Origin of the sequence: Amorphoplanes friuliensis DSM 7358 (assembly GCF_000494755.1) — a bacterium.
GTDB lineage: Bacteria > Actinomycetota > Actinomycetes > Mycobacteriales > Micromonosporaceae > Actinoplanes > Actinoplanes friuliensis.
The window spans coordinates 2,051,509-2,106,294 of sequence record NC_022657.1 but is presented as its reverse complement, the minus strand read 5'-3'; the positions used below and the strand labels follow the sequence as shown (position 1 = coordinate 2,106,294).

At 71.0% G+C, this 54,786-nt stretch carries 57 protein-coding genes (2 of these 57 cut by a window edge); 15 read left to right on the top strand and 42 right to left on the bottom strand.

All coding sequences use genetic code 11. The features are described from left to right. The 4 genes from AFR_RS09870 to AFR_RS09855 all read right to left on the bottom strand — a co-directional run. A protein-coding gene (locus tag AFR_RS09870) for an MFS transporter (RefSeq protein ID WP_023359927.1) crosses the window boundary here: on the bottom strand, positions 1 to 865 show its 5' portion. It extends 293 nt beyond the left edge of the window; only the first 865 of its 1,158 coding nucleotides appear in the window; its start codon is at positions 863 to 865; its stop codon lies beyond the left edge, outside the window. 77 nt (positions 866 to 942) lie between these two features. After that, positions 943 to 1,419 carry a hypothetical protein gene (locus tag AFR_RS09865; protein WP_238547349.1) on the bottom strand — a complete coding sequence of 159 codons (477 nt, stop codon included), beginning with the start codon at positions 1,417 to 1,419 and terminating at the stop codon, positions 943 to 945. 144 nt (positions 1,420 to 1,563) lie between these two features. Beyond that, complete coding sequence (locus AFR_RS09860; RefSeq protein ID WP_238547257.1) at positions 1,564 to 3,081, bottom strand: MFS transporter; 1,518 nt, start codon at positions 3,079 to 3,081, stop codon at positions 1,564 to 1,566. Positions 3,082 to 3,128: 47 nt separating this feature from the next. Beyond that, entirely contained in the window at positions 3,129 to 3,626 is a 498-nt protein-coding gene (locus AFR_RS09855; RefSeq protein ID WP_023359921.1) for a MarR family winged helix-turn-helix transcriptional regulator, read from the bottom strand. 217 nt (positions 3,627 to 3,843) lie between these two features. Here AFR_RS09855 and AFR_RS09850 point away from each other — a divergent pair, with 217 nt between their 5' ends. Further along, positions 3,844 to 5,046: an exonuclease domain-containing protein gene (locus tag AFR_RS09850; RefSeq protein WP_023359919.1), complete on the top strand. Its 1,203-nt coding sequence runs from the start codon at positions 3,844 to 3,846 to the stop codon at positions 5,044 to 5,046. A 57-nt stretch (positions 5,047 to 5,103) separates the two neighbouring features. Here AFR_RS09850 and AFR_RS09845 read toward each other — a convergent pair whose 3' ends face one another. The 3 genes from AFR_RS09845 to metF all read right to left on the bottom strand — a co-directional run bounded on the left by AFR_RS09845 (position 5,104) and on the right by metF (position 7,349). Beyond that, positions 5,104 to 5,547: an HNH endonuclease gene (locus AFR_RS09845; protein ID WP_023359917.1), complete on the bottom strand. Its 444-nt coding sequence runs from the start codon at positions 5,545 to 5,547 to the stop codon at positions 5,104 to 5,106. A gap of 222 nt (positions 5,548 to 5,769) precedes the next feature. After that, complete coding sequence (locus AFR_RS09840) at positions 5,770 to 6,438, bottom strand: CDP-alcohol phosphatidyltransferase family protein (protein ID WP_023359915.1); 669 nt, start codon at positions 6,436 to 6,438, stop codon at positions 5,770 to 5,772. Further along, positions 6,435 to 7,349, bottom strand: a complete 915-nt coding sequence (gene metF, locus AFR_RS09835) for a methylenetetrahydrofolate reductase [NAD(P)H] (protein ID WP_023359912.1) — start codon at positions 7,347 to 7,349, stop codon at positions 6,435 to 6,437. Before metF ends, AFR_RS09840 begins: the two co-directional genes overlap by 4 nt. A 51-nt stretch (positions 7,350 to 7,400) precedes the next feature. Between metF and AFR_RS09830 the strand changes: the two genes are divergently transcribed. After that, positions 7,401 to 8,456 carry a polyprenyl synthetase family protein gene (locus AFR_RS09830; RefSeq protein WP_041841973.1) on the top strand — a complete coding sequence of 352 codons (1,056 nt, stop codon included), beginning with the start codon at positions 7,401 to 7,403 and terminating at the stop codon, positions 8,454 to 8,456. A 134-nt stretch (positions 8,457 to 8,590) separates the two neighbouring features. Here AFR_RS09830 and AFR_RS09825 read toward each other — a convergent pair whose 3' ends face one another. From AFR_RS09825 to AFR_RS09810, 4 genes are read right to left on the bottom strand one after another with little or no spacing between them, the layout of a single operon-like run. After that, positions 8,591 to 9,559 carry a hypothetical protein gene (locus tag AFR_RS09825; protein ID WP_023359908.1) on the bottom strand — a complete coding sequence of 323 codons (969 nt, stop codon included), beginning with the start codon at positions 9,557 to 9,559 and terminating at the stop codon, positions 8,591 to 8,593. A 12-nt stretch (positions 9,560 to 9,571) separates the two neighbouring features. Then, on the bottom strand, positions 9,572 to 9,940 hold the full coding sequence (locus AFR_RS09820) for a lycopene cyclase domain-containing protein (RefSeq protein WP_023359906.1): 369 nt from the start codon (positions 9,938 to 9,940) through the stop codon (positions 9,572 to 9,574). After that, positions 9,937 to 10,263 (bottom strand): lycopene cyclase domain-containing protein, encoded by a 327-nt coding sequence (locus AFR_RS09815; protein ID WP_023359904.1) that lies wholly within the window; start codon positions 10,261 to 10,263, stop codon positions 9,937 to 9,939. The genes AFR_RS09820 and AFR_RS09815 overlap by 4 nt, the downstream gene beginning before the upstream one ends. Positions 10,264 to 10,270: 7 nt before the next feature. After that, complete coding sequence (locus tag AFR_RS09810) at positions 10,271 to 10,648, bottom strand: Rv2175c family DNA-binding protein (protein ID WP_023359902.1); 378 nt, start codon at positions 10,646 to 10,648, stop codon at positions 10,271 to 10,273. 93 nt (positions 10,649 to 10,741) lie between these two features. On the opposite strand from AFR_RS09810, the gene AFR_RS09805 reads away from it, so the two are divergent. From AFR_RS09805 to AFR_RS09795, 3 genes are all read left to right on the top strand, one after another. After that, positions 10,742 to 11,527, top strand: coding sequence for a hypothetical protein (locus AFR_RS09805; protein WP_023359900.1), 786 nt, complete (start codon positions 10,742 to 10,744; stop codon positions 11,525 to 11,527). A 152-nt stretch (positions 11,528 to 11,679) separates the two neighbouring features. Further along, a complete protein-coding gene (gene pknB, locus AFR_RS09800) occupies positions 11,680 to 13,659 on the top strand; it encodes a Stk1 family PASTA domain-containing Ser/Thr kinase (protein WP_023359898.1) in 1,980 nt (659 codons plus the stop codon). Further along, the gene (locus AFR_RS09795; RefSeq protein WP_023359896.1) at positions 13,650 to 14,513 is read left to right on the top strand and encodes a deoxyribonuclease IV; all 864 of its coding nucleotides are present in this window, start codon (positions 13,650 to 13,652) and stop codon (positions 14,511 to 14,513) included. Before pknB ends, AFR_RS09795 begins: the two co-directional genes overlap by 10 nt. On the opposite strand, the gene AFR_RS09790 is transcribed toward AFR_RS09795, so the two are convergent. Further along, positions 14,491 to 15,381, bottom strand: coding sequence for an LLM class flavin-dependent oxidoreductase (locus AFR_RS09790; RefSeq protein WP_023359894.1), 891 nt, complete (start codon positions 15,379 to 15,381; stop codon positions 14,491 to 14,493). The two genes, AFR_RS09795 and AFR_RS09790, sit on opposite strands and share 23 nt — an antisense overlap. 100 nt (positions 15,382 to 15,481) lie before the next feature. Here AFR_RS09790 and AFR_RS09785 point away from each other — a divergent pair, with 100 nt between their 5' ends. After that, positions 15,482 to 16,399 carry a helix-turn-helix transcriptional regulator gene (locus AFR_RS09785; protein ID WP_023359892.1) on the top strand — a complete coding sequence of 306 codons (918 nt, stop codon included), beginning with the start codon at positions 15,482 to 15,484 and terminating at the stop codon, positions 16,397 to 16,399. Here AFR_RS09785 and AFR_RS09780 read toward each other — a convergent pair. Together AFR_RS09780 and AFR_RS09775 are read right to left on the bottom strand one after the other, a co-directional pair. Next, complete coding sequence (locus AFR_RS09780) at positions 16,396 to 16,779, bottom strand: DUF3224 domain-containing protein (protein ID WP_023359890.1); 384 nt, start codon at positions 16,777 to 16,779, stop codon at positions 16,396 to 16,398. The genes AFR_RS09785 and AFR_RS09780 overlap by 4 nt on opposite strands. Continuing rightward, complete coding sequence (locus AFR_RS09775) at positions 16,772 to 17,710, bottom strand: NADP-dependent oxidoreductase (RefSeq protein WP_041840738.1); 939 nt, start codon at positions 17,708 to 17,710, stop codon at positions 16,772 to 16,774. The genes AFR_RS09780 and AFR_RS09775 overlap by 8 nt, the downstream gene beginning before the upstream one ends. A gap of 109 nt (positions 17,711 to 17,819) precedes the next feature. Here AFR_RS09775 and AFR_RS09770 point away from each other — a divergent pair, with 109 nt between their 5' ends. Next, positions 17,820 to 18,341 carry a TetR/AcrR family transcriptional regulator gene (locus AFR_RS09770; protein ID WP_238547256.1) on the top strand — a complete coding sequence of 174 codons (522 nt, stop codon included), beginning with the start codon at positions 17,820 to 17,822 and terminating at the stop codon, positions 18,339 to 18,341. A gap of 975 nt (positions 18,342 to 19,316) precedes the next feature. Here the strand turns inward: AFR_RS09770 and AFR_RS09765 are convergent. The 3 genes from AFR_RS09765 to AFR_RS09755 form a co-directional block, all read right to left on the bottom strand. Beyond that, a complete protein-coding gene (locus AFR_RS09765) occupies positions 19,317 to 20,336 on the bottom strand; it encodes a threonine aldolase family protein (RefSeq protein WP_023359884.1) in 1,020 nt (339 codons plus the stop codon). After that, complete coding sequence (locus AFR_RS09760; RefSeq protein ID WP_023359883.1) at positions 20,329 to 21,735, bottom strand: class II 3-deoxy-7-phosphoheptulonate synthase; 1,407 nt, start codon at positions 21,733 to 21,735, stop codon at positions 20,329 to 20,331. Before AFR_RS09760 ends, AFR_RS09765 begins: the two co-directional genes overlap by 8 nt. Positions 21,736 to 21,805: 70 nt before the next feature. Beyond that, positions 21,806 to 23,278 carry a glycosyl hydrolase family 18 protein gene (locus AFR_RS09755; RefSeq protein ID WP_023359881.1) on the bottom strand — a complete coding sequence of 491 codons (1,473 nt, stop codon included), beginning with the start codon at positions 23,276 to 23,278 and terminating at the stop codon, positions 21,806 to 21,808. A 172-nt stretch (positions 23,279 to 23,450) separates the two neighbouring features. Here AFR_RS09755 and AFR_RS09750 point away from each other — a divergent pair, with 172 nt between their 5' ends. Together AFR_RS09750 and AFR_RS09745 are read left to right on the top strand one after the other, a co-directional pair. Beyond that, on the top strand, positions 23,451 to 23,921 hold the full coding sequence (locus AFR_RS09750; RefSeq protein ID WP_041840737.1) for a glutathione peroxidase: 471 nt from the start codon (positions 23,451 to 23,453) through the stop codon (positions 23,919 to 23,921). Between the two features lie 7 nt (positions 23,922 to 23,928). Next, complete coding sequence (locus tag AFR_RS09745) at positions 23,929 to 24,606, top strand: DUF429 domain-containing protein (RefSeq protein ID WP_041840736.1); 678 nt, start codon at positions 23,929 to 23,931, stop codon at positions 24,604 to 24,606. Here AFR_RS09745 and proC read toward each other — a convergent pair. From proC to AFR_RS09725, 4 genes are all read right to left on the bottom strand, one after another. Then, positions 24,603 to 25,406, bottom strand: coding sequence for a pyrroline-5-carboxylate reductase (gene proC, locus AFR_RS09740; protein WP_023359875.1), 804 nt, complete (start codon positions 25,404 to 25,406; stop codon positions 24,603 to 24,605). The two genes, AFR_RS09745 and proC, sit on opposite strands and share 4 nt — an antisense overlap. Before the next feature lie 48 nt (positions 25,407 to 25,454). Further along, positions 25,455 to 26,483 (bottom strand): 6-phosphofructokinase, encoded by a 1,029-nt coding sequence (locus AFR_RS09735; protein WP_023359873.1) that lies wholly within the window; start codon positions 26,481 to 26,483, stop codon positions 25,455 to 25,457. A gap of 138 nt (positions 26,484 to 26,621) precedes the next feature. Continuing rightward, complete coding sequence (locus tag AFR_RS09730; protein ID WP_041840735.1) at positions 26,622 to 27,122, bottom strand: pyridoxamine 5'-phosphate oxidase family protein; 501 nt, start codon at positions 27,120 to 27,122, stop codon at positions 26,622 to 26,624. A gap of 422 nt (positions 27,123 to 27,544) precedes the next feature. After that, a complete protein-coding gene (locus AFR_RS09725) occupies positions 27,545 to 28,123 on the bottom strand; it encodes a TetR/AcrR family transcriptional regulator (RefSeq protein ID WP_023359869.1) in 579 nt (192 codons plus the stop codon). Positions 28,124 to 28,209: 86 nt separating this feature from the next. On the opposite strand from AFR_RS09725, the gene AFR_RS09720 reads away from it, so the two are divergent. Next, positions 28,210 to 29,091, top strand: coding sequence for an SDR family oxidoreductase (locus AFR_RS09720; RefSeq protein WP_023359867.1), 882 nt, complete (start codon positions 28,210 to 28,212; stop codon positions 29,089 to 29,091). 1 nt (position 29,092) lies between these two features. On the opposite strand, the gene AFR_RS09715 is transcribed toward AFR_RS09720, so the two are convergent. From AFR_RS09715 to AFR_RS09705, 3 genes are all read right to left on the bottom strand, one after another. Continuing rightward, a complete protein-coding gene (locus tag AFR_RS09715; RefSeq protein ID WP_023359865.1) occupies positions 29,093 to 29,329 on the bottom strand; it encodes a PLDc N-terminal domain-containing protein in 237 nt (78 codons plus the stop codon). 299 nt (positions 29,330 to 29,628) lie between these two features. Beyond that, on the bottom strand, positions 29,629 to 30,123 hold the full coding sequence (locus tag AFR_RS09710; protein ID WP_023359863.1) for a polyadenylate-specific 3'-exoribonuclease AS: 495 nt from the start codon (positions 30,121 to 30,123) through the stop codon (positions 29,629 to 29,631). A 16-nt stretch (positions 30,124 to 30,139) separates the two neighbouring features. After that, positions 30,140 to 31,021 (bottom strand): phosphotransferase enzyme family protein, encoded by an 882-nt coding sequence (locus tag AFR_RS09705; protein WP_023359861.1) that lies wholly within the window; start codon positions 31,019 to 31,021, stop codon positions 30,140 to 30,142. Between the two features lie 232 nt (positions 31,022 to 31,253). Between AFR_RS09705 and AFR_RS09700 the strand changes: the two genes are divergently transcribed. Beyond that, complete coding sequence (locus AFR_RS09700; RefSeq protein ID WP_023359859.1) at positions 31,254 to 31,946, top strand: Crp/Fnr family transcriptional regulator; 693 nt, start codon at positions 31,254 to 31,256, stop codon at positions 31,944 to 31,946. A gap of 151 nt (positions 31,947 to 32,097) precedes the next feature. Here AFR_RS09700 and AFR_RS09695 read toward each other — a convergent pair whose 3' ends face one another. Continuing rightward, positions 32,098 to 32,850, bottom strand: coding sequence for a lysophospholipid acyltransferase family protein (locus AFR_RS09695; protein ID WP_023359857.1), 753 nt, complete (start codon positions 32,848 to 32,850; stop codon positions 32,098 to 32,100). A 168-nt stretch (positions 32,851 to 33,018) separates the two neighbouring features. Here AFR_RS09695 and AFR_RS09690 point away from each other — a divergent pair, with 168 nt between their 5' ends. Together AFR_RS09690 and AFR_RS09685 are read left to right on the top strand one after the other, a co-directional pair. After that, positions 33,019 to 33,873, top strand: a complete 855-nt coding sequence (locus AFR_RS09690) for a DUF308 domain-containing protein (RefSeq protein WP_041840734.1) — start codon at positions 33,019 to 33,021, stop codon at positions 33,871 to 33,873. A 59-nt stretch (positions 33,874 to 33,932) separates the two neighbouring features. Next, complete coding sequence (locus AFR_RS09685) at positions 33,933 to 35,345, top strand: alpha,alpha-trehalose-phosphate synthase (UDP-forming) (protein ID WP_023359853.1); 1,413 nt, start codon at positions 33,933 to 33,935, stop codon at positions 35,343 to 35,345. Here the strand turns inward: AFR_RS09685 and AFR_RS09680 are convergent. The 5 genes from AFR_RS09680 to AFR_RS09660 form a co-directional block, all read right to left on the bottom strand. Beyond that, positions 35,334 to 36,113 (bottom strand): alpha/beta hydrolase, encoded by a 780-nt coding sequence (locus tag AFR_RS09680; RefSeq protein ID WP_023359851.1) that lies wholly within the window; start codon positions 36,111 to 36,113, stop codon positions 35,334 to 35,336. The genes AFR_RS09685 and AFR_RS09680 overlap by 12 nt on opposite strands. Beyond that, entirely contained in the window at positions 36,110 to 37,456 is a 1,347-nt protein-coding gene (locus AFR_RS09675) for a flavin-containing monooxygenase (protein ID WP_023359849.1), read from the bottom strand. The genes AFR_RS09680 and AFR_RS09675 overlap by 4 nt, the downstream gene beginning before the upstream one ends. 25 nt (positions 37,457 to 37,481) lie before the next feature. After that, positions 37,482 to 38,168 carry an endonuclease/exonuclease/phosphatase family protein gene (locus AFR_RS09670; protein ID WP_023359847.1) on the bottom strand — a complete coding sequence of 229 codons (687 nt, stop codon included), beginning with the start codon at positions 38,166 to 38,168 and terminating at the stop codon, positions 37,482 to 37,484. A gap of 30 nt (positions 38,169 to 38,198) precedes the next feature. After that, positions 38,199 to 39,149: an ROK family glucokinase gene (locus AFR_RS09665; protein ID WP_023359845.1), complete on the bottom strand. Its 951-nt coding sequence runs from the start codon at positions 39,147 to 39,149 to the stop codon at positions 38,199 to 38,201. A gap of 2,227 nt (positions 39,150 to 41,376) precedes the next feature. After that, entirely contained in the window at positions 41,377 to 41,829 is a 453-nt protein-coding gene (locus AFR_RS09660; protein WP_023359841.1) for an SRPBCC family protein, read from the bottom strand. A gap of 207 nt (positions 41,830 to 42,036) precedes the next feature. Between AFR_RS09660 and AFR_RS09655 the strand changes: the two genes are divergently transcribed. Further along, a complete protein-coding gene (locus AFR_RS09655; RefSeq protein ID WP_041841966.1) occupies positions 42,037 to 43,728 on the top strand; it encodes a GAF domain-containing sensor histidine kinase in 1,692 nt (563 codons plus the stop codon). 7 nt (positions 43,729 to 43,735) lie between these two features. After that, positions 43,736 to 44,404: a response regulator transcription factor gene (locus AFR_RS09650; RefSeq protein WP_023359837.1), complete on the top strand. Its 669-nt coding sequence runs from the start codon at positions 43,736 to 43,738 to the stop codon at positions 44,402 to 44,404. A 148-nt stretch (positions 44,405 to 44,552) separates the two neighbouring features. Here the strand turns inward: AFR_RS09650 and AFR_RS09645 are convergent, their stop codons facing one another. From AFR_RS09645 to AFR_RS09590, 12 genes are all read right to left on the bottom strand, one after another. After that, positions 44,553 to 44,966: a DUF4395 domain-containing protein gene (locus tag AFR_RS09645; protein WP_023359835.1), complete on the bottom strand. Its 414-nt coding sequence runs from the start codon at positions 44,964 to 44,966 to the stop codon at positions 44,553 to 44,555. Positions 44,967 to 45,041: 75 nt separating this feature from the next. Next, complete coding sequence (locus tag AFR_RS09640) at positions 45,042 to 45,644, bottom strand: hypothetical protein (RefSeq protein WP_023359833.1); 603 nt, start codon at positions 45,642 to 45,644, stop codon at positions 45,042 to 45,044. Further along, positions 45,641 to 46,963: a hypothetical protein gene (locus AFR_RS09635; RefSeq protein WP_023359831.1), complete on the bottom strand. Its 1,323-nt coding sequence runs from the start codon at positions 46,961 to 46,963 to the stop codon at positions 45,641 to 45,643. The genes AFR_RS09640 and AFR_RS09635 overlap by 4 nt, the downstream gene beginning before the upstream one ends. Next, a complete protein-coding gene (locus AFR_RS09630) occupies positions 46,960 to 47,760 on the bottom strand; it encodes an ABC transporter ATP-binding protein (protein ID WP_023359829.1) in 801 nt (266 codons plus the stop codon). Before AFR_RS09630 ends, AFR_RS09635 begins: the two co-directional genes overlap by 4 nt. A 31-nt stretch (positions 47,761 to 47,791) precedes the next feature. After that, entirely contained in the window at positions 47,792 to 48,595 is an 804-nt protein-coding gene (locus AFR_RS09625; RefSeq protein WP_023359827.1) for a cupin domain-containing protein, read from the bottom strand. Continuing rightward, positions 48,592 to 49,104 (bottom strand): RNA polymerase sigma factor, encoded by a 513-nt coding sequence (locus tag AFR_RS09620; protein WP_023359825.1) that lies wholly within the window; start codon positions 49,102 to 49,104, stop codon positions 48,592 to 48,594. Before AFR_RS09620 ends, AFR_RS09625 begins: the two co-directional genes overlap by 4 nt. Positions 49,105 to 49,246: 142 nt before the next feature. Beyond that, on the bottom strand, positions 49,247 to 49,807 hold the full coding sequence (locus tag AFR_RS09615; protein WP_023359823.1) for a thioredoxin family protein: 561 nt from the start codon (positions 49,805 to 49,807) through the stop codon (positions 49,247 to 49,249). Between the two features lie 41 nt (positions 49,808 to 49,848). Continuing rightward, positions 49,849 to 51,738: an ABC transporter ATP-binding protein gene (locus AFR_RS09610; RefSeq protein WP_023359821.1), complete on the bottom strand. Its 1,890-nt coding sequence runs from the start codon at positions 51,736 to 51,738 to the stop codon at positions 49,849 to 49,851. Between the two features lie 126 nt (positions 51,739 to 51,864). Then, positions 51,865 to 52,992, bottom strand: a complete 1,128-nt coding sequence (locus AFR_RS09605) for a glycosyltransferase family 4 protein (RefSeq protein ID WP_023359819.1) — start codon at positions 52,990 to 52,992, stop codon at positions 51,865 to 51,867. Beyond that, positions 52,992 to 54,248 carry a M48 family metallopeptidase gene (locus AFR_RS09600; RefSeq protein WP_023359817.1) on the bottom strand — a complete coding sequence of 419 codons (1,257 nt, stop codon included), beginning with the start codon at positions 54,246 to 54,248 and terminating at the stop codon, positions 52,992 to 52,994. Before AFR_RS09600 ends, AFR_RS09605 begins: the two co-directional genes overlap by 1 nt. Positions 54,249 to 54,291: 43 nt before the next feature. Next, positions 54,292 to 54,513, bottom strand: coding sequence for a hypothetical protein (locus AFR_RS09595; protein ID WP_023359815.1), 222 nt, complete (start codon positions 54,511 to 54,513; stop codon positions 54,292 to 54,294). Positions 54,514 to 54,620: 107 nt separating this feature from the next. After that, on the bottom strand, positions 54,621 to 54,786 hold the final stretch of the coding sequence (locus AFR_RS09590; RefSeq protein ID WP_023359813.1) for an NYN domain-containing protein. 1,313 nt of this gene lie beyond the right edge of the window; the window shows 166 of its 1,479 coding nt (coding positions 1,314-1,479); its start codon lies beyond the right edge, outside the window; it ends in the stop codon at positions 54,621 to 54,623.

Below are 54,786 nucleotides of genomic sequence, written 5' to 3'. Positions count from 1 at the left end.
GGGCGAGGAGGCCGGCCGCGAAGAGCACCGCACCCACCGTTCCGGCCACCAGCGGACCACGCCACGCGATGAGACGTCCGGCGATCAGACCGGCCACGATGGACCCCGCACCCTGAGCGCTGAGCAGCACACCGAGAAACGTGCTCGCCAGCCCCAGATCCCTGGTCACGACCTGGAACTGCGCGGCCGTCGCGAACCCCGCCATCCCGATGGCCACGGCCGCGATCAGCACAGTCGCCCGCAGCAGCGGCTGCCCCAGCAGCACGGCCAATCCATCCCGGACACCCTGCGGCCGACCCGGTACGGGCATCGCCACCGGCCGCAGGTGCAGGGCGGCGTAGAGAACCGCCCCGAGAATCGGCATCACCGCGCTGAGCACGGCAACGGCCGGACCGCCGTGCCAGGCATAGAGCCCCGCACCGGCCAGCGGGGCGATCAGCTTCATGCCTTCCTGGGCGCTCGAACGCCAGCCGTTGACATCACCCAGCTCGGCCGGGGACAGGGCCGCCGGAAGCAGCGCTGATTCGCCGGCGTCGAGCAGGACGTAACTGATCCCGTACGCGAGGGAGACGCCGAAGATCAGCCAAGTCTGCCCGGCCGAGTGGACGGTGAGGAGGGTGAGGAGCGCCGCCGCCAGCAGCAGGTTCGTGGTGATCAGCAGCGGCCGGCGCGGCAGCCGGTCGAGCAATCCCCCGAGCCACGGGCCGGCCAGCGTCGGGGCGTAGACGCAGAGCCCCGCCAGCGCTGCCAAGCTCGCCGAGCCGGTGAGGTCGAGGATCCAGATCCCGGCAACCAGCGCCATCGCGCTGCTGCCGAAGCCGGACAGTACGGAGATCGCCACGAAGAGGACAGTGTTGCGCCGCATTCCGCCTCCAGAATTGAGCCTGTGCGGCTCATATCTTTGAGCGTTGCGGATTCCCCCTTCAAGAGCTGCGCCCGTGGTCAACGATCTGTTGACAGGGCCCGTTGCAGAGCGTCGAGAGCGATCCGGACGTGCCCTGGAAGGAGATTCCGGTCCAGTCGGGACAGATCATCGGCGGCCTGCTCGGCCAAGGCGAAGAGACCCCCGGGCGGTGCGTCGAGGGCCGTCGCCACCGTCGCACGCACGAGGGCGGCGCGGGTGAAACGGCTCTCCCAGCGGCGGTCGGCAGTGAGACTCCGGTGCAGGTCGTCGACGGCCGCACGCAGGACAACGATGCTATGGGCATACCGGAGATCCTGGCTGTGACGCCGCGACCGGGCGGCGGCGACGAGCCTCTGCCGGCGCTGCTCGGCGGCCTGCCGGCTCGCCAGCCCGAGCGCCGTGGCGACCTGGCCCCAGGTCGCTCCCGACTGCCGGGCGCGGTCGATCAGCTCGAGCTCCCGCTCGTCCAGCCGGGCCCGCGCAGCCCCGATCTCCGCCAACGGCCCGAGCTCAATCACCCAGTCAACAATACGTTGACATGGCTTGTGACGACAGCCCGCGGTCCAGGAGTGCAATGCCACCGAGCGCGGGCCCAGTGCGGCGGCGCGACGTCCGGACGGTTCAGCTCTGAGCGCCGCCGCGGTCGGTGGGTTGCGGGACTATGGCTGGTCAGCGACCAACGCGCAGGTCTGACGTTCGGCTGCGGCGGCGTCCGCCGGCGGCGCAGGCGTGACCGCAGGATCGGTCGCGGCGGCGGACGTCGGCGGCGCAGGCGTGACCGCGGGGTCGTCTGTCGGGATGGTTGCCGGGCGGCGGAGGGCAAGGGCCGCGATGACAAAGGCGGCCGCCGCGAAACCAGCCGCCGTCAGGTAGGCGCGGCTGTAGCCGTCGCGCAGGGCCGCGACCTCACTCACGCCGGAGGCCAGGCTGCTCTCTGTGACCCGGGCCGCGATCACCGCCAGGACCGCCAGTCCGAGCGCCGCACCGGCCTGCTGCGCGGTGTTCGTCAGGCCGGACACCAGGCCGGTCTCCTGCGGCGCCGCGTTGCTCATGGCCAGCATGATGATCGCCGGGATGACGACGCCGATGCCGAGGCCCATGATGAGCAGGGCCGGGAGGATGTCGGTCGCGTAGCTGGGGTCGGCCGGGACGGGGACCAGGAGCAGCAGTCCCGCGGCGAGGACACCGAGGCCCGCGAGCAGCACCGGGCGGGCGCCGAACCGGGCGGTCACCCGGGGCGCCACGATCAGCGACATCACGCCGATCACCAGCGGCGTCGGGACGAACGCGAGGCCGGTTCCGATCGCGTCCAGGCCGGCGACCCGCTGGAGGAACAGGGCGTTGACGAACTGGAAGCCCATGCCGGTGGCGAAGATCAGGACCACCGCGGCGCCGGTGCCGAGGAGACGGCGGCGGCGGAGGACGGGCAGGGGTGCGAGGGGGCTGCGGGCGTACCGTTCGCGGATGAGGAAGGCAGTGACCAGGAGGAACGCGGCCAGGCCGTACCAGGGGCCGCCGTCCACGATGGCGTAGACGCCGAGGGAGAGGCCCGCGGTGATGAGGGTCGCGCCGCTCACGTCGAGGCCGGCACCCAGGCCGAGGCCCGTCTCACGGGGCACCACGCGCAGCGCCGCGACCAGGACGACCACGCCGATCGGGACGTTGACCAGGAAGATCCACGGCCAGCCGGCGGCCTCGGTGAGCAGGCCACCCGCGACAAAGCCGAACGCCGCACCGCCCGCCTGCGTGAAGCTGTAGACGCCGATCGCCCGGGCCTGCGCGCCGGGTTCGGGGTAGAGCCGCACGATCAGCGAGAAGATCACCGCGGAGGCGAGCGCGCCGCCCACGCCCTGCACAAAGCGGCCCGCGACCAGCAGTGGGGCGGTGGTCGCCAGGCCGCAGAGCAGGCTCGCGGCGGTGAAGACGACCAGTCCGGCGAGGAACACCCGGCGGGCGCCGACCAGGTCGCCGAGGCGCCCGGCGAGCAGCAGCAGGCCGGCAAATCCGATCAGATATCCGTTGACGACCCAGGCGACACCCGCGGGCGAGAACCCCAGGTCGGCCTGGATGGCGGGCACAGCGACGGCCACGATCGTGCTGTCCAGCACGATCATCAGGGCCATCACGCAGAGCACGGCGAGCGCGGCGGCTCGACGAGGTTGCACGGGAACGGTCATGGTCCGACCGTAGCAGATAGTCCGTAAGCAGACTATCTAGTTGTCACCTAGTTACGGGCGAGCCGGGCGCGGCGCACCGGCTTCGGACCCGGCTCGGCGCCGCTCTCGACCAGGCGGCCGCTCTCGACCAGGCGGCTCAGCGCTGCGACGAACTCCTCCCGGGCCTGCTCGGGCAGGGCACCGAGCGCCTCGGCATGGACCTCGTCGACGATGCGCTGCCCCTGCTCAGCCGCAACCCGGCCGGCCTCGGTGACCGCGATGATCCGTGCCCGGCGGTCCGTCGCGGACGGGCGGCGCTCGGCCAGACCCCGCTTCTCCAGGTCGTCGACGGTCCCGACCATCGTCGTCTTGTCGAGATCGGCGAGCGCCGCCAACTGGATCTGGGTCCGCTCCTCCTCCAGCGCGTGCACCAGCACACACTGCATCCGCGGCGTCAGCCCCACCTCGGCCAGCGCGGCGGCAAGACGGTTGGACAGGGCGTGACCAGCCATGTTGAGCAGTCCGGTGAGATCACGGACGGTGCGTTCGGGTGCTGCGGAAGCCATGAATACAGGCTAGCTCGGATCATCCCGTACCGGATTGTTCCGCTGCTGGACGACCGCCGGGCCATAGCGCTTCCCGGGCATGATCGCCGCTCCGGCCGGTCAGCGTGTCGTCCCGTTCCGGCCGGCAGTCGCTCGGCAGGTCTCACCTCGCAGCGGAGTCCCGCGGTGCCACGGCGTCGATAGCGTCAAACCTCCCAAAGCTGCACAAGGAGCCCGGATGTATGCGGTGATCGATGTCGAGACGACCGGCCTGCGGACCAGCTGGCACGACCGCGTGATCGAAATGTCGGTCGTGCAGCTGGACAGCTCCGGCCGGGTGCAGGACGAGTGGTGCAGTCTCGTGAATCCGGACCGCGATCTGGGACCTCAGCACATTCATGGCATCTCGGCGGCAGAGGTGCGCCGGGCGCCCTCCTTCGACCAGCTCGCGTCCCAGGTCACGGACCTGCTGAAAGGCCGGGTGATGGTGGCCCACAACCTGGCCTTCGATGCCATGTTCGTCGCCTCGGAGTTCCGGCATCTCGGTGTGAACGTCCCGGTCGGCAGCGATCTGGGGCTGTGCACGATGCGCTTGGCACCGCACTTCCTGCCGTCCGCCGGCCGGAGCCTTGTCGACTGCCGTCGTGCCGCGGGGCTGCCGGACCATCGCGCGCATTCCGCTCTGCACGACGCCCGGGCCGCTGCGGAGCTCTTTTCCCACTATCTCCAGCTCACCGGAACGCCGCCGCCCTGGGGCAGCGTGGTCGATCAGGCGGCGACACTGCGCTGGCCGGCGCTGTACTTCGGGGCCGCCGTACCCGTGCAGCGTCGCTCGCCGGAGGAGCGTGAGCCTCATTTCCTCACCCGGCTGGTCGACCGGTTGCCCCGGCAGCACGAGCCCCGGGCCGACGCCTACCTGGACCTGCTGGATCAGGCCCTGCTCGACCGGCACATCTCGGCGATCGAGGCGGACGGTCTGGTGGCCGCCGCCGACGCGATCGGGCTGTACCGGGCCGACGTGCAGATCCTGCATCAGCGGTACCTCGCCGGCCTGGCCTCGGCCGCGCTGGCCGATCGGGTCGTCACGCCTGCGGAACACAAGGATCTCGACAGTGTCGCCGCGCTGCTGGGGCTGCCGGCCACGGCGGTGAACCGGGCACTCGAGGCGGCCCGGCCCTCGGAGCGCCCCGTCTGGCAGCTGGCATCGGACGATCTGGTCGTGTTCACCGGCACGATGGACCCGCTGCGGGAGCAGTGGGAGGCCCGGGCGAGCGCCGCGGGACTCCGGGTCGGCGACAACGTCACCAAGAAGACGCGGCTGCTGGTCGCCGCCGACCCGGACTCGATGTCGGGCAAGGCCAAGAAGGCCCGGCAGTACGGGATCCCGATCGTGCATCCGGCAGCGTTCCGGAGCATGCAGGAAACCCTGCTGCCGGCCTGACCTCCACGGCTGATGGACGACCGACGGACCCCCGTGTGAACCCGCCGGCCGTCGTCATCAGTGCGCGGCCAGTGCCGCCCAGCTGGGCGCGGCCGGCGCCCAGCGGAGTGGCATCCGCGCTTCCGCCGGCGTGCGGTCGCCCTTGCGCTGGTTGCAGCGCCCGCAGGCCGCGACGGTGTTGAGCCAGGTGTTGCCGCCGCCGCGGGACCGCGGCAGGACGTGGTCGATGGTGGACGCGGCGCCGGAGCAGTACGCACAACGCCGGCCGTCGCGAGTCAGGACACCCGCGCGGGACCAGCCCGGGCCGCGGCTGTGCCGCCAGCGCGTCACGACGTAGCTGACCAGGCGCACGACGGTCGGGATCGGGAAGACACCCATGCGGGCGTCCGGCTGCGCCTCTTCGACGACCGCCACCTCGCGGAACAGCATGCGGATGGCGTGCCGGACGCTGACGCGGTGCAGCGGCCCGAAGTCGGCGTTGAGTACGAGGACCACACTCATCGCGGGTCACCTCCCCTGTGTGTCCGTCCACGAAAAAGCCGCCCGTCCTCAGTGCAGGGACGAGCGGCGGCCGGCCGGGGCGTTTGCCTCAGCCGGGGCCGTGGGCCCTGCTCTCGTACCGGTCGGCCGTCACGTGATCTCCCTTGGTCCCGGTGATCCGGGACACGTCGCTGGTGAAAAAGGTAGGGGTCGCGGCCGGGGCGGACAACCGATTAATGATCGTCAGCCGGAGAGTTCGGTGCGGACCGCGGCGACGAGCTGCACCAGGCCGGCGAGGCCCAGGACAGCCCAGGCGGCAGCGGCCACGATGATCACCGTGGTGTCCCAGCCGGGGTGGACGAACCCGGCGACACCACCGACGAGCAGGCCGCTGATGGCGACCGAGACGCGGGTGGGGCGTTCCCCGACCGTGACGAGGCCGAGGCCTTCCATGCCACCGGCGGCGGCGCGGGCCCGGACGTATTCGTGGAGCCAGCTCACCGCGCCGCCGGCGACCACGAGCCAGCCGGGCGCGCCGGCCAGCCAGAACGCGGCCAGCCAGGCCACCTCACCGAGGCGGTCGGCGACGGAGTCGTAGATGAAGCCGAGCCGGCTGACCCGCCCGCTGACCACGGCGACCGCACCGTCGAGCGCGTCGGCGAAGCTCGCGAACAGCACCAGCAGGGTGCCGAGGAGCAGACCGCCGCGGCCGAGGAGCACCGCGAACGGCACCAGCAGGCACAGCAACAGCCCGATCGCGGTGACCGCGGTCGGGCCGATCCGGAGCCGGGCCAGGAAGTTGCCGCCGCGCCAGGCGAGCCGCACCCAGCCGCGCACCACGGGTGACGCGCGGTCCGGGTCGAAGCCGCCGTGCAGGCCCGACCAGGCCGCGGCGTACTCCTGCCAGGTCAAGCCGCGACGTTGGCGGCGAGGTGCTGCCACACCTCGCGGGTCGCCGTCGAACGGTTCATGGTGATGAAGTGGATGCCCGGCACTCCCTCGTCGATGAGGCGCTGGCACATCTCACTGCACAGGTCGATGCCGAGCCTGCGGACACCGTCGGCGTCGTCGGCGATCCGCTCGAACCGGGACAGCAGCCCGGGCGGGAACGGCGCACCGGAGAGCTGCGCGGCGCGGGCGATGGTCGCCATCCGCAGGACGGGCATCACACCCGGCACGATGGGCGTGTCGCAGCCCGCGGCGGCCACCCGGTCGCGCAGACGCAGATATTCGTCGGCCTCGAAGAACATCTGGGTGATGGCGAAGTCGGCGCCGGCCCGGCACTTCCGGATGAAATTGAGCGTGTCGCTCTCGATGTCGGCCGACCGCGGGTGCTTGTACGGGAAAGCCGCCACCCCGACGCTGAAGTCGCCGGACTCACGCAGCAGCCGTACGAGATCCTCGGCGTAGAGAACACCCTCGGGGTGACGGACCCACTCGGCGTTGGGGTCGCCGGGCGGGTCCCCCCGGACGGCGAGCACGTTGCGGATGCCGGCACCGGCGAGCCGCCCGATGACGTTGCGCAGCTCGGCGACGGAGTGCCCGACCGCGGTCAGATGCGCCATGGGCAGCAACGTCGTCTCGGTCGCCACCCGCTCGGTCACCGCGACCGTGGTGTCCCGGGTGCTGCCCCCGGCGCCGTACGTGATCGAGACGAAGTCGGGTCGCAGCGTCTCCAGCTCACGGATCGTCTGCCAGAGCAGCTGCTCACCCTCGCGGGACTTGGGCGGCATGAACTCGAAGGAGAACGTGGGATCCGGACGACGGATGAGCTCGCCGATCGCCGGAGACGTCGGGAGCCGTGAGGGAAGTCCGAGAGACACACCCCGACTCTACCGGTCCGCACCCGCTAGGTTGGCCGCGTGACCTCCCCGCTGGAACGCGCGGGCCTGCGCCCCCGCGTCGACAAAGCCCTCGCCGCCTTCCTCGCCGTGCGCCGCACGCAGCTCCTGACGATCGACGACGTGCTCACCGACGTCGCCGACGCCCTCGAGGAGTTCGTGCTCCGCGGCGGCAAGCGCCTGCGTCCCGCCTTCGCGTACTGGGGTTACCGCGGCGCCGGCGGCATCGACTCGGAGCAGGTGGTGTCCGCGGTCGCCGCCCTCGAACTCGTCCAGGCGAGCGCCCTCATCCACGACGACCTGATGGACCGCTCCGACACCCGCCGCGGCGAGCCGTCCATCCACCGCCGCTTCAGCGCCCACCACAGCAAAGCCGGCTGGGCGGGTGACGGCACAGGCTTCGGTGACAACGCCGCCGTCCTGCTCGGCGACCTCGCGCTCGTCTGGTCCGACGACCTGCTCCACTCCTCGGGTGTCGAGCTCGCCGACCTCGCCCGCGCCCGGCCCGTCTTCGACACGATGCGCACCGAGGTGACCGTCGGCCAGTACCTCGACGTTCTCACCCAGGCCACCGGCGACACCTCACTGGAACGCGCCGGCAAGGTCGCCCGGTACAAATCAGCCAAATACACCGTCGAGCGGCCCCTGCTCCTCGGCGCGGCCCTGGCGGGTGCACCGGAATCCCTGTCCGCGTCCTACTCGGCCTACGGGCTGCCGCTCGGTGAGGCGTTCCAGCTGCGTGACGACGTGCTCGGCGTCTTCGGCGACCCGGCACAGACCGGCAAACCGGCCGGCGACGACCTCCGCGAAGGAAAACGGACCTATCTGATCGCCGCCGCCCACGAGGCCCTCTCCCCCGCCGACCGGGCCGAGCTCGAATCCCGGCTGGGTGACCCCGCCCTCGACGAAGCCGGCGTCGCCCGCATGCGCGACCTGATCCGCGACAGCGGCGCCCTCACCCGCACCGAAACCCGCATCACCCAGCTGACCGAGGAAGCAGTTTCCGCCCTCTCGGCAGCAGACGTCGAAGAAGAAGCCAGGTCGGTGTTGTTCGAACTCGCCGACGCCGCCACCCGGCGATCCGTCTGAGGCTCAACATCCAGGGGAGCCGACCGTCGCTTCTCTTGGTCAAGACCCAGGTCCGGGGCATGTCGTGCCTGGTTGCATGGTTCTGACCGTCGCTCACGCCGAGACCGGGCGCGGGTGACCAATCGCCTGGCGGCTCATGGGCGGCCACCCGCACCCTGCCAGGTCCGTGCGCCCCAGACCACCAGGACATAAGCGGTCAGCTGGAGTGCCGTGGTGATGGCCAGGACCGGTTGCGGCATGGCCATCGTCGGGGTGATGGCCCAGTGGTCGAACAGGGCGGTGTCGTCTCCGGCGAGATAGGGCAGTTGTGCGGCTTCGAGGCCCGTGTCGATCCATGGCAGGCAGGAGATCGCCAGCAGGGCAGCCCCGCAGGCCACGAGCCGCCGGTCGCGCACGGAGGCTGGCGGCTGGTCGCTGGCGGGCGGTGGGCGGCGGCTTGTGGAGGCGGCCAGGGTCAGGGCGGCGAGGCCGAGCAGGAGGGCTGGGAGGACCGACCAGGCGGCGGTCAGGCCCATGGAGGTGGGGTCGAAGCTGTCGGCTCTGGTTGCCGCACGTTCGTGGACGTCGAGGACGACCTCGGCGACGCGCACGGTTGCGTAGGCGGCGATCAGGGTGGCGCCGGCGATCGCGGCGATGAGAGTTCCGCGACGGCGCCCGGCCGACCCGTCGGGCGAGGCGAGACGGCCGCGGCGGGCGTCGGAGCTGCGGCGAGCGCCAAAACCGCGGCGACCGGCGGAGCTGCGGCGGGCAGCGAGCAGGAGCACGGCGACGAAGAACAGGGCTGCCCAGACCGGGGCGAAGCCTTCGAGCTGGGCACGCCAGACCGCCGACCGGTCGATCTTCGAAGGGTCGACGACGACCCAGGCGTAACCGGCGTCCGACGGCGGCGACGGCATCGTCAGGGCCGCCTCGATCACCAGCGCAGCCGTCGCGACCGGGAGATGCCAGCCGGCCGGCGGCCACGGCAGCACCGCGCAGACCAGCAGCGCAGCCGTCAGGAGCAGCTCAGCCGTCGGGAGCACCGGCCGGGCGAACAGCACCCCGGCCACGTGCAGTGCGGCAAGCACCGCGGCAGCGATCAGCAACAGAGTCCGCAGGCGCACCGCGGCATGGTGTCATGTGTCGATGGATCGGCGCGCCCTCAGACGCCGGAGGAGGCCGCTGCCCTCGCCCGCTTCGGGCGTGCGCTGGACGCCGCGGCGGCCGAGCCAGATCCATACCGAGAGCGTGAGCAGGATCATCGCAAAACCGAAGAACAGGTCTTCGACCGGCGCGTAGACGAGTCGCCATCCGATGATCGCGGACGGGTCGTAGATGACGATGCGGCGACCCGTGAGGATGCCGTTCGACAGCAGCTGGAACGTGATGATGATCGGGTAGGTGGCCCAGAAGACCGCCCGGGTGAGCAGGCGGGTGCGCAGGATCCACAGGTCGACGATCGCCGCGCCGAGGACGCCGAGGAGGGCTGCCGCGGTGTACGTCATTCGTCACCGGCCGGGCGGCGCAGGACGGCGCGGGTCGCCTCGAAGCCGAGGATCGCGCAGATCGGGACGACGACGAAGAACAGCACCTCGTCGATCGGGAGGCCTCCGGGCAGGAGGATGCCCGTGGTCTGTTCCGGGTCGAAGGTCCAGTGCCCGGCCGCGATCGCCGCCAGATCCCAGAGGATGAAGACGATCGCGACCGGGAGCAGCGTGAGCAGCAGCCGCCGCCACCGGCGCAGGACGTTGACCTTCAGCACCGGCTCCAGCCACAGGGCCGCGACCAGGCATCCCGCCAGGACGAGCAGGTACGACAGGTGTCGCATCGCCGCGTCAGAAGCCGAGTGCCTGGGCGCGCCGCTTGACCTCGCGGGCACGGTCGCCACCGAGGCCCTTCGCGGCGCAGCCGTCGACGGTCTCGTCCGGCTCGTAGAGCCACCCGAGGGCTTCTTCGTCGTTGTACCCGTTGTCGCGAAGCAACGTCAGGACGCCAGGGAGGTGCTTGAGCACGGTGCTGTTGGCCACCAGTTCCGCCGGCACCACGCGTACGCCGTCGCGGCGGGTCGCGAGCAGCGCACCGTCGCGGATCATCTGGTGGACCTTGCTGATCGACACGCCGAGCTTGTCCGCCACGTCGGGCAGGTTGATCCACTCGGTCGGGCCGGTGGGCTGCGGGGCCGCCGCCTCACCCACGGTTACGGAATCGGTCACCCGACCAGCGTGCCATGCCCGCTCCGTGGCTGACCAAGCGGAGCATGCGGAACCGGGAGAGCCCCGGCTCCTCGAGATCGGAGAAGAGTCCCGATGACCCTGTGGCGGAGAACCCGCACCGAGGTGGCCGGAGCCGTGCGCTCGGTGCGCTACGACATGGGCCGGCGCGAGGCGGACGAGCCCGGGCCGAGCCCGCTCTCCGGCGTGACGGCTTTCCCCGACGTGACGTCGACCGGGATGAGCACGTTCGGCGGCGCCGGTGTCACCGGTGGCCTGCGGACCTCGTACGGCGACGAGTTCATGCCCCGGCCACGCCGGCTGGCGGCGGTGGCGGCGTTCGGTGTCCTCGCGGTCGCGGGGGCCGCGGGCAGCTACTTCGCCGTTGTCAACGGGATCGGTTCGCTGGCCGGGGAGAAGCCCGCCGGTGCCGAGCCCTATCCGCTGGCGGCGGAGGCCCCGCACACCGGTGAGCTGTCCAACTCAGGTTTCGGGCGCGGCACTGCGGCCGTACCGGATGAGGGCAGGACCGAGACGGCGCCCGCTCAGATCCGGGTGGTGCCGACGACGGCGGCCGGTGCCGCGGCAGCGGCGGTGGAGCCGGGGGTGACGCAGGCGCGTCCGCAACAGACCACGGTGGAGCGGACGACGCCCGCGACCAGGCCGACGTCGTGCTGTCTGAACCCGCCGGTGCCGACGCCGACTGTGCCGGTGCCCACACCGCACAGTCCTTCGGTCACGCCGTCGCCGACCGCTTCGTCGCCGGAGACGACCTCGCCGACGCCGACCGAAACGGTCGATCCGGTCACTCCGAGCGCGTCCGACGAGGACGAAGACACCGGCGAAGGTGAGAACCACGCACGCCGCGCTCGCCGGCACTGATCCGATTTGTCACGATAACGACGCGCGGGGCGAAAGCCCCGCGGGTCGTTTTTTCGTAAATGCGCTGGTCAGCGCTTCGTGCTGTACCCGTTAGGTCTCAGCTGTGACATCCTGGTCTGCCACAGCCGGATGGACACATACACTTCACGCCGATGGACACGACTGTCGCCGACACGTTGATCGGCACGACGATTGACGGGCGCTACCGGATCACCGGTCGCGTCGCCCGTGGTGGCATGGCGACCGTGTACACGGCCGTGGACGACCGGCTCGAGCGGACGGTCGCACTGAAGATCATTCACCCGTCACAGGCGACGAACGTACATTTTGTCGACCGGTTCACCGACGAGGCGAAAACGATCGCCAGGCTGACCCACCCCAACGTTGTCGCCGTGTACGACCAGGGCCGCCACCAGGGCCTGCCCTACCTCGTCATGGAGTTCGTGCAGGGACGCACCCTGCGCGACCTGCTCACGCAGCGCCGCCGGCTCAACCCGGTCGAGGCGCTGGCCATCCTGGAGCAGATGCTCGCGGCCATCGCCGCCGCGCACCGCGCCGGTCTGGTGCACCGTGACGTCAAGCCCGAGAACGTCCTGGTCGCCGAGGCGCCCAGCGGCGGCATCGCCAACCTCGTCGACAGCGTCGTCAAGGTGGCCGACTTCGGGCTGGCCCGCGCGGTCGAGGCGAGTGCCACCGACGACACCGGCCAGCTGATGGCCACGGTGGCGTACGTCGCACCCGAGCTGGTCACCGACGGGCACGCCGACGCCCGCACCGACGTCTACTCGGCCGGCATCGTGCTCTTCGAGATGCTGACCGGCCGGGTGCCCTACGACGGCGACGAGCCGGTCGAGGTCGCCTGGCAGCACGTCGACAACGACGTCCCGCCGCCGTCCAGCATCGTCAAGGGTCTGCCGACCGTGCTCGACGACCTGGTCGCCCGGGCCACCCGCCGCGATCCGGGCGCCCGCCCGACCGACGCCGGCGCGCTGCTGGCCGAGGTGCAGGTGGTCCGTGACGACCTCGGCGCGGCCAACGTCGAGACCGCGCTGCTGCGTCAGGTCCCGGCCCGCCCGCCGGCCGCCGACGCCACCGCGCTCGTGCCGACCGTCACCACCGTCTTCCCGCAGGGCACCCACGGCAGCACCCGGCCGACCTGGGCCCGGCTGCCCGAGCAGGGCGCCCGCGGCCACGGCCAGCGCCGGGCCGGTGGTCCGCCGTCGGCCGCGCCCGTGGGTGGCCTCATCGGCAAGCTCGGTGGCGACCGCCGCCGCATCCTGATCCTCGCCGCGGTCGCGCTGATGATCCTCACCGTCATCGGCAGCACCTGGTGGGTCACCCTCGGGCGTTACACGGACGCACCCCAGCTGGTCGGTGGCACCCGGGCGCAGGCCGAGCAGGCCGCCGCGTCCGAGGGCTTCGAGCTGCGGGTCGGCGACGGCGCGTTCAGCGAGAACGTCCCCAAGGACGTCGTGCTGAGCCAGGATCCGCCGGCGAGCGAGCGGGTCATCAAGGGCGGCATCCTCACCGTCTCCCTGTCGCTGGGCCCCGAGCGCTACCCCGTGCCCGACATCGTCGGCATGGAGGCCTCCGCGGCCCGCGGCGAGATCGAGGGCTCCAAGCTGAAGTTCAAGGAGGGCACGGGCAAATACAGCGACACCGTGCCTCAGGGTGTGGTCATCTCGGTCGACCCGAAGGTCGCGGCCCAGCTCAAGCCAGGTTCGACCGTCACCGTGGTGATCAGCAAGGGCCGGGCCCCGATCACCGTCCCGGACTTCAAGGGCAAGAACATCAACGATGCCCGCGGCCAGGCGCAGCAGCTCGGCCTGAGCGTCGTCGAGCAGTACACCGACAGCGACCAGCCCGCCGACCAGGTCATCGAGCAGTCCCCCAAGCCGGGCACCGGTGCGGAGAAGGACGACGAGATCAAGCTCAAGGTCAGCAAGGGCCCGCCGCTGGTCAACGTGCCGGACGTCAACAACCAGCCGTGCCCGCAGGCCCAGCAGACGCTGCAGGCGCAAAACCTGCGTGCCCGCCTGGACTTCAACCCCAACGGCACGGTCCGGATCCAGAACCCCGCCCCGGGTACGCAGGTGCCGCCGCAGACCGAGGTTGTGCTGACATGCGCGTGAGCCGGCCCGTCGGCTCGCACACGAAGACGTCGGGAGGGCTGGCCAAGGCGGCCCTGCCCTACGTCGACGCGGCCGGCTCCGAGGCGCTGCAGGTGTACGTGTCGAACTCCCGCGGCTGGGCGCTGCCCCCGGGCGACCCGAAGCAGGACGTCCTGTTCCGCGACGGGTGCGGCGAGCGGGGCCTGCCGGCGTACATCCACGCGTCGTTGCTGGTGAACCTCGGTTCGCCGACCGAGCTGACCGTGGACCGGTCGGTGCAGACGCTGGAGCACGCGTTGCGGCGCGGGGCCGCGATCGGCGCGACGGCGGTGGTCTACCACGCGGGCAGCTCGGTCGATCCGGAGCACGACGCCAAGGCGATGCACCAGCTCCGCGAGGCGCTGCTGCCGCTGCTGGACGTGGCGATGGCCCAGGGCCTGCCGAGGATCCTGGTCGAGCCGAGCGCGGGCGGCGGGCGCAGCCTGGCCTCCAAGGTGCAGGACCTCGGCCCCTACCTGGAGGCCGTCGAGCACCACCCGTGGCTGGGCGTCTGCTTCGACACCTGCCACGCCTGGGCGGCCGGGCACGACCTGGCCCGGCCGGGCGGCATGACGGAGACGCTCGACGCGCTGATCGCGACGGTCGGCCCCGACCGGCTGCAGCTCATCCACGCCAACGACTCGAAGGACGAGTGCGGCTCGACCCGCGACCGCCACGAGACCATCGGCGCCGGCCGGATCGGCTCGGCCGCGTTCGCCGAGCTGCTGGCCCACCCGGCGACCGCGGGTGTCCCGGTGATCGTCGAGACACCCACCAAGGAGCACGAGGGCCACGCGGCCGACATCGCGCTGCTCAAGGAGCTGCGGCCCCGATAGCCGCACGCACTTCCGGTACGACCTCACGGGCCCACCGCCCCAGCGCGACCCCGATCGGCGTGCCGTCGTCGTCCGGGAAGTACGTGAAGCCGCCCGCCCCGTGGTCGAGCACGGCCCCGGTGAGCTCTTCCGCCCACTGGGCCGCCGACCCGCCGATCCACCGCCCGGACGGATCACGCGTGACCGGCAGCGGCCCGGCCGTGATGCGTCCGGTCAGGTTGTAGATCGTGGCGACGTGAGCGGGCTCGCGGCCGGCAGCAACAGCCGCCTCGTCGATGATCGGGCGTGACGTCCGGAAGCGGTCGCTGAGCCAGTCGGCCGCGTGGCCGGGGATCCAGCCGTCCGCGTGGCGCCCGGTGACGGCAAGCGATCGCGGTCCGACCGAACCGGTCCAGATCCGCGGCGCCGGGACGTCCGCGGGCGCCAGCTCGGTGACCCGGTAGAACTCGCCGTCGAAGGTGACCGGCGCACCGCCCCCGAAGAGCGCCCGGACGACGACCATCGCCTCCTCCAAAGCCCGGACTGCTTCGGCCGGTGACAGCTGCCGCACACCGAGCCTCGCGGCGTCGGCGAGCAGACCACCCGCGCCGAGGCCGAGCACGACCCGGCCGCCGGTCAGTGTGGACAGACCGCTCACCATCCGGGCCAGCATCGGCGCGGGCCGGGTCGGCAGGTTGCTGACGTTCACCAGACCAGAGATCCGGGTCGTCCGGCCGAGGAGGACACCGATGGCCGCGTACGCGTCGGGCCGATCGGCGAGATAGGGATGATCGGAGACGCTGACCAGGTCTAGCCCGTCCCGGTCGGCCTGCACCGCCTGGTCGAGCAGGGCCCTCGTGTGGTCCAGTCCGAAGCCGAAAACCGTCATGCCCCGACCCTGGCCGACCGGCCCGGGAGTAGGAAGGCCGGGCGGATACAGGTAGTGGCGGGGACACCCTCCGGCCCGGCGAAGCTGCTAGGTTCCGACAGTGAGCGGCAACGAGCTCGGGCTGTTCCTGCGGACCCGGCGAGAGGCGATCGCCCCCGCCGAGGTCGGCCTGCCCGTGGGCCCCCGCCGCCGGCTCGCCGGTCTGCGCCGGTCCGAAGTGGCCGCTCTGGCCGGTGTCAGCGTCGAATACGTCACCCGCCTCGAGCAGGGCCGCGACCGCCGCCCCTCACCCCCGGTCCTGGCCGCCCTCGGCGACGCCCTGCGGCTCACCCCGCCCGAACGCGCCCACCTCTACCGCCTCAGCAAAGGCGCGGACACCGGCTTCACCTGCCGCGGACAGGACAGCCGGGCCCGCGAGGTACGCCCGACCATCCAGGCCCTTCTGCAGACGCTAGAGCCGTCCCTGGCGGTGCTCGTCGACCACGTCGGTGAGGTCCTGGCCTGCACACCGCAATACCGGACGGTGGCCGGGGCGACCGGCCTGCTCGACGGCTCACCACCGAACCTGGTGCGTTTTGTCTTCACCGACAGCCGTGCCCGCACCGCCTACCCCGACTGGGACCAGGTTGCCGACGACCAGGTCGCCACCCTCAAACAGGGCCCGTTCCGCGCCGACCCCGACATCGCGGCGCTGGTCGACGAGCTGACCATCACCGCCGGCGACATCTTCACGCGGCGGCTCGCCACCGTGCCCGGCCTCGCCCCCGCCACCGGTGTCCTGCGGCTGTGGCACCCCGAGGCGCGTGAGCTGCGGCTGGCGTACGAGACCCTCGAACTTCCCGCCGACGACGGCCAGCGGCTGCTGGTCCACCTGCCCGCGGACCTCGCGACGTCGGCCGCGCTCTACCGCCTGACCACTCCGCCGCCGGGCGCTCCCCACCCGTACGCCGTCTTCGGCCCGGTCCGCACCGACCCGCCGGACCCGGACCAGCGACGGCCGGGCCTCCGCCTGGTCTAAGACAGCTCGTAATCGAACGTGTAGGTGTGCACGCCGTTCTCGTTGACGATGTCGAAGAAGCCGGTCAGCCCGGTCAGCTCGCCGGTGCCGGAGTCGGGGACGACGCTCACCGTCAGCGTGCCCTGGCCGCGCGCCATCAGCCCGAAGTGCTGCAGCACAAAACTGCCCTGGCGCCCGCCGAGCGTGCCGGTGATCCGGTCGATCGCCACGTAACCGGCCGAACCCTCGACCGCCGTGCCGACCGACATCATCTCGGCCACACCGCTGCCGGTCAGATCCCCGGAAATCGTCTTGCGCACCCGCATCCGCCCGATGGTCTCGTCGTCGCTGGTCAACGGCTCGAACGCGGTCGTGAAGGTGCCCGTGGCCCGCTCAGTCATCCTGCGAGTCAACCAGACCGGTCCACACCGCGATCTTCCCCCGCCGGTGCCCACTCCCGGCCGCCGCATGAGCCGCGGCCATGTCTTCCAGCGCAAACACTTCCTGTACGGGCACCCGGAACCGCCCCTGCCCCTGCCCCTGCTCCACGAGCGCGGCGGCGATCTGAAGACCGTGCTGCCCGTCGGGTTCACCCCCAAGTGCACCGACCGACATGCGTACGCCGTGCTCCGCCGCACTGAAGTCGGCGATCGTGAGGACCGCATCGGTGATGGTGGTCAGCGCGGCCAGCCGTCCGGCGCCGGCCACGTCGAGCACCGCCGACACCCCCAACTCCACGGCCCGCCCGACCAGATCCGGCCCGGCGACGACCGGGGTGGCACCGAGCCCGGCGATAAAGTCCTGACTCCCCGGACGCCCCGTGCCGACCACGCGGGCGCCTCTAGCGGCCGCCAACTGCACGGCGACGCTGCCGACCCCACCGGCGGCCCCGTCGATGAGCAGCGTCGTCCCGGCCCCCACGTCGAGCAGGTCCAGGGCGCGGGTGGCCGTCTCGATGCTCGTACCGGCGGCACCGGCCTGCACCCACGGCAGCTTGCCGGGCTTCGAGGCCCAGAACCCTAGAACGGCGAACTCGGCACTCGCCCCACCGAGCCTTTTGAGGTCGACGGTGCCAAAAACCTCGTCCCCCACGGCGTACCCGCTGACACCCGGTCCGATCTCGTCAATGATCCCGGCCGCATCAACACCAGGAACGTGCGGCAGAGAGATCTGCCCCCGCGACAAACCGGCCCTGATCGCAAGATCAACCGGCGCGATCCCCGCCGCGGCGACTCTGATGCGCACCTGGCCGGGGCCGGCATGCGGTTCTTCGTAGGACCCGGTGACAAGCACCTCAGGCGGACCGAACCGGTGGTACTGGGCTGCGAACATGCGCACTACCGTAGGCAGCGCAGCTCCTCCATCTGCCCAAACGAGAGGCCCGGCGACGGCATTGACTCGGAAACCCCGCACCGACGCCGACCACAACCGCCGGCACATCGTGACAGTCGCCCGAACCGCCTTCGGCACCGACGGCCTCGACCTGCCCACCCGCGAAATCGCCCGCCGGGCCGGCCTCGGCACCGCCACGATCTACCGCCACTTCCCCTCCCGCCCGGACCTGGTCCACGCGGTCCTGACCGACCAGGTGGCAGCGTGCGCGGCGGACATGCAGGCAGCCCTGTCCGACCCGGACCCGTGGCGCGGCCTCCAGACAACCGTGCGGCGGTTCTCGTACCGCCAGGCCCACGAACGCGGCCTCAACACGATTCTGCTCGGCGCCCATCCGGCCGGCTCGGCGTTCGCCGCTCAACGCCGGGCTCATGCTGACGCCCTCAACTACCTCTTCACCCGGGCCCGGGCCATGGGCGCTGTTCGATTGGATGCCACCCTCGAAGATGTGCGCACGGGGCTTTTGGCCATCGCTTCTCTCCCACCCGCCGCAGCCGACCAAAAAGGTCACCGTCTGGCAAATCTCATCCTTGCCGGCCTCGCAACAGCCTCCGGTGGCTCACCGACGTAAGCGTGTGGTCGCGGCCGGGCTGCGGGCCTGCGTGGCAGCGGGGGCAGCGGGCTACGGGCCAGCGGGCTGCTGGGCTCGGGCCGCGGGCTCCGGCTCGGGCTGCGGGCTTGGGCTGCAACGAAAGGGCGCGGCAGACCGGCAGCAGACGGGTAACCAGGGCGGCAGCCCCGCCCTGCTCAGCGACGGGTCCCTCACGCGGATCGCGGCCACGCGACGGGTGCCATGGTAGGCGGCTAGCCCAACTTCAAGGAAGTTGGGCTCTCTCAGCACTCTTGAAGCCCCAACTTCCTGGAAGTCGGGTTGATCAAGGCGCCCCCGCCACCCACTCATCCCAACGAGCCGCCGCACCCCGGCCCAACTTCAAGGAAGTCGGGCCCTCCAAGCGCTCCCAAAGCCCCAACTTCCTAGAAGTCGGGCTGATCAAGGCGCCCCCGCCACCCACTCACCCCAACGAGGCGCCGCACCCCGGCCCAACTTCAAGGAAGTCGGGCCCTCCAAGCGCTCCCAAAGCCCCAACTTCCTAGAAGCCGGGCTGATCAACACGCCCCCGCCACCCACTCACCCCAACAAGCCGCCGCACCCCGGCCCAACTTCAAGGAAGTCGGGCCCTCCAAGCGCTCCCAAAGCCCCAACTTCCTAGAAGTCGGGCTGATCAACGCCCCCCCCCGCCACCCACTCACCCGAACGAGCCGCCGCACCGCGACCCAACTTCCTTGATGTCGGGCAACCAAGCACGGCGAAGGCCCAACCTCCTTGAAGTTGCGCCGATCAACGAACGACAGCCAGTGCAGCCGATGCCGCCAGCGGCACGTAGCAGGCGGCGGAAACGGGGCACCCAGCGCAGACGGGGGCAGCCTGCAGATCAGCCCGCGGCAAGCTCCGACGACCAAGAACCCCGATAACCGGGCCGGCGACAGCCGACCGAACGTACAGCCACGACCGCCGCAGCCGCCCGGCAGGCACGGGACGAGGAGCTCAGGAAAGCAGCTCCCCCAGCACCGACGCGGCCTTCTCGACGTCGGCGTCGGTCAAATCCAGGTGCGTCACCAGCCGGGCTACGCGGGGCAGCATGGCGGCGATGAACACACCCCGCTCGGCGGCCGCAGCAGCCAGCGACGGCGCGTCCAGCGGCGCCTTGCTCAAATCGAGGGGCACCAAGTTCGTACGGACCTGGGCGGCTTCGACCACGCCGTACGGCTCGAGGGCTTCGGCCAGGTGGCGGGCTCGGGTGTGGTCTTCGGCCAGGCGGGTCAGGTGGTTGTCGAGTGCGTACTGGCCGGCCGCCGCCAGGATGCCGACCTGGCGCATGCCGCCGCCGAGGCGTTTGCGCAGCACCCGGGCCTGGGCGATCTTGTCCGCGCTGCCGATGATCAGGGAGCCGACCGGCGCGCCGAGCCCCTTGGACAGGCACACCGAAAGCGTGTCGAAGACGGATCCGTACGCGTCGAGCGGCACCCCGTCAGCGATGTGGGCGTGCCAGATGCGCGCACCGTCGCAGTGGAGGGCCACTCCGGCGTTGTCAGCCGCAACCCTGAGGGCCCGAAGCGTTTCCAGGCTGGTCACGCCGCCGCCGCCCAGATTGTGGGTTTGTTCGACGGCGATGGCGGCGGTCGGGACCGACGGGTAGCCGGCCGGGCGGATCATCGCGGTGATCTGTTCGACGTCCAGGACCGCGCCGACCGAGGGCCAGGTGCGGGTGGAGATGCCGCCCAGGGCGGCCGCCGCGCCCAGCTCGTACGTGACGACGTGCGCGTCGGCGCCGGCCAGCAACTCGAGGCCGCGGGGTACCACGAGCTGCAGGGCGATCTGGTTGGCCATCGTGCCGGAGGGGGCGAACAGGGCCGCCTCGTGGCCGAAGAGCTGGGCTGCGTGGCGTTCGAGGGCGATGACCGTGGGGTCGTCGCCGAAGACGTCGTCGCCGACCTCGGCCTCGGCCATGGACGTACGCATCGCGGCGGTCGGCTTGGTGACGGTGTCGGAGCGCAGGTCAGCCACGGAGCATCTCCGCCACGAGGAACGCGAGCTCGAGGCTCTGCTGGGTGTTGAGGCGCGGGTCGCAGGCGGTCTCGTAGCGGTCCGGGAGGTCCAGGTCCTCGATGCCCTGGGCGCCGCCGAGGCATTCGGTGACGTCTTCGCCGGTGAGCTCGATGTGGATGCCGCCGGGGTGGGTGCCGAGGCCGCGGTGGACCTCGAAGTAGCCGAGGACCTCGTCGACGACCCGGTCGAAGTGGCGGGTCTTGTAACCGTTGGACGACTCGTGGGTGTTGCCGTGCATCGGGTCGCACTGCCAGACGACCTTGGCGCCGCTGGCGGTGACCTTCTCGACGATCGGCGGGAGGGCGTCGCGGACCTTGCCGTTGCCCATGCGGCTGATCAGGGTGAGGCGGCCCGGGATGTTGTCGGGGTTGAGCTTCTCGCACAGCTCGATGGCCGTCTCCGGGCTGGTGCCGGGGCCGAGCTTGACGCCGATCGGGTTGGCGATGCGGCTGATGAAGTCGATGTGCGCGTGGTCGAGCTGCCGGGTGCGCTCGCCGATCCACAGGAAGTGGCCGGACAGACCGTAGGCCTTGCCGTCGGAGACGCGGGTGAGCGCGCGGTCGTACTCGAGGGCCAGCGCCTCGTGGGAGCAGTAGAGGCTGACGGTGCGCAGGGCCTCGTCCTCGGTCATGCCGCAGGCGCGGATGAAGTCGAGGGTGCGGTCGATCTCGCGCGCGATGGCCTCGTAGCGTTCGCCGGCCGGTGACGCGCGGACGAAGTCCTTGTTCCAGTCGTGCAGACCGGCAAGATCGGCAAGACCACCCGCAAGGTACGCGCGCAGCATGTTCATCGCCGCCGCGGAGTTCGCGTACGCACGGATCATGCGCTGGGGGTCGGCGACGCGGGCCTTCTCGTTGGCCTCGAGGGAGTTGATCAGGTCACCGCGGTACGCCGGGAGGCCCAGCGAGTCCTTGGCCGAGGAGCGGGGCTTGGTGTACTGGCCGGCGACCCGGGCCACCTTCACGACCGGCATGGAGGCGCCGTACGTGAGCACGACCGCCATCTGCAGCAGCGTGCGGGCGTTCGCCAGGAGGTGACTCTCGGTGTTGTCGGCGAAGGTCTCGGCGCAGTCGCCGCCCTGGAGCAGGAAGGCGCGGCCCTCGCAGACCTCGGCCAGGCGGACGCGGAGCTGGTCGACCTCGTACGGCGCGACGATCGACGGCACGCTGTCGAGCACCTGGCAGACCGAGGCCACTTCGTCCATGTCCTCCCACGGCGGCATCTGCACGCGGGGCAGGGAACGCCACCGGTCCAGGCCCAGGGCCTCGTCCTCGGCGGAGTCGGTGGAGGGACGTGAGGTCTGCAGGGCCGTGGCTCCGACCCCGGGATGACTGAGCTGGTGCCACTCTCGGCGCATGTCAGAAGCCTAACCACGACACGAAAGAGGGCGCCGGGAGGTCCCCGGCGCCCCACTCTCTAGGACTTGATCAGTTGAGGCCGTTCTTGATGGCGGTGATCAGCTCGCCGTTGCTGGTGTCGCCGGAGAACTCCCAGAAGAACGCTCCGCCGAGGCCCTGCTGCTTGGCGTAGGCCATCTTGCTGGTGATGGTGCTCGGGGTGTCGAAGCTCCACCAGTTGCTGCCGCACTTCGAGTACGAGGTGCCGCCGACGGTGCCGGAGGACGGGCAGCTGTTCTTGAGGACCTTGTAGTCCTCGATGCCCGCCTCGTAGGTGCCGGGGGCAGCACCGGTCGCCGAACCGCCCGGGGCGGTCTGGGAGACGCCGGTCCAGCCGCGGCCGTAGAAGCCGATGCCGAGGAGCATCTTGTTGCTCGGCACGCCCTTGCTCTTCAGCTTCTGGATCGCCGCGTCGGACCAGAAGCCCTGCTGCGGGATGCCGGAGTACGAGGTCAGCGGCGAGTGCGGGGCGGTCGGGCCGGTCGGGGCGAAGGCGCCGAAGTAGTCGTAGGTCATCGGGAAGACGTAGTTCAGCTTCGAGATGCCCGACGCGTAGTCGGCGACGTCCAGCTTGCCACCGTTGGAGCCGTCGGCCGAGATCGCCGAGGTGACCAGGAAGCTCGAGCCGAACTTGTTGCGCAGCGCGGTGATGACGTTGTTGTACGAGTTCGGGCCGGACGCGTCGCAGCTCAGGCCGCAGGCGTTCGGGTACTCCCAGTCGACGTCGATGCCGTCGAAGACGTCCGACCAGCGGGAGTCCTTGACCAGGTTGTAGCAGGAGTTCGCGAACGCGGTCGGGTTCGCGGCGGCCTGCGTGAAGCCACCGGACCAGGTCCAGCCACCGAACGACCAGATCACCTTGATGTTCGGGTACGCCTTCTTGAGCTTGCGCAGCTGGTTGAACGAGCCGCGCAGCGCACCGGCGTCCCACGTGTCGGCGACGCCGTCCACGCTGTCCGCCGCGGTGTACGCCTTGTCGTAGTCGGCGTACGCGTCACCGATCGAGCACTGCCCGCCGGTGGTGTTGCCGAACGCGTACAGGATGTGGGTCAGCTTGGAGGCCGAGCCGCTCGTCACGAGGTTCTTGACGTGGTAGTTGCGGCCGTAGACGCCCCACTCGGCGAAGTAACCCACGACGGCCTTGCCGGCCGGACCGTTGGTCGGCGGCGTGGTCGGAGGAGTCGTCGGCGGCGTGGTGGGCGGCGTCGTCGGCGGGGTGGTCGGGGGCGGCGTGGTCGGCGGAGTCGTGCCACCGCCACAGGCGCCCTTGTCGGACCAGACGCCCCACTCACCACTGGCGGTGGGGACCTCGTTCTGGGTCCACCACTTCGCGGTGTAGTTCTTCGACTGGTACGAGACCTGGTTGTCCTTGACGTACACCGCGGACGAGGACCAGGCCGGGGCACAGGCAGCGGCGGCAGACGCCTGGACCATGGGGACCGCAGCGGTCGTGATCGCCACGAAGGCCCCGGCCCACAGGGCGCGGCGGAGAGTTTTATTCAACTGCGTCTCCTCAAGAACAGTTAGGAAACTTTCCAAAGGGAAGTTGAAGAGACGGTAGTCACATCAATGAACATCAGTCAAGAAGGTCAACGCGGTTTAAGCGCTTCCTTAACTTTTTCGAAGTGACCGCGACGGCGTGCACTCACTCGGCCACTGCGCGTAGTCTGCCGACATGACCATCTTTGATGTCGACATCGACGCACTAGCGGGCGGATCGGTCAAAATGGACCGCTACCGCGGCCACGTCGTCCTGGTGGTCAACGTGGCCTCCCGCTGCGGCCTGACCCCTCAGTACGCCGGACTCGAAACCCTCCACGAGAAGTACGCCGACCGCGGCTTCACCGTCCTCGGTGTCCCGTGCAACCAGTTCGGCGGTCAGGAGCCGGGCACGGCGGCGGACATCGAGGACTTCTGCCAGGTGAACTACGGCGTGACGTTCCCCCTGACCGAGAAGGTCGACGTGAACGGCGCCGGACGGCACCCGCTCTACACGGCACTCGTCGGCGACGGCCCGGACATCCAGTGGAACTTCGAGAAGTTCCTCGTCGGACCCGACGGCGCCGTCGCCGGCCGGTACGGGCCACAGACCGAACCCGAGGACGGCGAATTCGTCGCCGCCGTCGAGAAGCTCCTGCCGCGCTGAACCGCCGATGAGCATTCACGTGATCGGGGTCGACGCGTACGCCCTGGGCTGGGTGGGCGTCGAGCTCCGCGACGGGTCCTTCGGCCGGGCCATGCTGGCCTCCACCCTGTACGAGATCGTCGCCGGCAGCTCGGGCGCCGCGGTGATCGGCGTCGACATCCCGCTCGGCATGCTCCCCGACGGCTGGCGGGCCGCCGACACGCTGGCCGCGGACCAGCTCGGCCCGCGCCGCAGCAGCGTCTTCCGCGTGCCACCGAAGGCGGTCTGGCAGGAGGACGACTTCGCCGCGGCGAACCGCCTCTGCCGCGAACTCACCGGCGCCGGCCTCAGCCGCCAGTCGTGGGCGCTGCGCCCCAAGCTGCTCGAGGCGAACGCCATCTGGGAACGGCACCCGGGTCTGCTCTTCGAGGCCCACCCTGAGGTGTCGTTCCGGCAGATGGCGGGCGAGCCCCTCGCGTACGCAAAAAAGACCTGGACCGGCCAGGCACGGCGCCGGGAGCTGCTGGCCCGGCACGGCATCGTGCTGCCCGACCAGCTCGGACCGGCCGGTCAGGCGCCGCCGGACGACGTCCTGGACGCGGCCGCGGTCGCCTGGAGCGCCCACCGGATGGCGACGGGCGCGGCGCAGAGCCACCCGAGCCCGCCCGAGGAGAACAACGGCAGCCGCATCGCGATCTGGTACTAAGCCTGGGCGGCGATCTCCCGGGCCCGGTCCCGCGCCGCCTCCAGGGCCGACAGGAGCGCCGCGCGTACGCCGTGGTTCTCCAGCTCCCGGATCGCCGAGATCGTCGTGCCGGCGGGTGACGTGACGGCCTCGCGCAGCTTCACGGGGTGCTCCCCCGAGTCGCGCAGCATGACCGCCGACCCGATCGCCGTCTGCACGATCAGCTCGTGGGCGACCTGACGCGGCAGCCCGAGCAGGATCCCGGCGTCGATCATCGCCTCGACGAGCAGGTAGAAGTAGGCCGGACCCGAACCCGACAGCGCCGTGACGGCGTCCTGCTGGGTCTCCGGCACCCGGATCGTCGACCCGAGCGGCTTGAACATCTCCTCCGCGATGGCGAGATGCTCACCCGTCGCGTGCGGACCGGCCGAGATCGCCGTCATCGCCTGGTCGACCAGCGCTGGGGTGTTCGTCATGACCCGTACGACCGGGGTGCCCTCGGGCAGCCGGGCGGCAAAAAAGCTCGTCGGCAGGCCCGCGCAGAGCGAGATGATCAGCTTGTCCGCGGGGATCTTCGCGCCGATCTCGGCCAGCAGGGCATCCGCGTCCTGAGGCTTGACCGCGATCGCCAGAACACCGGCCTCGGCGACCGCAGTCGCGTTGTCCACGAGCCGCACGCCGTAGCGTTCCTGCAGCTCGGCACCGCGCTCGGGGCGCCGGGCCGTCGCCAGGAGCTTCTCGGCGGGCCAGCCGGCCCGGAGCAGCCCGGAAAGAACCAGTTCACCGATCTTGCCGGCACCGATCACGGCGACGGTGTGCATCGAAGCCCCCTGAAGAAGCCGGGGGCACAGGGCCCCCGGCTTGTCGCATCAGCTGCCGAAGAAGACTTCGGCCTCGTCGTACCGCGAGATCGGGACGGTCTTGAGCTCACCCGTACCGTCGGCGAGCGGGACCCGCACGATGTCGGTGCCACGCAGCGCCATCATCTTGCCGAAGTCACCCTCGTGAACGGCGTCGATCGCCTGCAGGCCGAACCGCGTCGCGAGGACCCGGTCGAACGCGGTGGGCGTACCGCCGCGCTGGATGTGACCGAGGACGACCGTGCGGGCCTCCTTGCCGGTCTTGTCCTCCAGCTGCTGCGCGAGCCACTGGCCGATGCCGCCGAGACGGACGTGGCCGAACGCGTCGAGCTCCTGGTTCTGCAGCGACATCTGGCCCTCGAGCGGCTGAGCGCCCTCGGCGACCACGACGATCGGGGCGTACTCGACCTGGAAGCGCTTGGTCACGTAGGTGGCGACCTGCTCCACGTCGAAGTTCCGCTCCGGCAGCAGGATGACGTTGGCGCCACCGGCAAGACCGGCGTGCAGCGCGATCCAGCCCGCGTGACGGCCCATGACCTCGACCACCAGCGTGCGGTGGTGCGACTCGGCCGTGGTGTGCAGCCGGTCGATGGCCTCCATCGCGATGTTGACCGCGGTGTCGAACCCGAAGGTGTAGTCGGTCGCGTTCAGGTCGTTGTCGATCGTCTTCGGCACGCCGACGACGTTCACGCCCAGATCGTTGAGCTTCGTCGCGACGCCGAGGGTGTCCTCGCCGCCGATCGCGACGAGCGCGTCGACGCCCTGCTCGGCCAGGTTGGCCTTGATCCGCTCGACACCGCCCTCGATCTTGAACGGGTTGGTGCGGGAAGAGCCCAGGATGGTGCCGCCGCGCGGCAGGATCCCCCGGACCTCGGCGATGCCGAGAGGCTTGGTGAGACCCTCCAGGGGTCCCTTCCACCCATCGCGGAATCCGACGAACTCGTGTCCGTAAGTGGCAACGCCCTTACGGACGACAGCCCGGATCACCGCGTTCAGACCGGGGCAGTCGCCGCCGCCGGTGAGCACGCCGATGCGCATGATTGCTCGTCCTCCCTGATCGGGTCGCGAGATGCCCGTCTCCCTGGGAGTTCCAACAACCGGCCGCACTGCCGGGGTCCCGGGGCGGGCCGCAAGCGCACTGTAGTCGCCGCGCCCGGCCCGGACCAAAACGCCCCGCTACAACCGCACGGTTTCGTTCTCGCCCGCGTCCGGCGTCTTTCCGGTAACAGCCGCCTTCGCATACCCCAGCAGGGTGATCACGGAAGAACTGTGCGCCGACTCCCAGTACTCGGCCGTCTCAGCATGCACCTTCACCAGCGTGAGTTCCGGCGTTTCGAGCCCGTCCGGGAACCAGGCCTTGAGCAGCGGATTCCACAACTCCTCAGCCTTGGCCCGATCGTTCACCTGCTCGGCCGTACCGGCGATCGACACCCAGGCGTGCTGCTTGCCGTCACTGAAGGAGACGTTCACCTGCGGGTTCGTGGTGATCTGAGCGACCAGATCAGAATTCGCGTAGGTGAAGTACCAGAGATCGCCGTCGAACTCGACATCCTGCAGAGCCATCGGGCGGCTCACGTGCCGGCCCTCGGCCGTCATGGTGGTCAGCATGCTGATCCGGGCGTCCTTGACCAGCCCTTTGAGGGTCTCGCGCTTCTCCTGCTCGGTCTTCTCAGTCATGCACTCGGATGTGCCCGGCCCTTTCACACCCAAACAGCGGGCCATGATCAAGATCAGGTTCAGGCTGCAGGTCGGCTTCGTGGCCGGCCCGACGTGCTGAAGGCCCGACTTCATTGAAGTTGGGGGTAAGGGATTGGCGAGCAGGGCGGCTCTGCGGCTGGCCCGAGTTGCTGAAGGCCCAACTTCAACCATGTTGGGGTAACGGGATGACGAGCAGGACGGCTCTGCGACAAGCCCGGGCTGCTCGAGGCCCAACTTCAACGAAGTTGGGCCAGCAGACTGCCGAGCACGGAGGCTCCGCGACCAGCCCGAGCCACTCAAGACCCAACTTCAACGAAGTTGGGGTAAGAGACTCGCGCACACGGCGGCTCCGCGACCAGCCGAGGCCCAACTTCCATCCATGAAGTTGGGGTAACGGGCGGTCAGCCGAGTGATGCGCTGGCTGCACGGAGTTCGTCGAGCGCCGCCAAGGCGTGGGGGGCCAGCTGGTCTTCGGGGGCGCGGTCGCCCTCGGACCAGACGGCGTAGCCGCGTTTGAAGGCGAGGAGGCCCAGTTCGCCTGCCAGGGCGGCGGTCGGGCCGGGAACGCCGCGCGCGACGAGGGCAGACGTCATCGCGGCCGCGAGGCTGACGCTTTTGAGGGCGTCGCGTTCCTGTAGTTCGGCGCTGGAGGCGATGGCGGCTTTCAGGCGGGGGGCGAGTTCGCGGTTCATCGGGCCCATCGCTTCCGAGGCGCGCTCCAGGCCGGCCGCTACCGCCTCCAGCGGACTGGCGTCGCCGGGTGCGTCGGTGATTCCTTCGGACAGGAGGCGGCTGAGGGCTTCCTGGCCGGCCACCAGCAGCTCGCGCTTGTCGGGGAAGTGGCGGAAGAACGTGCTCTTGGTGACCCCGGCCCGCTCGGCGATCTGCGCGACTGTCGTTGTGTCGTAGCCCTGCTCGGTGAACAGGTCGACGGCGGCCAGGACGAGGCGTTCCCGTGCACCTGCTTCCCACCTGGCCATGGCTCACAGCATAGTGACGGGACTGTTGTCCCATCACCCTGGTACGGTGACGGGACAAGAGTCCCATCACTTGTCGGGAGAGAAACATGCGTGTCTTCATCACCGGCGGCACCGGTCTGATCGGGTCGGCTGTGGTCGCCGAGCTGCTCACCCACGGGCACACCGTGCTGGCCCTCACCCGCTCCGACGCCTCCGAGCGGGTCGCCTCCGCCGCGGGCGCCGACACCCTTCGTGGGGGCCTCGCCGATCTGGACGCTCTGCGCGCCGGTGCGGCCCAGGCCGATGGCGTGATTCATTTGGCCTTCGCCAATGACTTCAGCAGCGCCGAAGCGGTGGCGCGGGCAGTCGCTGAGGAGAGCGCCGCTATTGCCGCCCTGGGCGAGGCGCTGATCGGGAGCGATCGACCCTTCGTCACCGTCTCGGGGACACCCTGGGCAGCCGGTCGCGCCTCGACCGAGGCCGATCCTGTTCCGACCGATGGGCCGGTCGGCGGTCGCGGTCGTGCCGTCAACGGAGCCTTGGCGCTGGCCGACCGGGGAGTCCGCAGCGCTGCCGTCCGCCTGCCGCGGACGGTTCACAACGAGGGTCAAGGTGGCTTCGCCGGGCTGCTCACCGACATTGCCCGCCGGAATGGCGTCTCCGGCTATCCCGGTGACGGCAGTCAGCGCTGGCCGGCCGTGCACGCCCTCGACGCGGCAGTTCTCTTTCGACTGGCTCTCGAGTCCGCCGCGCCCGGAACGGCCTGGCACGCCGTTGCCGACGAAGGTGATGCGGTGCGTGACATCGCCACGGTTATCGGGCGGCGTCTGGGCCTGCCCGTCGAGGCGGTGGCGGAGGAGACGTACGGACCGCTCGGTCCGATCTTCGCGATGGACCAGCCGGCGTCCAGCACCCACACCCGGGAGTCCCTCGGCTGGAAGCCGGTCCACCCGAGCCTGCTGCAGGACCTGGAGAACATCCAGCGCTGACTCAGCGGCGGCGTGCCCACTTCAGGTAGGCGATCGGCCCGATCGGCTGCACGAAGATCCCCAGCCACCAGAGCGCCTTCGGCCCGCGGATCTGGGCGGAGGGGCGGCGGACCAGGTCAACGGCGGCCGCCACGGTCAGAATGATCTCGAGCGGGGCTACAACCAGCGCACCGGCCTTCTGCCAGGGTGGCAACTCGTCGAGCTGCTCCTTGACCTCAACCCACGACTGCTTCGCCACAACGCCTCCACTCGGATCCCCGCCACCCTAACCACCTTCACCCCACGACGGAGCCCCTGAACCCCCACAGAGTGAAGACCCGTCCGGGCCGCTTCCGGGGTTTGCCACGCACGGAGCTGGCAGGGTGCGGGTGGCTGCTCATGAGCCGCCAGGCGATTGGCCGCCCGCGCCCGGTCTCGGCGTGAGCGACGGTCAGAACCATGCAACCAGGCACGACAAGCCCTGGAACTTGACCTTGATCCGGCCCTGGAACTTGAGCTTGATCGGGCTCTGGAACTTGATCTGGCCCTGGAACTTGGTCAGGCCTTGGATTTCATGGTGTTCCAGCGGGCGAGGTTGTGTTTGGCGTCGACGAGGGCGTCGTGGCGGCCCTGGGCGGTGGGGAGGGTGGGTTTGCCGAGGTCGTCCCAGAGCTGGCGGAGGTCCTTGGTGAAGCGGGGGATCTCCCGCGGAAGGGCCGGCATCGCGCCCCAGAGCTGGGCCAGGGCCACGTGGTCGTAGGCGGCGTACCAGGCCCAGAGTTCGATCTGTTCGTCGCGGCCCTTGACGGGTTCGCGGAGGAACTCGTAGAGGTCGTCGCGGATCCGTTCGCGGGAGCGCCACGCGGGGTCGGACGGGGACGGGAGTTTGTCGAGGACGTTGCGGCGCACCCAGGGCACGGCGCGGGTGTCGTCGAACTGGGTCGAGACCGCGTAGAACTCGCGGCCGAACTCGTCGACGACGCCGATGGAGACGAGGTCGACGATGCGGCCGTCCTCGATGAATTCGCAGTCGTAGAAATACCGGTAGGCCATTGCTGCCCATCCTTGCCTATGCAGCGGTGGGCGGCTCAGCCAGGGCCTCCCTCGCGCGAGCGAGGGCTTCGCGGGCGCCGCCGGGGTCGCCGCGGACCAGGCGCTGGGCGGACCAGTCGGCCTGGACCGCCCAGCGGAAGCGGAGCAGGACCGGGAGGGCGGCGTGCAGCTCGCCCTCGTCGACCGGGCCCGCCGCGAGGTAGCCGTCGAGCAACTCGGCGGAGGTTTCCGTGCCCCCTGCGTAGACGACGGCGGCCGCCACGTCGTAGAGGAGCGGGCCGGTGCCGCTGGCGCCGCAGTCGAGGAGGCCGGCCCGGCCCGTTGCCGGGTCGACGAGGAAGATCTCCGGGGCGGGGTCGCCGTGCAGGACGCCGTAGGTGAGGCGGTCGGTGACGGTCAGGCGGGTCATGGCCGCGACCGCGTCGGTGACCGCCGGGCGCAACCACGGTTCGATGGCGAGGTGGGCCGCGTCGGGGTCGAGGAGGTTCCAGCGGCGCAGGCCCGGGTGGTGGAAGCCCTGCAGGCGGCTGTGCACCGCACCCAGGCGGTCGCCCCAGAACTGCTGGTCGATCGGGTCGCGGCCGTCGAGGGTCCGGCCGGGCGCCCGGCGCAGGACCGCCAGCGCTCCGGCGGAGGTCTCCGCCGTGAGACCACCCGCGAGGGTACGCACGGGTTCGCCCGCCTCTATCCCGGTCCCCCGCAGGTGCTCGGCCGCGGCCAGTCCCGCCTCGACGGGCTGCCGTGAGGCCGGGTCGGCGAGCCGGGCCACGAAGCGTTCGCCGCCCGCGGTCACGTCCCAGCCGTGCGACAGCAGGCCCCCGGGCAACGCCGAGATCTCGGCGGGTACGAGGTGCCACTGGTCGCGCAACGTCGATCGAAGGAGGTCGTCATCCGGCACGGCGGCGATTATCCCGGTACAGACCGTAATGGCGACGGACACGGTGGGCGATAGTCACGGGGGGCGATTGAAGGGTGTACAGACAGCGAGGATCGCGAGATGATCGTATGCGTCTGCTGGATGTATCAAATGGCGTCGACGTGACTCTTCATGCTAAGAGTGATCGTTCGCGTCGTGGGGCCGGCGCCGGACAACTGTGTCCACGGGGGTCCCGATCGGGGAGGGACTGACCGTGGATCATCGCCTAGCAGAGCAGGGCGACGCGCTCACCGGCGTGGAGATGTTCGCCGGGCTGGAGCCCGACGTACGCCAGCGGGTGATCGCAGCCGCCGTGCCGCGAACCTACCGCAAAGGTCAGATCCTTTTTGTGGAGCACGACCCCGGCGATTCGCTGATCATCCTGCGCCGCGGCGCGATCGCGGTCTTCCGCACCGCCCCGACCGGCGAACGTGCCGTCCTCACCGTGGTGCGCCCGCCCGACGTGCTGGGCGAGGTGTCCCTTCTGGACGCACTGACCCGGTCGGCGTCGGCGGAAGCGATCGAGGACAGCCAGGCGCTCGCCCTGTCGCGGGTCGCGTTCATCGACCTCGTGCACTCCAACCCGCGCATCCTCGACGCGGTGATGCGCTCGGTCGGCGCCCTCATCCGCCGCCTCACCGAGCAGAACGCCGACCATGTGTTCCTCGACCTGCCCGGGCGGGTAGCGAAGACGCTGGTCCGGCTGGCCGGGGAGAGCCAGGCCCCGATGATCACGATCGAGCTGAACCAGAGTCAGCTCGCCGAGATGGCGGGCGGCTCCCGGCAGAGCGTCAATCAGGCCATCGGCTCCTTCGCGAGCCGCGGCTGGCTCCGCACCGAGGGCCGCCGCATCGTCGTCACGGACGTGTCGGCTCTACGGCGCCGCGCGGGGATGGCTGACAGATAATCTGGTCGCGCCTCCGGCACGACGGGACTGAGCTGCTGGTCGCGCCTCCGGCACGACGGGACTGAGCTGCTGGTCGCGCCTCCGGCACGACGGGACTGCGCCCCATGAGGTCGGTGTCGAGGTCACCGAAAAAGACCACGGCAGAGGGCGCCTAGTCTTTTTCGGCGCCCTCGACACCGACGGGCGCAGTCCGACTCTGGGTGCGGCCCTCGGGGGTCGGGGTGGGGGCGACGATGGCCGTTTTGAGAGACGCGGCGTAGACGTCCACGTAGGGGCGGCCGGTCATGGTCATGAGTTCGTACATGATCTCGTCGGTGACGGCTCGTTCGACGAAGCGGTCGCCGGCCGAGGCGGCGTAGCGGGTGAAGTCCAGCGGCTCACCGAACCGGATCTTGACCCGCTTGATCTTCGGGATGAGCTTTCCCGTGGGCTGGATCTCGTCGGTGTTGAGCAGGGCCACCGGTACGACCGGGGCTCCGCTCTCCAGCGCCAGTCGCGCCACACCGGTCTTCCCGCGGTAGAGCCGACCGTCAGGCGACCGGGTGCCCTCGGGGTAGATGCCGGCGATGTTGCCCGAGCGCAGCACCCGCAACTGGGTGTCCAGAGCCGCGCGGGCCGCCTTGCCGCCCGAACGGTCCACCGGGATCGTCCCCGTGCTGACGAAGAACTGTCGCATGAGCCAGCCTTTGATCCCCTTACCGGTGAAGTACTCCGCTTTGGCGACGAACGTCACCCTCCGTTTCACCAGCAGGGGTGTGAAGATCGAGTCGGAGAACGAGAGGTGGTTGCAGGCGAGGATCACCGGGCCGGACCGGGGAACGTGGGCAAGCCCCTGCACATCGGGGCGGAAGACGCATTTCAGGACGGGTCCGAGAACCACGTACTTGAGCAGCCAGTAGAACACCGATGTCCTTTCCCGCGCGCCACGGGTCGTGGGCAGAGGAAAGCGTACGAAGCGGGAGCGGCACGCCACAACGCACTCCCGTAACCGGCATCCGGCGTGTCACCATTCAAGGCACGCCCCGGACGGGGTGGCACACCGCGCGACGGCGCGGGGCGAGGAGTGAGCAGGGTGTCTGCGGGTGGCGCCCGTCGAGGGCGGCGGGACAACGGACTCGACGCGGCCGATTATGCGGTCGCGGGCGATGTCGATCCACGCGTGGGCGAGCACCTGCTCGACGTGCTGGCGGCCGGTGGCATCGCCGCTTATCTGCAGCCGTCCGCCGATCTCAACCCGATCCTGCGCGCGACGACGTTCCCGGCCCGTCCCACGGACCGGCTCTACGTCGACCGCACGCATCTCGCCACCGCACGCGAGCATCTCGACAAGCTGACCGGTGGTGTCGGCCCGACGCCACCCGCGCCGCGGCCCGACACGCGTACCGAGGCCGGTGGTGACCAGACCGACGTCGACGCCGAGTGGGCGAAGATCGTGGCCGGTTTCCACACCGCGGTCGATCCGACCGCGCCGCCGTGGCCGGCCGCCGAGGGTGTCGACCCGACCCGCGCGCCGGACCTGCCGAAGAACGAGACACCGGATCCGCCGCGGCAGCCCGGTGGCACGCTGCCGTCGGCCGCCGACTTCTCGGGTGTCTCGCTGAACCGCCGGCGCACCGACGAGCCGTCGCTGCTCGACGGCCTGGACACGTTCGGCACCGGCACGGACGACGACAGCGACGAGGACGACGAGCGTTACACGCCGCCTCCCCCGCCACCGCTGCCGCACATCTCGAAGTACGCGGTCGCCGGCATCCTCGGTGTGGTCCTCGGTTTTGTGCTGTTCCTCTTCCCGTGGCTGCTGCCGATCGAGCGCAACTTCGTGACGCTGATCGGCTTCACGGCGATCGTCGGCGGCGCGGTGACGCTGGTCTGGCGGCTGCGTTCCGGTGACGACGACGATGACTTCGACGACGGCGCAGTCGTATAAAAGATGACATAGACCACCGGCATTGTTTCGCTCGGTAGTCATCGCGTAACCTCTCGTGGATGCGCCAGAGCTCGCTCGTGGTCGTCGCCAACCGCCTTCCGCTGGATGACAACGCCGCCCCGGACGGAGCCTGTGAATGGCGGCGCAGTCCCGGCGGCCTGGCCAGCGCCCTGCACGCGATCCTGCAGCAGACCCCCGCGACGTGGATCGGCTGGAACGGCGGCATCGACAGCGCGCCCGTCCTGCCCGACGTCGGCACCCTGCGGATCCGCCCGGTGTCACTGTCCTCGGAGGAGCTCCAGGGCTACTACGAGGGTTTTGCCAACTCCACGCTGTGGCCGCTCTACCACGACGCGGTCGAGCAGCCGGTCTTCGATCGCGGCTGGTGGGAGACCTACCGGGCGGTCAACCAGCGGTTCGCCGAGGCCGCCGCCGAGCTGGCCGAGCCCGGCGCCGCCATCTGGATCCAGGACTACCACCTGCAGCTCGTCCCGCAGCTGCTCCGCGAGTTGCGCCCGGACGTCCTGATCGGCTTCTTCCTGCACGTGCCGTTCCCGCCACCGGAGTTGTTCATGCAGCTCCCCCGGCGGGCCGAGCTGCTGCGCGGGATGCTCGGCGCGGACCTGGTCGGCTTCCAGCGCCCGCAGGCCGCCCACAACGTCGCCCAGCTCGCCGTGAAACTCTTCGGCGCCGAGGCAACCGACGACCAGATCACCCTGGACGGGCGGACCGTGCGTACGGGCGCCTTCCCGGTCTCGATCGACGTGACGGAGATGCAGGCACTCGCCTCACGGCCGGACATCGTCGAGCACGCGGAGCAGCTGCGCGCCGATCTCGGGCAGCCGCGGCGGGTGCTGCTCAGCGTCGACCGGCTCGACTACACCAAGGGGATCGAGCATCGGCTCACCGCGTACAGCGAGTTGTTGCGGGACGGGCGGGTGAAGGTGCGCGACACGGTGATGGTGCAGGTGGCGGTGCCGAGCCGGGAGCGGGTCGACAGTTACCGGGTCCTGCGGGACCGGATCGAGGGTGAGGTCGGCCGGATCAACGGCGAGTACGGCCGTGTCGGCGAACCGGCCATCCACTACCTGAACCAGTCGTTCGACCGCGCCGACCTGGCCGCGCTCTACCAGACCGCCGACCTGATGGTGGTGACGCCGCTGCGGGACGGCATGAACCTCGTCGCCAAGGAGTACGTCGCGGCCCGCTCGGACAACTCGGGCGCGCTGGTGCTCAGCGAGTTCGCCGGGGCGGCCGCCGAGTTCGAGGACGCGTTCCTGGTCAACCCGCACGACGTCGACGGGCTCAAGGAAACGCTGCTGCAGGCGATGGACGCCGACCCGGCCGACCTGCAACGCCGGATGGCGGCGATGCGCGACCAGCTCCAGCGCCACGACATCCTGGCCTGGGCCCGCACCTACCTCACCGCCCTGGACCACACCGGCAGGCTCGCGGCTGGTCTACGACGCTAGTTCTTTGCCGAGCCAGTCCAGGATCGCGTCGATCGGCTCACGCCAGTCGGTGTCGAGCATCAGGTCGTGGCCCATGCCCGGGAACAGCAGCGGCGCACCGCCGAAGCGAGCCGCAGCACGGTCGAGTGCGGCCCGCGGCACCACCCGGTCGTCCGGGCTGCCGACGACCAGCGTCGGGGGTGCACCCACCGGCTCGGCCGCCGGCTTTGCGAAGAGCACCTGCCGGTAGACGCGGGCCGGGGCGCGGACCAGCCGTTCCTGGTACGCCTCACCCTCCGCCAGGCCGGCGCTGAACAACTGCTTACGGCTGAGGCGGGGTGCGGCGCCGAACAGTGCGGGCAGCGTACCGAGGGGATTTGCTCGAAGGGCCGCACCGACCGCGGCCCAGCCGGCCGGCACCGGGGAGGCCAGGACGGCAGCCCGGGCGGGGTAACGGGCGAGCGCGTGCGACACGACGAGCGCACCCGCGCCGTGACCGACCAGGACGGCCTGACGCGGCAGGCTCGCCGCGACCTGGACGACGTCGTGCACGTAGGCCCGCAACGACCCGTCGGCCCGCGGGCTCACCGCGTGGGCTGCGAAGCCACGTGACGCGGTGTGCCCCAGCCAGTGCTCGGCGAACGCCCACGCGCCGTGGCCGAGACCGGGCACGAAGAGCACCGGCGGCGACTCGTCCGACGGGCTCTCCGGGAGGGCGTGGAGGACCTCCCGCTCGACCGCCGTCACCGGCGCGGTCCAGTCCGCAAAACGCAGCAACTGCGGGCTCATGCGACGGGCTCCATCTGCTTCAACAGGTCTTCGAGCGTGCGCAGATAACTGGTGTGGCTGACCTCGAACCAGTGCCGCGACGACGGCACGACCCGCAGCCGGGTCCACGACCGCAGCGGCCGTGTCGACTCCTTCTGCTGGACGGCGGTGGCACGGACCGGGTCGGACACCCGCAGCCGCAGCCAGCGGGCCACGGCGACGCTCTGCCAGTGTGCGAGCGGGAACAGCCCGGCGTCGGCCTGCACCAGCCCGACCACGGCGAGCGTCGGGTGCTTGCGGGCGAACGCGTGCAGGTGCAGGTCCGGCTTGCCGTCCTCGTCGATGTCGAGCAGCTCGGGGGCGAGGAACTCGAACCGCGGCAGATATCCGGTGGCCGTGATGACCAGGTCGGGCTCGATCCGCCGCCCGTCAGCCAGCTCCACAGTCGACCCTTCGAGCCGGGCGACGTCGGGGAGCGGGGTGATCCGGCCGTGCCCCAGGTAGTAGACCAGCTGACTGTTGACCACCGGGTGACTCTCGTACGGGCGGTGGTCGGGCGCCGGCAGGCCGAACCGCGTGACGTCGCCGACGGTCAGCCGCAACGTGCGGTGGTAGAGCCACTGCCGCAGGCGCAACGGCAGGCGCAGCTGCAGCATCTTGTCGTTGACCTGGTCGGCGGGGCGGCCGAAGATGTACTTCGGGGCGTACCAGTAGCCGCGGCGGGTCGAGTGCCACACGGTGGTCGCCTGCTGCGCCGCCTCGACGGCGATGTCACAGCCGGTGTTGCCACCACCGATCACCAGCACCTTGCGACCCCGCAACTGCGCCGGATCCTTGTACGCGGAAGCGTGCATCACCTTCCCCCTGTACGCCGACGTGTCGACGGACAGGGGCTTCGGCGACCAGTTGTGCCCGTTGGCGACGATCACCGCGGCGTACCGCTGGATCCGCTCGGCACCACCACCGGTGCTGCGCGTCGTCACGTCCCAGCGCCCGTCACCGACCGGGGTGACCGCGACGACCTCGGTGCCGAACCAGATGCTGTCGCCGAGACCGAAATGCTTCGCGTACCGCTCGAGGTAGCCCAGCAGCTGGCTGTGGTGCGGATAGTCCGGCCAGTCGTCGGGCATCGGGAAGTCCGGGAACTCCGTCAGCGGGCGCGACGAGATCAGGTGCGTGTTCGCGTACACCGGGGAGCGGTCGTGGCGCCAGTTCCAGGCGCCGCCGACGGACGTCTCCCGTTCGTAACAGTCGACGGAGAAACCCTGCTCACGCAGGTTCTTGATCGCCGCGAGGCCACTGCCGCCGGCGCCGATGACACAGACCGCGTCGTGCCGGTCCGCGATGTCAGGGGTGTCTTGCACCCGGAGAGTTTCGCAGACGCGAACGTTACTCGGAAGGCAGCGTCAGTTCCGCGAGGACGGGAAGGTGATCACTGGCCCGGCGGGCCTCGTCGGTCTCGACAACCTCGTACCGGTTCACCGTGATGTCCGGCGTGACGAAGAGCGCGTCGAGGCGCAGCCGCGGCAACGTCGCCGGGAACGTCAACGCCGGCGACGCGGCTCCGGCGGCCTCCGAAAAACCGTCCGCGACCGTACGCCAGGCTCCCCCGCCCGGACCCTCGTTGAGGTCACCGCCCGCGATCAGCGGACCCTCGACCGCGGCCAGAGCCTCCGTCCACCGGGCGGCCTGGTCGGGCCGCTCGACGGAATCGGTGGCGAGGTGCGAGCCCGACACGGTGAACCGGCCACCGTGCACCGAACACCGGGCGAACGCGGCACCGCGCAGATGCCGGCCGGGTGTCAGCGGGTACCGCAGGGCCCAGCTGTCGTGGACCCGCACCCGCAGGCTCACCAGCAGCAGATTGCCCAGCGACGGCAGCCCGCCGGCGGCGACGACCATGCCGAAGTCGGAGGCGAGGGCCGCGCACTTGTGCCGCCAGCGGAACCGGCGCGGCGCCTCCTGCACGATGACGACGTCCGGTGCGAGGTCGCGGACGAGCCCGGTCAGGGCCGCCCGGTCGTCACGCAGCCCGTGCACGTTGTAGCTCAACACCCGCAGCGGGACCCCGGACACGTCGGTGCTCCTCGTCGTCAGTTCGGACCGTCAGATCCGGCGGGCCAGGTCGGCGGCGCCGAGAACACCCGCGGTGTTACCGGTCTCGGCCGCCTTGATCTCGGCGACCGGGAACCGCCCGCGCTGGGCCAGCTGGTCACGGTAGGTCCGCTCGGTCGGGCCCATCAGCAACTCACCGGCGTCGATCACCCCGCCACCGACCACCAGCACCTGCGGGTCGAAAGCCTGCGCCAGGTCGGCCATCGCCACACCGAGCCAGTACCCGATCTGCGCGAACGCGTCCCGGGCCACCCCGTCACCACCGTGCGCGGCCTCGGTGATCATCCGCCCGGTGATCGCGAGCGCGTCACCACCGGCCAGCTCCAGCAGCTGCCCCGCCCGGTCCGGCTCCTGCCGCGCACCGGCCCGCGCGAACCGCACGAGGGCGTTGCCGCTGGCGTACTGCTCGAGACACCCGAGCCGGCCGCAGCCGCACGGATGCCCGTCGTTCACGGACTGGATGTGACCGAGCTCCCCGGCAATGCCGTTCGCCCCCCGCCACAACCCGCCGTTGAGCACGATCCCGCCACCGATCCCCGTCCCGACAGTGATCATCACCATCGAGTCGTCGGCCTGCCGCGCCGCGCCGTACCGGAACTCCGCCCAGGCCGCCACGTTCGCGTCGTTCTCCAGCACGGTCGGCAGACCCACGGCCTTGGCCACGTAGTCACGCACCGGCTCGTCCCGCCACGCCAGGTTCGGCGCGAACAGCACCGTCGCCCCCGCCGCGTCGATCCACGCCGCGGCCCCGATCCCGACGGCCTTCGCCTCCGGATGCGCCGCCGCCAGCTCAGCAGCAACCGCCACGATCGTGTCCCGGGTTCCCGCCGGGTCGTCAGCCGGGGTCTCACGGCGGATCTGCGTCAGCACGACGCCCAGATCGTCCACCACCCCACCGGCCACCTTCGTGCCGCCGACGTCGACTCCGATGGTCAGCGTCACGCTGCCCGTCCCCTCTGTTGTGTCACACCGGGCCGCCGGAACGGGCATCATCGCCCGCGCCGCCATCCCGATCCTCGGCCGCCGAAGCAGCCGGCGCAGTGCCCGCAACATCATGATCCACGCCGAGCCCATCCGCCACGGCGCCATAACCCTCAGTGTCGTGATTAACCTGGTTTTCCGACGATTCCAATTCTGTGTTCGGAATCCCACCAGAGAATCCAGATCGTTCTCCGACGCCCTCAACCCCACCGACACGCCCAGCGGCACCTGCAACCCCACCGCCGGGGTATCCCTGCTCTGCGTCGGACGGTCCCGCTTCCTTTCCGATACGCACAGCGGCACCCTCAACCACAACACCGGGGTATCCCTGCCCTGCGTCGGACTGTCCCGCTTCCTTTCCGGTACGCACAGCGGCACCCTCAACCACAACACCGGGGTTCTGGTGCTCCACGGGGTCGGCGTCTTCCCCACGGTCCGCGGCATGTCGCCCCGCCTTACCGGTGGCGGGCTCGGCGGCCGGAACGCTTCCAGCGGCCCTCCCGCTCGGCGCGGGGTTCCGGGTCGCTTCCGCCCACGGATCCCCACCGGCTCCCCGGCTCTGGCTGCGCTCAAACGCCGAGCCGACCTGCCCAGCCCGACCGGACGCAACTTTGGCGTCGGATTCGCTGCCGGAACCGGCCTCAGTTGCCAGGCCGGCTTCGCTGCGCAAGCCAGGCTCCGTGGCCGCGCCGGGCTCGTTGCGCGGACCGGGCTCCGTGGCCGCGCCAGGCTCGTTGCCCGGCCCCGGCTCACCTCCGGGTCCAGGCTCAGTACCCGGACCAGGTTCGGTGGCCGGACCAGGCTCACTTCCCGGGCCGGGCTCGGTGGCCGGGCCGGGCTCGGTGGCCGGGCCGGGCTCGGTGGCCGGGCCGGGCTCAGTACCCGGACCAGGTTCGGTGGCCGGACCAGGCTCAGTACCCGGACCAGGCTCGGTGGCCGGGCCGGGCTCGGTGGCCGGGCCGGGCTCAGTACCCGGACCAGGTTCGGTGGCCGGACCAGGCTCAGTACCCGGACCGGGCTCGGTGGCCGGAACGGGCTCGGTGGCCAGGCCGGGGTTCGTGGCCGTGCGAGGCTCGCCGGCCGGGGCAGGCGTGCTCGCCGTGCTGGGGGCGGCGGGCGTGGCGTTGGTCAGGGGTGGAGTCGCGGCGCCGGTGGGTTTGCGGGTGGGGCGTCTCGGGGCGCGGGTGGCCGCGGCCCAGGGGTCGCCGGAGACGCGGGCGTCGGTGGTGGCTTCCGGCTCGTCGTCGAAGACCTCGTCCAGGTCGGCCGGGCTCAAGTCGGCTGGGTTGAGGTCGGCGGCGTCGGTCTGGGCTGCTGCTTGCTCGGCGGCGAGGCGGTCGGCCGGTCTGGGGGCAGGTTCGGGGCGGGGGGCGCGGGTGGCTGCGGTCCACGGGTCCGCGGTGCCTTCGCGGACCTCCTGCTCGGTGGGGACGCGGTCGGCGGGCTTGGCGGTGCGGTCGCGGGTAGCGGCCGACCAGGCCTGGTCCGGGGTTGCCGTGGGGCGGGGCGGCGGCTTCGGCTTGGAGCGTGCGCCGGTCGCGCTGGTCATCGCCGAGAAGCCGCGGAGCACGCTGGCCACTCCGGTCGCCACGTCGCCGGCGCCGGTGGCGAGGCGTTCCGCGGAGCTGGGGTCGGGGTTGCGCATGCCGGCGATGGCGCGGCAGACCGGGCACACGCAGCATTCGGCGCTGCCGGTGGCCCAGCCGCTGTGCTTGGCCGGGGCCTGCTGCCGGTTACCGCCGAGGAACTGGCCCAGGACGCCGTTGACCAGGTCGCCGAGCCCGGAACCAGACGCACCAGAACCAGACGCCCCGGAACCGGACGCCCCGCGACCCGACGCACCGGAGCCGGAAGCACCCGAACCGGACGCACCCCAGCCGGGCGCACCCGAACCAGGCGCACCCGAACCAGCCGTACCGGAATCAGGCGCACCCGATGCCGACGTACTTGAGGCGGACGTACCCGAGCCCGACGTACCCGAGCCGGGCGCGCTGGAGCCGGCCGTGCCGGAACCGGGCGTACCGGAGCCGGGTGGGTCGGGGCGGCGGCCGAGGGCTTCGGCGAGGCCGCTGCGTTCGGCCAGGGCGAGCACTGTGGCGATGAGCCGTTCGGCTTCTTCGCGTGCCGTACCGGTGGGTCCTGCCATGTCCTGCTCCCCCTGCTCGCGCGGCTGCGGCGACGGGCCCCGCTACGCCTTGGCGAGGCTTTCGACGCGGCGCTTGAGCTCCTTCAGCGCCGTGTCCATGATCATTTTCTCGGCCTTGCGGCGGAACATGCCGAGCATGCCGATGGAGAGCTCCACCTCGAGCATGTACGTCACGGTCGTCGTTCCGTCACTGTTGTCGGCGAGGTCATAGGAACCGTTGAGCGTCTTCTGCATCTTCGACGGCGCGACGAGGTGCCACTCGATGCGGGAGAGGTCCTCCGCGTACGCGTAGTCGAGGGTGTAGTCGTCGGCCAGTGGACCGGCGTCGATGACAAAGCGGACCTGGGCGGCGTACCCGTCCTCGTACTCCTCGAGGACCTCGACCTTTTTCATCGCGTCCGCCCACTCGGGGTAGCGCGGAAAGTCGCAGATCACCGCCGCCACCTGAGCGAGGGGCGCATGGACCTGGATCGACTGCGTCGAGGTGTCCGCCATGGCTGGCAGGCTACCCGGTGGCGGCGCGGATCCGGACCACCGGGGACCGCTCGTCGGCGGGTCGGGCGGGGCGCGCCGGGCGGGCGGGGAAAGCGCCGGGTAACGGATCATCACGGCCACCCGGCCAGGGTGATCGTCCGGTCCGGGCGCCCGGCGGGCCGGATCGCCGATGGGCTGTTGTCACCGGGTACGGCTACGATCCGTCACGTGCCAGCCTCAGCCAGCGTCCCCGTGCGCGTTCATCCGCTCGCGGTGGGGGCCCGACTTGTCATGCTCGCCCTGGTCGCGGCGCTCACGCTGATCGCCACCCACGAGGTCGGCCAGTTGCGCTGGATCGCGTTGTTGCTGGTCGCGGCGCTGCCGGCGTTCTTCGCGCCCGATCACCGGATCGCCGCACCGCTGGGCCGGTTCGCCGAGGTGGCCATCACCGGGCTCGCCGCCGGGTCGGTCGCCGTCGCGGCGAGCACGACCGGCACCGTGTCCGCGGGTTTCGGCGCTGAGGCGATCCTTCCTTACCTGGCGGTGCCGTTGCTGACGGCGGCGTTGCGGCGCCGGCCGACCGAGGGCGCCGCGCTGCTGGGTGTCGCGGCGGTCGCGATGGTCATCGGCGGCATCCTGGTGGGTGACGGCGACAAGATGATCACCCAGGCCGGTTACCTGGCCGCGGGCGGGCAGTGGCTGGTGACCGGGGCGATCGTCACCTTCGCCGCCGACACGATGCGCCAGCTGATGACGCCGGTCGAGGACAAGCCCCAGCCGTACGCGGAGGCCACCCGTCTGCTGACCCAGCTCCGCAGTGTCGCGCGGTCGTTGCCGGGCGCCACGCTCGACCCGGGCGGCATCTCGGAGCACCTGCTCGAGGAGCTGCGCGCTGTCGCCCCCGGCCATCGCGCCGCGGTGCTGTCCGCGAGCGGCGGCGGGCGTCTGGTCGTGCTCGCCCAGACCGGCGCCGAGCGGGTCGACTGGGAGGTCACCCTCGACGCCGATTCCGCCATCGCCGACGCCTGGGCCTCGCAGCAGCCGCACACCGCTTCCCGGTCGCAGGCGCGCTCCCACAAGGGCGGTGACGCCTCTTCACTGGTGGTGCCGCTGGTCGCCGGGGTGCGCACGATCGGGCTGGTCATTCTGGAGGCTGACGTCGCCAGCGCGTACCCGAAGGCGGTCGTGGCGAGGGTGACCGAGGTGACCGGGCCGGCGGCGCTGCGGCTGGAAGCCGCCCTGCTCTTCGACGACGTGCGCTCGCTGGCGACCAATGAGGAACGTCAGCGCCTGGCCCGGGAGATCCACGACGGTGTCGCGCAGGAGCTCGTCATGGTCGGTTACGGCATCGACAACGCGACGGCGACGCTGCCCGAGGGCGCCGAGGAGACCGCCGAGGAGCTGGCCACCCTGCGGGGTGAGGTCACCCGGGTCATCACCGAGCTGCGGCTGAGCCTCTTCGAGCTGCGTTCCGAGGTGGACCGCAACGGCGGTCTGGCCGCGGCCATCGCCGAGTACGCCCGCACGCTGGGCACGTCGGCGGGCCTGCGGGTGCACTTCACGTTCGACGAGTCCACCGCGCGGCTGCCCGCCGCGACGGAGGCCGAGTTGCTGCGCATCGCCCAGGAGGCGATCACGAACGCCCGTAAGCACGCCGGCGCGTCCAACCTGTGGGTGACGTGCACGGTCGATCCGCCGTACGCGGAGATCGAGGTGACGGACGACGGCAAGGGCTTTGCCGATGATCGTCCGGACGGGCGCTACGGCCTTGCGATCATGGCCGAGAGGGCGGAACGTATCCGAGGCCGACTGGAGATCCGACCGCGACACCCCAGCGGGACAACCGTTGCGGTAGTGCTCGGAACCTCCTCTCGGCGCGATAGCGTGCGGGATAGCGTTTCCGCACCAGAAGGGGAGTAACCCGAGCATGTCGACCAGTCCGATGCCGACGACCCGCACCAAGGTGCTGCTTGTCGACGATCACGACCTGATCCGTAAGGGGCTGCGGCACGCGTTCGAGCGGGACCGGCAGTTCGAGGTCGTCGGTGAGGCCGCCACGGCCGCCGAGGCCGTCCGGCAGGCCGGCGCGCTGCAGCCCGACGTGGTCATCATGGACCTGCGCCTGCCCGACGGCAGCGGACTCGAGGCCACTCGCGCTCTCCGCAAGAACAACGCCAACATGGGCATCGTGGTCCTCACCATGTACGCGGGCGACGATCAGCTCTTCGGTGCGCTCGAGGCCGGTGCCAGCGCGTTCGTGCCGAAGACCGCGCCCGCCGACGAGGTTGTCGCCGCCGCGCGGCACGCTGCCTCCGCACCGAGCGCGTTCACCGCGGCCGATCTCGCCGAGGCGATGAAGCGGCGTCTGGCCCCGTCCGGCCCGCAGCTGTCTCCCCGTGAGGGTCAGGTCCTGCGCCTGCTCGCGGACGGCATGAGCGTCGCCGGCATCGCCAAGCAGCTGTTCGTCAGCGAGTCCACGGCCAAGACCCACATCTCGAAGCTGTACGAGAAGCTCGGTGCCGCCAACCGCGCCCAGGCGCTGATGACGGCGCTGCGGCTCGGCCTGCTCGAGGCGCCGGACGCTCCCAAGTTCTGACCTCAGGAACGCTGTCCGCCCGTCCCCCGTACTGCGGGGTGGCGGGCGGATTCGCATTTCCGGGCACTGTCCCGGCATCTTGGGCGTTTCCGGGCCTACTTAATTTCAGCCCTTTCTTCCCGCAGTTTCTACTTACCGCGACGGGAGTTCAGGCGCGGCCGGCGGAGAGCCGGCGGGCGGCGAGGTAGGCCTCGCAGCCGAGGCACAGCCCGAACGCCGCGTTGAGGAACGCCGCGAGCAGACCGAAGCCGGCGGACACCACGCCGAGCGCGGTCGCCCCGCTCAGGTAGCCGATCGAGGCGACCGCCAGGAAGGCGAACCCGACGAGCTGGGCGAAACGCACCGGTGCGGCGTCCTCCCGCTCGGTGGTGGGCCCGAGCCGCGGCGCGACGAGGAACCGGTAGACGAAGGCGTACGGCCCGTGCCGGGGGTCGGCGGCGGTGATCGCGAAGACGACCGTCTGGGCCAGGGCGAGCCAGCCCCAGCCGGTTGTCAGCACGACAACAAGGACAACGGTGGTCAGTCCCGCGGCGAACCGCGGCCCACGCGGATCAAGCTGCATGCCGTGAGCGTCGCACGCCGTGACGCCGGTGCGGGCGTGAGTCCCATCACCGGCGTACGGGTGCAGATTTGCAGGTCAGAGGGCTGCTTCGGCGGGTGCGCGACGGGAGGGGCCGGCCACCGCGTACGCGATCAGCCCGCTGAGGGTGAGCAGTGCGGCCGTCACCGCGGCGGCGCGGTTGTCCGGAGCCTGGGTCTGCCAGGTCAGTACCTGGCCCGCGCCCTCTCCCGGCTGCGGGAACATGATCGCGATCAGCGTCCAGCCCAGCGGGGCGCACCAAGCTTTGGCCGTGCCGATCGTGACCGAGCCCAGGGCGGTCAGGCCCAGCAGACCGGCCGCGTCGCGGAGCACCAGACCGGCCGGGCCGAAACGCGCGCCGGTGAGAAGCGTGGCGTAGAGCAGGACCAGGATCACCGCCAGGCCCCCCAGCAGGTGCGCCGCCCGCCGCGGCGGCCACCGCAGCGCCGCGGTGCGTTCGAGGGCGTCGTCCGGACCGGCGAGGGTCGCCGTGAGCGTCGCGACCAGCACAAGAACCGTCAGGACCACCAGGGGCAGGCCGGCTTCGCGGGTGTTCGAGAACACCGACCACAGCGTCCACATCAGCGCCGTGATCCCACCGACCACGGCCAGAGCCACCGGTACGCGCCGGGAGCGCAGGTAGAGCGTCAGCCACCTCATCCGGCGCTCCGGTCCAGCAGTCCCTTGACGTCCTTGCAGGCCAGGACGGCCTGGCGTACCGCGCTCACCCGGGCCGCGGCGTCCGCCTCGGGCAGGCTGCGCAGCTTCTCCCACAGCTGAACGGCCGCGGGGTTGATGCTCGGGTCCTCGTACTCGTAGGTCGCCACCGGTTCACGGCCCGAGATCCAGGACCCGGCGGCCCGCGTGACCACGAGGTCGGCGGGCTGCTCGCAGCCGATGCCGTTCGCTCCGGCCGCGTCCAGCATCCTGGGGACCACGGTGTCCGGGTCGGCGAGGTGCCCCTTGTCGTCGGCCTCGACGGGGATCAGCACGGTGTCGGTCCGCCGGGGCGGGAACGAGTCCGGGTAGTACGTGGTGTCCTCGTGCGCCTGGGTCGGCGCGCCGGGCAGCTTCGCCAGGATCTGGAGCGCCTCCCGGGCCCGTGGTGTGACCTCGCCCAGCAGGGCGGAGTGGACACGGCTGACACAGACACGCGGTTCGTCCTCGGTGCACACCAGCTCCTGGGCGACCGGGTCGAGCGCGTCGGTGACGTACCTGTTCTGGTGCGGCATGACGGTGATCGCCAGGGCTGCCCCGGCCACCAGCGGCAGCAGCGCCGCCACGCGGACACGCCAGCCGCTGGAGGCGAAGAGCAGCACTCCCGCGACGGCAAGACCGATCAGCCACAGGGTCTGCGAGATGCTCACGCGGGTGGGCACGGTCGCGTACGCACCGGGCATGTTCATCTCGTAGATCGGCGAGAAGACCAGGGCCAGCCAGCCGCGCGGCCGTGTCGCCATCGGAATGAGCAGCAGCAGGGCCAGGCCGGCCACACCCAGCGCCGGAGCCGTGATGATCGACGGCAGCAGGCGGCCGATCGCCAGCCCGAACCAGGCGGCGGCGATCAGCGCCAAGGCCCCGACCGCGGTGACGACAAATACCGTGACCGGGAAGTATTCGGCAGTGGTGATGATCCACAGGCCGCCCGCAATACCCATGACCAGGTAGGCGCAGACCACCGAGATCGCCATCGCACCGAGGGTGGGCATCGTGCGGTGCATCCGTGGACGAGGCGTGGTCGAGAACAGCTCCGTCACGTTGGACCGGTGATCACGCCGGCCCTGGAAGGCGCCGGCGGCCAGCGCGAGCGGCCACAGCACCGCCAGATAGAGGCGCTGGGTCATCGCCAGCTGCACCCAGCCGGTGGAGAAATCGATCCCCTCGGCGAAGAAGAGCAGCAGCACACCGACCACCAGCAACGCCAGGCCGGCTCCGGCCGCCGCCGAACGGCGGAGTTCGATTCCCAGGACGCGGCTCATCGGTTGCCCTCCGCCCGGTGCCGGCGCAGCAGGGCGGAGTAGCCCCGCTCGGCCGGGCTGTCCCCGGCGTCGCTCTGACCACCCTGCGCGATGAGCGTGTCCGGGGTGCCCTGATGGACCAGCTTGCCCTCGTTGATCAGCACGACGTCGGTGCAGGCGGCGACCACGTCCTCGACCAGATGGGTGGAGACCAGGACGCAGCTGTCGACGCCGAGATCACGCAACAGCTCACGGAAGTCCAGCCGCTGCTCGGGGTCGAGCCCGACGGTCGGCTCGTCGAGCAGCAGCACCTCCGGGTCGTTCACGATGGCCTGCGCGATGCCGGCCCGGCGCAGCATGCCGCCCGACAACGTCTTCATCCGGGCGTTCGCCTTCGCCGTCAGGCCGACCCGGTCGATGGCCCGCTGCACCGCGCCCGGCACGGCCGTCTTGGGCATCTCCTTGAGCCAGGCCATGTACTCGACGAACTCCCGCACCGTGAACCGCGGGTAGAACCCGAACGCCTGCGGCAGATAACCCAGGCCGCGGCGGATCCGGCGCAGATCGGCACGGCCGTCCACGGTCTCGCCGAGCATCGTCAGCTGCCCACCGGCCGGTTTCACCACCGTGGCCAGCGCCCGCATCAGAGTGGTCTTGCCGGCGCCGTTCGGGCCGAGCAGTCCGTGCACCCCGGTCCCGAGGGCCAGATCGAGCCCGTCGACAGCCAGGTGACGACCGGCCCGCACTCGCAGACCCTGGGCGTGGACCGCCCACGGGTGGGTGGTCGGGGCCGTTTCGGCAGCACTCACCGTACGCATCAGTAAACCTCCATCGGTACGTGCGGGGATGTCAGTCGCGGCTGGAGAGCCGTCGGTAACCGGCACTGCGGGTCGCTGCGAACGCGGCCAGTGCCACGGTCACCAGCGCCCAGACCGGGACGCTCTCCGAATGCAGCACGACGGGCAGACGTGTCGTGAAAAAGCTGGGCAGCACCACGGCCGCCACCCAGGCCACACCGAGCCCGATCGCGGCCCGCTGAACGCCGACCACCGCGCCGAGCGCGATGGTCGCGGCGGTGAAACTCAGGGACGGGAGCAGCACCAGGGCCAGGGACGCCCCCGAGCGCGCACCCACCAGGGCCAGCGCGGGCACCAGCACGGCCAGCACCGTGGCCGTGCGGCGCAGCAGCATCGTCAGCCCGGCGGCCGGCGCACCGGCGATCAGCTCCCAGGCCGGGTCGGCCCGCCGGCTCCAGGCGACCGCCACCGCCGGCAGCGGGGCGACCGGAGCCAGCAGCAGCACCAGCGAGGGCAGATCCGGACGGGCCAGTTCCAGCAGGTACGCACACCCGAGCACCGCCACGGTCATGAACAACCAGGGCAGCAGCGCCCAGACCAGCCAGCGCCGCTGCAGGGCGTTCCACACGCGGTGTACGCGTACCGGAGCGGGCCCGGCGGTGATGCCCCCGTCGAGCTCGGCGGCGACCCTTTCGAGCAGAAGCCGGGTGTCGTCGGTCGCGGCACCGGCGAGCTGTGCCCGGCAGCCGACGCACGTCTCCAGGTGCACCTCGACCGACCAGACCGTGGCGTCGTCGAGGCGCTCGTCGCCCTCGGCGTACCGGGTGATCACCGCGAGGCTCGGGTGTGTGGTCATGACAGTGCCTCCCGCAGTGCGATCCGGGCCCGCCGTGCGCGGGACTTCACCGTGCCCTCCGGCACCTCGAGCAGCAGCGCGGTCTCGCGGACGGACAGCCCGTCGAGAACCATCGCCCGCAGCACCTGCCGCATCTCCGGCGGCAGCGCGAGCAGGGCCGTCTCCAGGTTCTGCTCGACCCGCCCGGCCATGACCTCTTCCTCGGCCGCCGGCGCGGTCATCGCGGTCAGCGGCACTGCGGGCACCTGCGCCTGCCGCGCCCGGCGCCGGAACGCGTCCACCAGACGGTTCGCGGCGATGGTCCAGAGCCAGCCGACCGCGCTGCCCTGGGTGGCCGCCCCGGCAAAACTGCCGGCCGCGCGCCACACGGACAGGTAGGTCTCCTGCAGAACGTCGGCGACAACATCCTCGTCGGCGCACCGGCGCCGCAGCCGCACCGCGAGCCACGGCGACGTACGCCGGTAGAGCTCGTCGAACGCACGGCGGTCACCGCGTGCGGTGCGGCGCACGAGCTCTTCCTCGTCGGCCGTTTCCTGGCTTCGTCTCACACCAGGCAAGACGACGCGACCCCCCGCCCTGGATCATCAAAGCAAGTGACCCACGTCACACTACCGGTCCGCGAGCATCCCTCGCTCCCGGGCTCGGCGGCCGTCAGCGAGCAGGCAGCAGGTCACCCAGGGCGGCGATCAGTTGCGCCTTCCCCGGTACGCCGGTGGCGCGCTTGCTCACCCGGCCGTCCGCATCCAGCACGAGCAGGGTCGGCGTGCGCCAGATCCCCAGCGCGCGCACGACATCGAGGTGGCTCTCGGCGTCGACCTCGACGTGCTGCACGTCCGGCAGCAGGGCGACCACCTCGCCACTCACACGCCGCAGAGCCCGGCAGGGTGCGCAGAACGCCGACGAGAACTGAAGCAGGGTGGCGGGCGCTGGCCCGACGCCCAGCGTCTTGAGCAGCGCGGGATCCAGCCGCTCTCCCGCCGCGCTGGGATCGGCGCCGTCACCCGTCCCCGCAGGCACGCCGGCAATCACAGTGCTCTCACCCACCACCTCAGGTACAGCCGAAGCAGAAGCCGAGTGGTGCATAGGGCTTGGAGCGGAGGCCGCCGGGCCCGTCACCGACTGCAGGCGGCCGTCGACGCGGCGCCGCCAGATGCCCGCGGCGGTGCCCAGCACCAGGACCGTCGCGACGACGATCAGACCGGTGGTGTCCATCCGCCCACTCTGGCACGCGGCCGGTGCCGCCGCGATGTGACCTACACCGCCGACTGATACGCGCTGGCCTGCAGTCCGAACAGCTGGGCGTAGGTCCCGCCGGCCGCCATCAGCGTCTCGTGATCACCTTCCTCGGTCACCGCGCCGTGGTCGAGGACGTAGATGCGGTCGGCCTCGCGGACGCTGGCCATGCGGTGGGTGATCAGCACAACCGTGCGCCCGGCGGCGAGCTCACGGAGCCGCAGGTAGACGTCGTGTTCCGCGCGGGCGTCGAGGTTCGCGGTCGGTTCGTCGCAGATCAGCAGGGGCGCGTCGCGGTAGAACGCCCGACTGACCGCGAGCCGCTGCCACTGGCCGCCGGAGAGGTCGGCGCCGTCGGTGAAGTGGCGGGACAGCAGCGTGTCGTACTGGCGGGGCAGCTCGGTCACGAAGTCGTGGGCGTCACCGGCCTTGGCCGCTTCGAGCACGTCCGCGATCGCGATGCTGCGTTCGTACCGTCCGATGGTGATGTTGGATCTCGCGGAGAGTGGCCATCGGGTGGGTTCCTGCATCACGACCGCGACCTGGCCGCGGACGGTGTCGGGGTCGTAGGCGGTGAGGTCGCGGCCGTCCCAGCGGATCGTGCCGCCCTGCGGCTGGTAGAGGCCGGCGAGCAGGCTGGCCAGAGTCGATTTGCCGGATCCGTTCTCGCCGACGAGCGCGATGATCTCCCCGCGGCGCAGGGTCATGCTGACGTCGCGGACCGCCGGCTTCTCGGCGTCGGGATAACTGAACGTGACACCGTCGAGCTTGATCTCGTGGAAGAGCGGCGGTGCGGCCTGGCCCGGTGCGGGCTCGGCACGTTCCCGCGACAGGTCGCAGAAGCCTTCGAAGTCGGCGAAGTACAGCCCCTGCTCGAAGACCCGGTTGGCGCTGAAGGCGAGTTCGGTGAGCTTGCCGATGCCCATGCTGATCGCGTACGCCGCAGCACCGCCGACCGCCAGCTCCATCCGCCCGGTCCAGAGCAACCACAGCAACGTCGCGTACGTCAGCCCGGTCGCGACGCCGCTGAGCGCCGTACCGACGAGGGTGGTCTTGACCTGCCGCGCCGAGATCCGGATCTCCTCGTTGGTGGAGACGGCGAGCAGCCGCCGCACCTCGGCCAGCACGTACTGCCGCAGCGTGAACGCCCGCAGCTCGGGTGCCGGCTCCCGCGCGGCGAGCAACTCGGCGAGCATCCTCTGCCGCCGCCAGACCGCGATGAGCCGCAGCATGCGCCGGTGGTTGAGCCGCGCCGACCGGACCGCCGCCCAGCCGATGGGCAGCACGGCCAGCACGAGCAGCGGCAGCAGCACCGGGTGCAGCACGGCCAGAACACTTGCGGCGGCGACCAGGCCGATCAGGTGTGTGCCGAGCTCGATGCCGCGGTCGACGAGCTGCTCGGCCGCGGAGATCCCCCGGTCGCGGGCGCGTTCCATGGCGTCACGCCAGCTCGGATCGTCGAAGGTGGACAGGTCGACGCGGGTGGTCAGCTCCAGCAGCTGCATCTCCGCGGCCTCGTAGACCTTGGGCGACAACCGCCCGTTCGCCGCCGCGGCGGCCGAGCTGAGCAGGCCCTTCACGGCCGCGGCCCCGACGAGCAGGAGCAGCGACGGTACGGCCGCACGCACGCGTTCGGGTGTGGGCCCTTCGCGCAGCAGCCCGTCGAGCACACCGACGACGCTGACGAGCCCGACCGCACTGGCGACTCCGGCGGCGAGCTGCAGCCCGGCGACGGCGATGGTCGTCCGCCGGCTGGCCTGCCACGCGAGTGACCAGGCCGATCGGAGCAGCCGTGGCAACCGCTGCAGCATCTTCAGAAATGTGGTGTTGGCGGCTTCCTCGGTGCTGGTCAGCCAGTACGGCAAGGCGAGCTCACCGTCGTCGGACCACTCCCCCTCACCTGCGGGCATCGGCGCTTCATCGTCCTGCTGTCGGTGGGCGTCCTGCATCGACGGCTCCCGTCCCGTGGGCTCTCAGCCGTTCCTACGCCTCATCCACCCGACGTGTCCATGCGTGCACGAGGAGTGACTGTTCATTCATGCAATCTGGAGCAACTCCGACAATCGGGCCGCTTTGGTCTCCCAGCGCCACTCGCGCTCCACCCAGGACCGTCCGGCGGCGCCCATCTCCTTGGCCCGGGCCGGGTCGGCGAGCAGGTCAGCCAGCCGGCCGGCGATCGCCGGCACGTCGCTGCCACCGACCACAAAACCCGTCTCGCCCTCGACAACCGCGTCCGGCGCCCCGCCGGAGTCGCCGGCGAGCACCGGCAGGCCGGTGGCCGAGGCCTCCAGGTAGACGATGCCGAGACCTTCCACGTCGAGGCCGGCGCCCCGGGTGCGGCACGGCATCGCGAACACGTCACCGGCCGCGTAGTGCTCCGGCAGCTCCTCCCAGCGCACCGAGCCGGTGAAGATCACGTCGGACTCGACACCCTCGGCGCGGGCCAGCGCCTGGAGCTTCTCGCGCGACGGCCCGCCGCTGACGATGAGCAACGCCGCACCGGGCACCCGGCGCCGGATCGTCGGCAGGGCGCGGATCAGCATGTCCTGGCCCTTGCGCGGCACCAGCCGGGAGACGCAGACGATCACCGGACGGTCCCCGAGGGCGTACCGCGCCCGCACCGCCGACCCGTCGACCCCGGGGTGGTACGCGTCGACGTCCACCCCCGGCGTCAGCCGTTCCAGGTCGGTCAGGCCGTGCAGGGCCCGGTCGAGACGCACCCGCTGGAACTCCGTCAGGTAGGTCACGGCGTCGTTGCCCCGCGCCATCTTGCGCAGCAGCTGACGGGCGCCGGGCAGCGCCGCCCAGCCGATCTCGTGCCCGTGGGTCAGTGACACCGCCCGCTCGATGCCGGTGCGCCGGCGCAGCCCGTCGGCGAGGATCCCGAGCGGCGCCGCAGCACCGAACCAGACGCTGTCGCAGTCGTGCGACCGCGCGATCTCCGCGGCCCGGCGCGCCACCGCGGGGGTCGGCAGCAGCACACCCGTCTGCTCCCGGACGACCTCGAACGGCTGCTCGGCGTCGAACTTCCCGGCACCTTTCCAGGTGGACGCGTACGCGACGACCGAGCCCGGCGGCTGCCGCACGGCGAGGTTGTGCACGAACTGCTGGATGCCACCCGGCCGCGGCGGGAAGTCGTTGGTGATCAGCAGCGTCCGGCCCATCAGCGCTCCCCGCGGGCGTACGCGCGCGCGGCGGCCATCCGCTCCACGGTGGACGGGTGCGAGGCGTACATCAGGTACTCCCAGGTCGGCGGGTCGGGATCGGAGAGATTGACGGTGCCGAGGCGGCGCTGCATCGCCTCGAAGGTCGCCGCGTCCCCGGTCAGCTCCAGGGCGTGGGCGTCCGCACGGGCCTCGATGCGCCGGGAGACGAGCGCCTGCACCGGACCGCCGGCCAGACCCGCGAGGGTGACCAGCGCGAGCAGCAGTGCGATCGAGCGCGGCTCCCTCATCGACTCCGTCCCGGCGAGCCGCAGCAGCCAGCCCAGCGAGCCGAGCAGGTAGAGCGCGATCACCGCCGCCGCGGCCCCCAGCGCACCGATGATCGTGCCGACGAGCACGTCACCGCGCTTGGCGTGCCCCAGCTCGTGGGCGGTCACGGACACGACCTCGTCGGGTGTCGCCTCGGTCAGCATCGTGTCGTAGACGACGATCCGCCGCGTCGGCCCGAAGCCGGACACGTACGCGTTCACCGCCCGCGTGCGGCGGGACGCGTCGGCGACCAGAACGTCGCGCACCGGAACGTTGTCACGGGCGGCCAGGCTCATCAGCTCGGTGCGCAGCGGCCCCTGCTCCATCGGGGTGAACTTGTTGAACACCGGCTCGACGATCACGGGCAGCACGAACGACAGCAGCACGACCAGCGCGGCCGCCCCCAGCGCCCCGAACGCCCACCACCAGCGCGGTGCCAGCCGCGTGACGGTGTAGAAGCCGAGCAGCGCCAGCCCGCCGATCACCGCACCGACCGCATAGGACTTGGCCAGGTCGACCGCCCACGCACCCCAGGTCTGGGTCGAGATGCCGTAGCGGACGACGATCGTGTGCCGCCACGCCGCGAGCGGCAGGGTGATCACCTCGACGACCAGCACCACGAGCAGCCCGCCGAGCACCGCCTGCGCGATCCAGTGATCACCGAACGGGCGACCGGCGAACGAGACCAGACGCGCGCCCAGCGGCGTGAGGCCGAGCAGCAACGCCCCGATCAGCCCGACGGCCAGCGACAGGTAGGAGCCCGGCCGCAGCTCGGAGTGGAACGCCTGCGCCCGCTGCACCTGGTCGCGCGGCAGCTGGCCGAGGGCCGCGAGCTGGTCGGCGCGCGGTGCCGGCGGCCGGTGCCACGGGATCACCAGGGCGGCGTAGACGATCAGCACCACGACGAGCACGCCGAGCGTGCACGCCGCCCAGAGGCGGGGCGTCATCCGTACGGTCCGCTCGTCATGAGCGCCCATCCTAGAGAGGTGATCACGCCACGTGGCGGCGGCGCGGGTAGAGGGGGACGTCGACCGGCGGATCCGGGGTCTCCAGCAGCTCGACCTCAAAACCGGCCAGCTCGAACGTCTCGATGGCGCGCAGCTCACCGGGGGTCAGGTCGGCGATGCCGTCGGGGGTGTCATACAACGTGCTGACCAGGCAACCGTTGCACTCATCGCGCCGCTCGGCGCAGCGCCCGCAGTCGATGATCATCGTTCTCCTCCGCATCCTGGCGTGCGGCCCGCGCAGGGGGAAGAAACTGCTGTCGCGGACCGACCACCATCGGTGACAGTCACGCTATGGAGGGGGTACGACAAAAATCAGGCGCGGGACAGCCGCCGGATCAACGAGTCGGCCCCCATCGGGTACGCACCGTGCCGCCGGACGCCGTCCGCGACCTCCCGGTCCGACGAGATCACCACGAGCGGGCGGCCCGCCGGCTCGGCCCGCACGAGCTGGCGGATCAGCTCGTCAGCGGTGTCACCC

What these genes read in the sequence shown, in the direction of transcription:
- AFR_RS09860 (WP_238547257.1), bottom strand. Translation starts at nt 3,081, where the DNA reads ATGACCGTTCCCGTGCAACCTCGTCGAGCCGCCGCGCTCGCCGTGCTC.
- AFR_RS09855 (WP_023359921.1), bottom strand. Translation starts at nt 3,626, where the DNA reads ATGGCTTCCGCAGCACCCGAACGCACCGTCCGTGATCTCACCGGACTG.
- AFR_RS09850 (WP_023359919.1), top strand. Translation starts at nt 3,844, where the DNA reads ATGTATGCGGTGATCGATGTCGAGACGACCGGCCTGCGGACCAGCTGG.
- AFR_RS09845 (WP_023359917.1), bottom strand. Translation starts at nt 5,547, where the DNA reads ATGAGTGTGGTCCTCGTACTCAACGCCGACTTCGGGCCGCTGCACCGC.
- AFR_RS09820 (WP_023359906.1), bottom strand. Translation starts at nt 9,940, where the DNA reads ATGACGTACACCGCGGCAGCCCTCCTCGGCGTCCTCGGCGCGGCGATC.
- AFR_RS09815 (WP_023359904.1), bottom strand. Translation starts at nt 10,263, where the DNA reads ATGCGACACCTGTCGTACCTGCTCGTCCTGGCGGGATGCCTGGTCGCG.
- AFR_RS09805 (WP_023359900.1), top strand. Translation starts at nt 10,742, where the DNA reads ATGACCCTGTGGCGGAGAACCCGCACCGAGGTGGCCGGAGCCGTGCGC.
- pknB (WP_023359898.1), top strand. Translation starts at nt 11,680, where the DNA reads ATGGACACGACTGTCGCCGACACGTTGATCGGCACGACGATTGACGGG.
- AFR_RS09795 (WP_023359896.1), top strand. Translation starts at nt 13,650, where the DNA reads ATGCGCGTGAGCCGGCCCGTCGGCTCGCACACGAAGACGTCGGGAGGG.
- AFR_RS09790 (WP_023359894.1), bottom strand. Translation starts at nt 15,381, where the DNA reads ATGACGGTTTTCGGCTTCGGACTGGACCACACGAGGGCCCTGCTCGAC.
- AFR_RS09780 (WP_023359890.1), bottom strand. Translation starts at nt 16,779, where the DNA reads ATGACTGAGCGGGCCACGGGCACCTTCACGACCGCGTTCGAGCCGTTG.
- AFR_RS09775 (WP_041840738.1), bottom strand. Translation starts at nt 17,710, where the DNA reads ATGTTCGCAGCCCAGTACCACCGGTTCGGTCCGCCTGAGGTGCTTGTC.
- AFR_RS09760 (WP_023359883.1), bottom strand. Translation starts at nt 21,735, where the DNA reads ATGCGCCGAGAGTGGCACCAGCTCAGTCATCCCGGGGTCGGAGCCACG.
- AFR_RS09750 (WP_041840737.1), top strand. Translation starts at nt 23,451, where the DNA reads ATGACCATCTTTGATGTCGACATCGACGCACTAGCGGGCGGATCGGTC.
- AFR_RS09745 (WP_041840736.1), top strand. Translation starts at nt 23,929, where the DNA reads ATGAGCATTCACGTGATCGGGGTCGACGCGTACGCCCTGGGCTGGGTG.
- proC (WP_023359875.1), bottom strand. Translation starts at nt 25,406, where the DNA reads ATGCACACCGTCGCCGTGATCGGTGCCGGCAAGATCGGTGAACTGGTT.
- AFR_RS09735 (WP_023359873.1), bottom strand. Translation starts at nt 26,483, where the DNA reads ATGCGCATCGGCGTGCTCACCGGCGGCGGCGACTGCCCCGGTCTGAAC.
- AFR_RS09730 (WP_041840735.1), bottom strand. Translation starts at nt 27,122, where the DNA reads ATGACTGAGAAGACCGAGCAGGAGAAGCGCGAGACCCTCAAAGGGCTG.
- AFR_RS09725 (WP_023359869.1), bottom strand. Translation starts at nt 28,123, where the DNA reads ATGGCCAGGTGGGAAGCAGGTGCACGGGAACGCCTCGTCCTGGCCGCC.
- AFR_RS09720 (WP_023359867.1), top strand. Translation starts at nt 28,210, where the DNA reads ATGCGTGTCTTCATCACCGGCGGCACCGGTCTGATCGGGTCGGCTGTG.
- AFR_RS09710 (WP_023359863.1), bottom strand. Translation starts at nt 30,123, where the DNA reads ATGGCCTACCGGTATTTCTACGACTGCGAATTCATCGAGGACGGCCGC.
- AFR_RS09685 (WP_023359853.1), top strand. Translation starts at nt 33,933, where the DNA reads ATGCGCCAGAGCTCGCTCGTGGTCGTCGCCAACCGCCTTCCGCTGGAT.
- AFR_RS09680 (WP_023359851.1), bottom strand. Translation starts at nt 36,113, where the DNA reads ATGAGCCCGCAGTTGCTGCGTTTTGCGGACTGGACCGCGCCGGTGACG.
- AFR_RS09660 (WP_023359841.1), bottom strand. Translation starts at nt 41,829, where the DNA reads ATGGCGGACACCTCGACGCAGTCGATCCAGGTCCATGCGCCCCTCGCT.
- AFR_RS09650 (WP_023359837.1), top strand. Translation starts at nt 43,736, where the DNA reads ATGTCGACCAGTCCGATGCCGACGACCCGCACCAAGGTGCTGCTTGTC.
- AFR_RS09645 (WP_023359835.1), bottom strand. Translation starts at nt 44,966, where the DNA reads ATGCAGCTTGATCCGCGTGGGCCGCGGTTCGCCGCGGGACTGACCACC.
- AFR_RS09640 (WP_023359833.1), bottom strand. Translation starts at nt 45,644, where the DNA reads ATGAGGTGGCTGACGCTCTACCTGCGCTCCCGGCGCGTACCGGTGGCT.
- AFR_RS09635 (WP_023359831.1), bottom strand. Translation starts at nt 46,963, where the DNA reads ATGAGCCGCGTCCTGGGAATCGAACTCCGCCGTTCGGCGGCGGCCGGA.
- AFR_RS09630 (WP_023359829.1), bottom strand. Translation starts at nt 47,760, where the DNA reads ATGCGTACGGTGAGTGCTGCCGAAACGGCCCCGACCACCCACCCGTGG.
- AFR_RS09625 (WP_023359827.1), bottom strand. Translation starts at nt 48,595, where the DNA reads ATGACCACACACCCGAGCCTCGCGGTGATCACCCGGTACGCCGAGGGC.
- AFR_RS09615 (WP_023359823.1), bottom strand. Translation starts at nt 49,807, where the DNA reads ATGGACACCACCGGTCTGATCGTCGTCGCGACGGTCCTGGTGCTGGGC.
- AFR_RS09610 (WP_023359821.1), bottom strand. Translation starts at nt 51,738, where the DNA reads ATGCCCGCAGGTGAGGGGGAGTGGTCCGACGACGGTGAGCTCGCCTTG.
- AFR_RS09605 (WP_023359819.1), bottom strand. Translation starts at nt 52,992, where the DNA reads ATGGGCCGGACGCTGCTGATCACCAACGACTTCCCGCCGCGGCCGGGT.
- AFR_RS09600 (WP_023359817.1), bottom strand. Translation starts at nt 54,248, where the DNA reads ATGACGCCCCGCCTCTGGGCGGCGTGCACGCTCGGCGTGCTCGTCGTG.
- AFR_RS09595 (WP_023359815.1), bottom strand. Translation starts at nt 54,513, where the DNA reads ATGATCATCGACTGCGGGCGCTGCGCCGAGCGGCGCGATGAGTGCAAC.